The sequence below is a fragment of the Nitrosospira sp. CT genome (genome assembly GCF_059489795.1).
Genome location: NZ_JCAHZJ010000036.1, coordinates 1 through 55807 on the forward strand (window position 1 = coordinate 1; position 55807 = coordinate 55807).

The window sequence follows — 55807 nt, forward strand, 5'->3', positions numbered from 1 at the left end:
CACCTGAAACGCTGGCGAGGCATTGCCACCCGGTACGCCAAAAACAGCGCATCATTCCTTGCCGCCATCCAGATCAGGTGCATCGCCCTCTGGCTCAAAGTCTCGTGACTACACTATCTAGTTCCGCGGCATGGCCGGGGCTATCGTGTTTATTTATCTTTTTTGTGGGATGGGCAATAATAGCCATTAACGCCTCCCTTGAAAGGCTCTGCGTATGCGTTTGATTATTGCTTTGTTCCTCCCTTGGCTAACCTTCTTCACAATCGGCCGGCCCATTATGGGCGTTATCTGTTTGCTTCTGCAAATAACGCTTATCGGCTGGATTCCTGCGACGATTTGGGCAGTGTACGCATTGAGCCAGTATAAGACGGATCAAAAAATTGAAAAAGCTCTCGGTCAAAAACGTGCAGATCCTCCGTAAGAGGTGATAACACGGTCAGTTCTTTACCAATCGTCATACTATGCGCCGAAGTCGAGTTAGAGGGATAGCCTGCTTCTATTTCCCACTTTGATGCAATCAAGCTTGATCTGGCGAGACGCTGTCTTCTTTAAGCGTTCGTTCTCTTCCTGCAATTGTTTGAGCTGTCTTGCCTGATCGCTGTCCAGCCCCGCTTACTGCAGCACCCTTACCCCTGATAGGAGCAGCTTATTATCCATTATGCCCCGATTATGTGAGTGTCCTCCCTGAACACTTTCTAAGTTACCTGTGTTAAAGAGATAACTGTTCGCTTTCCCACATCATGTAATAAAGCTTATGGCGATGATATGAGTTCAACATCTTTTTATTACAGACAGAATGATAAAGATCAGTCGCTGGCTAACCGGAAGCTTTAGCCGAGTCCAAGGAGGGCGCGAGTCTTAGAGGCAATGGGCTATGGAGTGAGCCGGCCTGCCGCCCCGCGGGATTTTAGGCGCAACAAGCGCGCACTGGTTACGGAGGAACGGTGCGGAATTCCCCTTTGCAGGTACCAGGTACAGGATCGAACCAGCCTACTGCGCCCTGCCCGATGCCGCTCTTGTCGACTTGAGGTCCTACTGTCAGATTAAATCTGAACTACTACATTTTTAATACCGCCGCCGCATTGAGCTTTACCCCCTATTCCGTGCTTAGCGGGCCTGGAAAAATTCCTGATACCCGTAACTCGTTTCTCAAGGAAATTATCTACTCATCTATGATTCCTGACACCCTTCCTTTTGGGAAGCTTGCTTCGATAGAAAGAACCTCGTGATTGAGATTGTCCGGGTTGCCTTACGGCGCCCGTATACGTTCATCGTACTGGCGCTTCTCATCCTGATTCTGGGACCCCTTACAGTTTTTCGGACTCCAACCGATATTTTTCCAGATATTCGTATTCCAGTAATTGCGGTTGTATGGCAGTACACTGGCTTGCCCCCCGACGAGATGGCGGGACGTATTACTACACTATTCCAGCGCTCATTGACGACGACAGTCAATGACATCGAGCATATCGAAGCGAATTCTTATGCGGGTTCTGGAATTGTCAAAATCTTTTTTCAGCCTGGCGTAGACATAGCAGTCGCCAATGCTCAAGTTACAGCGATCTCGCAAACCGTGGTGCGGCAGATGCCCCAGGGAACAACGCCGCCACTGATTCTCAACTATAACGCCGCAACAGTCCCCATCCTTCAGCTCGCGCTATCCGGCAAGGGTATGTCCGAGCAGGCTCTCGCTGACCTTGCCATGAACACCATCCGCCTGCGGCTGGTGACGGTACCCGGCGCTGCGATTCCGTTTCCATATGGCGGAAAAACCCGGCAGATACAGATTGATCTCGATCAGGAAGCACTGCAAGCACGCGGGTTAAGCGCACAGGATGTGGGAAACGCCCTTGCCGCACAAAACCTGGTTACACCAATAGGTACACAGAAAATAGAGGCATTTGAGTACACACTTCAACTGAACAATGTGGCCACCGCAATCGAGGATCTCGGTGATCTCCCCATCAAGGTTGTCAACGGCGCAACAATCTATATCCGTGATGTGGCGCATATTCGTGATGGCAATGCGCCGCAGACCAATATCGTGCACGTCGATGGCACGCGCTCTGTGGTAATGACCATATTGAAAAACGGCATGACATCCACACTTGCCATCGTTGCTGGTATCCGCGCCAAGCTGGATGAAATAAAACCTGCTCTGCCGGAGAATCTCGAGATCAAGCCCATCAATGACCAATCGTTTTTCGTGCGGGCGGCAATCAATGGGGTGGTGCTGGAAGGGGCTATCGCGGCTGTATTGACAAGCATCATGATACTGTTGTTTCTCGGCAGCTGGCGTTCAACGGTAATCGTGGCGGTATCGATCCCCTTATCGATTCTCGGAGCCATCATCTGCCTTGCAGCCTTGGGGGAAACAATCAACATCATGACACTTGGCGGACTTGCTCTTGCTGTTGGCATACTTGTCGATGATGCAACCGTGACGATCGAGAGTATCAATCTACATCTGGAACAGGGGAAAGAAGTTGAGGAAGCGATCATGGATGGAGCTGCGCAGATCGCGACACCGGCTTTTGTGTCCTTATTGTGTATCTGTATCGTTTTTGTGCCGATGTTCTTTCTGGAAGGAGTTGCGCGCTTTCTATTCGTACCAATGGCAATGTCAGTCATGTTTTCAGTTGCCTGGTCTTTCATTCTCTCCCGCACTCTTGTCCCAACCATGTCCAAGTATTTATTGCATCCGCATTCATCCTGGGACGAGAGCCAATCATCACGCAATCCGCTAGTACATTTTCAGCGCCGCTTCGAAGCACGCTTTGAACATTTTCGAGCCCGTTACCGTGAATATCTTGAATTTACGCTGGCACACCGGTACCCGTTCATATGTGGATTTCTCGTCTTCGTGCTTGCTTCTTTTTTATTGTTACCCTTTTTAGGGGAAAATTTCTTTCCCGCAGTGGACAGCGGCCAGATTCTGATGCATGTGCGTACCCCGGTTGGCACTCGTGTGGAGGAGAGTGCCAATCAACTTGCTCAGATCCAGAAATCCATCCGGGAAATCATTCCACCCGATGAAATCGACGTAATGGTGGACAATATCGGTCTTCCCCCGAGTAGCATCAACTTGACCTACAACAACACAGGGGTGATGGGTACTCAGGACGGAGATATCCAGATTGCGCTGAATCCCGGACATCAACGTACCGAAGATTATGTGCGCAAGCTGCGCGAAGAGTTGCCGCGCCAGTTTCCAGGAGTGGCATTTTCATTTCCCCCGGCTGATATCGTAAGCCAAATCCTGAATTTCGGTTCGCCTGCGCCGATCGAACTGCAGATACGCGGCATCGACCTGGAGGCAAATTTTGACTATGCCGGATCGTTGCTGCCCAAGATTAGGGCGATTTCTGGCGTTGTGGATGTTCGTATCCAGCAGTCCCGCAGGAGACCTGTTTTTAACGTAGATGTTGACCGAACTCGTGCACAGGAAATGGGAATTACCATGCGTGATGTCACGAATAGTTTGGTGGCCAATCTCGCTGGCAGCAGTCAAGTGGCGCCCACTTTCTGGCTAAATCCCCAGAACGGCGTGCAATATCCGATAGTGATGCAAACACCGCAGTATCGCCTCGATACGCTCGGCGCCCTTGCAGGCATTCCGATCGGGGGTATTGACGGCAATTCACAAGTGCTTGGCGGGCTTGCCAGTTTCACGCGCACCAGCGGTAATGCATTGGTCAGCCAATATGATATTCAACCGATGGTGCAAATCCATGCGACGACGCAAGGAAGAGATCTCGGTGGGGTGGCAAGTGACCTTCGTCGCATCCTTGCCGATACTGCAGGTGAGGTGCCAAAAGGGTCAAGAATCTTACTGCTTGGCCAGGTAAAAACCATGGAAAGTGCTTTCTCTGGATTGTTGTTTGGTTTGCTTGGCGCAATCGTATTTATCTATCTGCTGATCGTTGTGAACTTCCAGTCCTGGACTGATCCATTCGTTATCATCACCGCATTGCCTGCTGCGCTTGCTGGAATCGTATGGATGCTGTTCATTACACACACTCCAATCTCGGTGCCAGCCTTGACCGGCGCAATCATGTGTATGGGTGTAGCAACCTCGAATAGCGTGCTGATGATCAGTTTCGCGCGGGAACGGTTAAATGCGATTGGAGACGCTACTGCAGCTGCGCTGGAAGCCGGCTTCGTGCGTTGTCGACCAGTCCTGATGACCGCTCTTGCGATGGTCATAGGGATGCTACCTATGGCGTTAGGTCTTGGCGAGGGCGGTGAGCAGAATGCCCCGCTTGGCCGGGCTGTGATTGGGGGCCTGATTTTTGCCACAGTTGCAACGCTGATCTTCATTCCTGTCGTTTTTAGCGTTATACATGAACGGCATTCCAGGAAACGCATATCTGCCACCTTCGACGCCCTAGAAGCCGATGCTACCTGACTCTTCAGGGTCCCGAATCTCAACGCGGAGACTCCTTGTTCTTGGTACAGCTGCGATGATCATCATCGTTGCTATAGTCACAATTGGTCTTATCAGTCGTGTCTCTGCAAGCAAGCAGCTTCGCAGCTGGACCAGTGAACAGGCAATTCCCGTTGTCGCAGTCATCACACCCGGCATGCAGGAAAACACTACATCCCTTGATCTACCTGGTCGCCTGCAGCCATATTCCCGCGCAATCCTATATGCACGCGTGAATGGCTATCTGAAAAGCTGGAAAGCGGATATCGGGACTCAGGTGAAGGCCGGCCAATTACTTGCCGAGATCGAGACGCCAGACCTCGATCAGCAGTTGTTACAGGCAAAGGCTGATCTTGCCAGTTTAGAGGCGACCGCATCGCTGGCAAAGACTACCGCGGAACGATGGGAAGCATTATTGAATTCCGGCTATGTTTCAAAGCAGGCGGCCGCGGAAAAAACAGGTGATTTCATGACCAAGCAAGCATTGGTTAATGCTGCTCGTGCAAATGTAAATGGCCTGCAAGTATTGAAATCTTTTGCGCGTATCGTTGCGCCGTTTGACGGGCTCATCACTGCCCGACTAACAGACATCGGTGCACTCATAAACAGCGGCAGTGGAACAGGGCAAGAGCTTTTCGAGGTGTCGAGTACAACAACATTGCGTGTATATGTCAATGTGCCGCAGGTTTACGTACCCGGCATCTCCCCCGGCACCAAGGTAACTATCGCTGTGCCGGAGCATCCGGGCAAGACTTATACTGCTGCTGTTGTTGCATCGGCACAAGCTGTCAATAATGTGTCCAGTGCGACCCAGATACAAATCCAGATCGATAATGCGAGGGGAGAGTTACTTCCAGGTGGATTTGCAAATGTGAATTTCAGGTTACCTAATAATAGGCCTACGATGAGCGTACCGGCAAGTGCTCTGATATTCAACAAGGCGGGTTTAAGTGTGGCAACGATTGATCTTGATGACAGAGTTGTACTGAAACCTGTCATGATCATGCGTGATTTGGGCAAACTCGTTGAACTCAGCGCAGGTTTGAAGCCCGATGATCGTATTATCGAAAATCCACCGGATGGAATTTCAAACGGAGACAGAGTTCGTATCAGTAGTATTTCTTCACGAAACTGATGATGAAAGTGTGGGGCAGTGGAGGATACGTTTCCTGGGCTTTCTTATATCCTCATTTTTTCATTGAGGGGCCAGACCAGCTCCGCTGGGAATGCCACCCCCGCGAATGCCATTCCCAGGGTGGTACGGGTGATTCATATGACCACAATCCTCGCTTTGCAGCGCGCGCTTCTTCCTGAAGCTGATTGAGTTCCCTATCCTCCACCGATTGGTCTGCTACCCATGCCATTCCTCGCCGCACCTGCTCGGCGTTAACATTCACTCCATTACACTTAACCTTTGCCAACATGCGCCCATAGTAATCCTTGCTTATTGAACTGAGCTCTGCTTCTACCCAGAAGCATAAGTCATGGAGGGATTGTTTGGAATCAATAGCAAATGGCTGATTTCCTTCCGGGGCGTCTACCCCTGCCAGGCGTACCCTTACCAACTCCTGATTTATAACAACGCTGATCGAGTCACCATCAACAATACTGACTGCTTTTGCCCGTATTATTTCATCGGCAGAGTCAGCGGCTGAAAGAGGCAAGGCAACAAGGGTTGAAAGCGCAATGACCGCCGAGGTCATCATTGCTTTGAAGGGAAGTTGCTTGAGCCGGAGATACATTCTTTCAGCAGGGAGGAGGAGTGCCGCAAGAATGGGAACAAGTTTTTTCTTCATCGCGGCGTGTCCTTTCAAGCACAACTCACTTACAAAAGGCTGCACTTCCTATAAGTCATCCTGGAGCAGGTTTATCGAATTCCCCTGATACTCCATATAGCCTCGTAGGAGGACACTACTTCTTACACACCAGCTCCAGCAGTGTCTCCCCTATAGTGCCGGCTATCACCTTCGTTACTGGCCCTTCCTCTATTGAGGAGGACATAATATCTCCCCTACCTCCATACTGCGAATAGTGCGTGCTTTGCCGGGTGTAATAGGATCTATTCTTGCAATTGTACCTATATTGAAACTTGGTCGACTTGGAGGGGGTCCTGGTATTAGGGAAGTCGGACATTTCCCAAACATCCACAGTATTGCCGTGCCTCCTGATGCTCGGCATATGGACAAAAAAGACCTCCTTGTCAGTTGTCGCCACAACTTTCCATCCTGCCCCTGGGTGAGGGTCGTTCAGCGTATTATCCTGACCGCGTGAAACCAGGGGGAAAGAAACAGAAACAACTAAAAAAACCAGTCCAAATAAATACATCGTCATCAGTTGAGTGTGGCGCACGCCACTTCGCACGTCTTGTTATTCTGGTTTAATTCAGCCCACCCTGGCTATCTTGACAGTCAGGACACTTTCTATGCAGGTACGATCAAGGGCGTTGGCAGATTCTATCAGCAGACCTTCATCGATACCTACTCCAAGTGGCCCAAGCCAAACTCAACCAAGCTCGGCCAAGCCATACCAGCAAGATATCCATTACAGCTGCCGATCTGCTCAACGACCGGTGCCACCTTTCTTTGCTGAGCAGACCAGAGTATTGAGTACTGCGGGAAGCCCGAAACCCGCGATTACCAGCTCTACCTTGCGATCAACGACATCGAGCACTCACAAACCAAGACAAATCATCCGGCGACTAACGGCATTCTTGAGGCATTCTTGAGGCATTCTTTTAACGATTGCAATTCAGGCCTTAATACCCCTTGGCGCGCATGCAGGCAGAATAGGCAGCCTGATACTGTCCATCATGGGATTTGGTCTCGTTGAGACCATAAAGAGTTCCACCAGCAACGCCCGTTATACTACCAATCGCAGCGCCCTTGCCGGCACCTTTTCCTCCGCCGGCGATCGCTCCGCCTGCAGCGCCTACAGCCGCCCCCAGCGCTGCGCCGAGCGCTGCATTCTTGAGTACTTCTTCGGCTTTGCTGTTCACCTGCTCGCTTGCATAGCGGTTGCATTCATTCATGACGGACTGAGACGGGTAGGACGAACGTACCGGCTGCGGGGGATATGCCACCGGGGGAGCATAGGACGGGGGAGGCGGAACCGCAGCTGCGGTATTCTGGTTCGATTGCGTTACTCTGGGTCGTTTTGGAGGTTCAGGTGCAGCTTGGGCGATTGGGGCCGGTTCGGGGACTGAAGCAAGAGGCTTTTTCTCTGCTTCGGAAACCGGAGTTTCGCCGGCAGGGGAAACCGCCTCAGTCTCAGCCTCAGAAGCCGCGAGCTCAGGCTTGGAATCGGAATCAGGCCCCGTGATGAATAGAGTCGATGCAACGCTTGCACCCACCAGCAATATTCCAATCGTTGCAAACTTCCAATAGTTAACCGCTTCGTTCGACATCACATCTCCTTCCAAAAAATCTTTTTCTGCTGTTGCTCCTGGTCTTTTCCGTCGCCTAGGGACAATTCCTAGTAATCCGCATCCTTGCCATGGCCCTTGTGACCTTCGTGACTATTGTGACCCTTCGGTCCCTTACTGGATTTATCCTTCTTGCCCTTGTCGCTGCTCTCATGATCATGAGGACTTTTATGCTTGCCTTTCCCGGCATGATCTCCATCGTCCGCTCCATGCCCCCTCCTCCGCTCATTCTGGTTTCTCCAGTCGGCACGATCCTGCCCGCGCGTCGCATCAGTAGACCACTGCGCGTTCGAGTTCTCCATGCCGTGCTGGCCCATATGCTCGGATGCCGTTCCTCCGGGGTTTGCATGTTCAACTCCCTGATGCCCGTCGTGCTTCCCGCCACCGTTCCGTGCCAGTACCGGAGTTGCATACGCAATTGCCGCTGCCAACAATATTGCCAAAATCCGCATCTTCATCTCCTCTTGTTGAAATTATTTGAACTGAATTCACATCTCACTCGTGGCGATTATCTTCGTGTGTTGCCGCAATAGCTATTGGACTTAAGTACAACAGTCTTACAAGACGGACTATCTGGTGAGTGACTCTGGCTGCTCCTCCTGCACCAATAACGTGATACTACCTCGTCCGTTTACCGTCAGAGAAAATATTGTGAAATTTTTGTGAAATTTTTGTAACGGCAGGACAACCGATTCGAAAGTGGCGCGTTATACCTTCTGCAGGTTGAAATAGTGAGGCTCGGCTCTTCGTTAATTACTACTTTGGAATGGAGATCTTCATGACAAAAATAAAATTCGGGTGTCTTGCACTCATGCTGTTCATCGCAGCTCCCTTGAGTCCTGCGTGGGCCGGCAGAGGGCATGGTCACGGCCATCATGGTCACGGCCATCATGGTCACGGCCATCATGGGCACCACCACCACGGACATCATCACCATCGACACGGCGGAGGTGGGGGTTGGGGCTATGGAGTCGGAATCGGTCTTGGGCTGGGTCTGCTGGGTTACGGCTTGAGTTCCTATGCTGCTCGTCCCTCGTATCCGCCTGCCTACAGCTATCCTCCGGCAGGCTATGGGTATGCGCCTGTCGTCTCAGTTCCCGCTGCTCCGCCTGTCTATATCCAGCAAGGGGTCGTGCAAGCACCGCCACAGGCTCAGGCCTCAAACTACTGGCATTATTGCCGGAACCCGGAAGGCTACTATCCTTACGTGAAAAACTGTCCCGGTGGATGGCTGCAAGTCGCACCCCAGCCTGTGCAATAGCAAATTGCCATGATTACTCCTCCTGCGCCTCCACCTCGGCAGGGTAAGGTTTTTAGTTTTTGATAGGCCTTATCATCGAACCGTCTGCCAGTCCTGATATACCCTGAGCCAAGCAATGCGCCGCAGCGAGTAAGGCGGCGCATTTCAGCAGGTTGCCGCAAATTTGCTTTAATGAATTGATGAATCGGCAGTTTGCGGCAGCCGCTTTCGGCGCATTGATTTATTTCGGTTGTGCTATTCCGCTGTCAGCTGCGGAATATGAGGCCTTGCGCCAGAAAATGGTGAGGGAAGTGATTGCCGCATCCGGTAATTCTCCTCCCGGAGCAAGTATTGTAGCGGCAATGGAAAAAGTAGAGCGTCATCGCTTCGTACCTGCCTGGCTCTCCATATTTGCGTATCGCAATCATCCACTCCCGATCGGCCACGGACAGACAATCTCACAACCCCTCATCGTCGCGCGGATGACCGATCTGTTGAAGCTCAAGAAAGACGACAAGGTTCTTGAGATCGGTACAGGCTCGGGTTATCAGGCTGCTGTCATGGCGGAGATCGCAAAATCGGTTTATACCATTGAAATCATCGAGCCTCTGGCAAACGAAGCTGCGCGAAGATTTCAATCGCTGGGCTACGACAATGTGAAGACCCGCATAGGGGATGGTTATTACGGCTGGCCGGAAGCGGCGCCGTTTGATGCCATCCTGGTAACGGCTGCCGCCAGTCATGTGCCTCCTCCTCTGCTCAAGCAACTGAAGCCCGGCGGACGCATGGTAGTGCCATTGGGCGCACCTTTCATGACCCAGTACCTGATGCTGGTGGAGAAACAGCCGGACGGTTCAGTTACCACCCGTCAAATTGTCCCGGTTCGTTTCGTTCCGCTCAGGGGCGGGCATTGATCATCATGTCCTTGCCGCGTCCGCCCTTTATTGCCATCGGACTGCTCTCCGCCTGCGTACTGGCATATGAGGTATTGCTCACGCGCTTGTTCAGCATCGTGCTGTGGCACCATTTTGCCTACATGATCATCAGCGCGGCGATGCTGGGCTACGGAGCGAGTGGCACGGCTCTCACACTGTCACGAGAAAAAATTGCCAGATACATAGGCCCTATCTATCTTGCAGCCGCCATCGGCCTCGCTTTTCTCATGCCCGCGGCGTTTCTGCTGGCACAGGAAGTCCCGTTCAACCCCCTCGAACTGCTCTGGGATCCATTCCAGTTGACGCGCCTGCTCTCCATTTATCTGCTCATGATGCTGCCCTTCTTCTGTGCGGGAACAGGTATCGGCCTCATCCTTTCGCATTTTGGGCAGCAGGCTGGGCGCGTTTACGCCTTCGATATTATGGGGGCGGGAATAGGCAGCGTGTGTGTTATCGGCGTGCTGTTTCTTATATCACCACACAACCTGCTTATCGTCCTCGCCGCGCTGGCCCTGTTTGCCGCCGCTATCGCCACAGTGGAGATGAGGATACGACCCAGCTGGCTGTGGGTTGTCCTTCTCGGGCTGGCTTTCCTGGTGTTGGTGGCAATTCCCCCCGGCTGGTTCCATGTGCATCCTTCCCCTTACAAGGATTTGAGTCAAGTCCTGAATATTAAGGGCGCGCAGGTGGTCGAGGAACGTTCCAGTCCACTGGGACAGATTGCGGTCGTGGAAAGCCCGCGCGTTCCTTTCCGTTATGCCCCTGGCATGAGTCTTAACGCGCTGGAAGAACCGCCGGATCAGCTGGGCATATTCGTGGATGGAAACGGCCCCTCCGTGCTGACGCGCTTTGATGGCCGACGTGAGCCACTATCCTATCTCGACCAGCTTACCTCGGCGCTACCTTACCATGTGCTGCAACGCCCTCATGCAGGCCCGCATGTGCTGGTGTTGGGAGCAGGAGCGGGCAGCGACGTTCTGCAGGCCCTCTACCATGGCGCGATCAGGATCGATGGGGTAGAACTCGACCGCAACGTCATCAATCTCGTCGAGGAGTGCTTCCATTACTTTGGGGGAGATATTTACACATTGCCTCAGGTGCATATACACGCGGCGGAAGCGCGCGGCTTTGTTAACGCAACCCGCAGCCGCTACGATCTGGTTCAGGTCGCCCTGCTGGATTCGTTTGGTGTTGCCGCCGCGGGTGTTTACGGCCTGAGTGAAAACTACCTTTATACCGTGGAAGCGTTTCAAACCTATCTGAGAAAGCTGACGCCGGGCGGAGTGCTGGCCATTACGCGCTGGCTGACCTTACCACCGCGAGATGCCCTGAAATTATTCGCGACAGCGATAACCGCCCTGGAGCGAAGCGGCGTAGACGATCCAGGGGCGCACCTTGTAATGATAAGGGGTTGGAAAACGGTCACGCTGCTTATGAAGAACAGCAATTTCACGGTGGCGGAGATCGAAGCGATCAGGAAATTTTGCCGCGAGCGCTCATTCGACACAGCCTATTACCCGGAAATGCGACCTGAGGAAGCAAATCGCTACAACGTGCTGACCCAGCCCTACTTCTTCGAGGGAGCAACCGCATTGCTGGGTGGGGACCGCCAAGCCTTTATCGACCGGTATAAATTCTTTATTGAGCCTGCCACCGACAATCAGCCTTTTTTTTTCCGTTTCTTCAAGTGGGATTCACTGCGCGAACTGCTCGCCCTGCGGGAACAGGGAGGCATGCCGCTTCTGGATTGGAGCTATCCACTGCTGGTGGCAACGCTGATCCAGGCGTTCGTTGCGAGCGCTGTTCTCATTCTGGCACCCCTCCTGGCATCAAAGGCACGTCGAGCACTCCCTCCTGCGCAAGTCGCTTTGTACTTCCTTGCCATCGGCCTGGCTTTCATGTTCATGGAAATTGCATTCATCCAGAAATTTATACTGTTTCTGACTCACCCGTTATATGCGATCGCCGTCGTATTGTGCGCATTTCTGGTATTTGCCGGCGTGGGAAGCTGGCTTGCCGGGCGCTTGCAAAAGCGGTTTCGAAAGAGTGGACATCTGACTGTTGCAGTAATGGCAATAGGAGCCCTTGCACTGCTCTATCTCGCTATCCTGCCCAGCCTGTTTGATACGCTGATCCATTTATCCGATCCGGCAAAAATCGCTATTTCAGTAGCGTTGATCGCGCCGCTTGCGTTTTGCATGGGTATGCCCTTTCCAACCGGAACGATGAGGTTAGCTTTCACTGCACACGAGGCGATCCCCTGGGCTTGGGCAATCAACGGCTTCGCCTCTGTCGTGGGAGCGGTACTTGCCACTTTACTGGCTATTCACCTGGGGTTCGCCTTCGTGATCCTGTTGGCGGTAGCGATCTATAGCTTGGCTGCGTTTGCGTTGAGGGGGTTTCCGGAGGGAATCGCGGAGTAGGTTGGAACTCCTTTGCCAGCACAAGTGGACCCTTCAACAAGCTAAGGGCGAACAGGGATGGCGAGCTCAGTGAGCAGGATCAATGCGAAGGATACGTGCTGTAAGCTGATCTCGGAGCATAAATCCGCCTATCCACGCAGTTCTCCCACCTGACGAAGCCAATTCACCGCATCGGCAGATTCCCGAATGGGGCGAGGATCAAGGCGCAACTCGGCAAGACCCTGGAAGAATCGAAGTGCATATGTCGTGGGGCTAGACGACGCCGGTGACTATAGCCTTGGGATGTTGGCGCTTACGTAATCGGCTTTATTATATAAAAATGCTTCTAAATGCTTCTTACTGTTCTTAGCCGCTACACGCTATCACGCTATAAGAGGTCGGGCATGGGTGAATCGGGGTGGAGGCAGATTTTCTCGGCTGGCAAAGCCTCGCGCCATTGCTCAATCAAACGCTGGTATTGCTGCCCAACCGGCCGTATTCTTCTGTTCAGGTCGTATAACCCCAAAGGATTCACCTTGCCGTTATTTTCGCAAAGGACGGTATCCCAGTCTACCTGATCGGTCAAGCTATACCATGTGAAGCCAATGATGGGAATTCCATCCTGCTTCAACCGAATGATGTTAGCCCACTCTTTCCATAACCAGGAAGGCGATCGCAAGGCATCGGGGAGGTTTGTTTCCGTATGCATCGTCGGCATATGGTAGCGCTCGAAATACTGCCGGGCAATTACATAAAATCCAAAGATTTCCCCTGCAGGGGTTAGCTCCCCATCCCGCCCGACCAGCCGCTCATTTGTAATGTAATAGTCATTCCCCATGATGCTGTGAGGTTTTAGCTTGCGTCCGGTTTGCTGAAACCAGGCATAGTCCTCGCGCATCATCCCGTTATCAGTAAGATACTGATACATTCGAGCACTCACATCCTTTCCGTAGCAAAGATCAAGCGAAAGAAATCTTTTTTCGTTGAGCAGGTCAGCCTTTTCCTGAGCTGCAGGCTCTGCTGGATGAAAATAATCGCTCGATTCGCTCTGTATGAAACGTGCATCCGGTCGAATCTCGAGAATGCATCTTTCAGCTAATAAAGTTGCCCTGCATAGATTCTTGAGCGCCATAACGAATGCTCGGTCAGAAGATAAGCGTTCATTCCACAATCCCCATAGGGCAGAAAACATTGCGCATACGCTGATTTCGTTTACAGGCGTGTAGAAACGAACCCATGGAAAGCGGACTGCGAACGCACGTGCGTATTCGGCGAAAAGATGCGGCCATTCGGGGTTCTGGAAATCACCCACCCAATCCGGCACACCGAAATGACAAAGGTCTACGATCGGGGTGATATTTCGCTTCCGCAACTCACTAAAGGTTTCGTCCGAAAATGACCAATCATAGCTTCCAGGCCCTAAATGAGTACGATAGTAAGGCGGTCCATAACGCAGGTACTCGATGCCTATCTCCTGTACGAGCTGAAAATCTTCATGCCACCTCTGGTAATGGAGGCACTTATCCATTTCGTCGACGCGAACTCTCACGCCGTCGGGAAGGCGAATAGTGGGATAGCTGTTCTCGATGCCTGTACTGAATAGGAAGCGATTCACAGTGCTGAATGTGTTGAAAGAGTTTTACACCGGGAAAGACTCCTTTTAATCTTATGCCAGACGGTGGCAGACGGCCACTATTTAAATTAATCAAACAGGATTAAAACGAGTGATAAACAGAGCGAGACGGAGATTCCAGGGAAATTATTACCGGATTCTTTCTCAAACTCTTCTGCAAGAGATTATATACATCCAGCTCAAAGCTCAGGGATGAGCGCGCCTGTAAAAGATCCTCAAGCTCTTCGCCGTTCTGCACAGTGCCGAGGTGACACCACTTGTCAAACACATGAAGTTGGCTGTGGCCGGAAACCTCATTAAATTCACGAAAGCCGATTCTGCCAGGATAGGGCCAGGGCTTCAGGCGAAGCGGGATCAGCGCCTGTTTGAGACGCAGATAGTGAAGCTCTGGTAATTCTTTGCCGGCACAGACTCCATCACAACGTTTGATCTGATGGGCAAAGCACGGATTCCCAGTACCAGCACCCTGAGCACTGGCACCTTCGAGTCCAATCGCACGCGGGCACAATCTGTTGTCGACGGCGATTTTGCGAAGCGCGTCCATGGCTGCCTTTTTCGAGCGAAAAAAGCCGAAGAGATGGTCGAAGCTTGCCGGATCAATGTCATCCTCCGTTACGATGTTTATCAAGGGAATTTGATCGGTTCCACCTGTCAGGCTCAGTGAGAACAAGGTACGCGTCGAACGCAAACGCCGGTTATGGATCGGCTTGCGTTCCTTGATCAGGCTTGATTCCAGCAGCAGGGCGCCCAACTCGCCCGCCGTTTCTATCCATTCCACACGGTTTACCTGCTGGCCGATACGCATTGCCTTGCTGGATGAATGATCGCCGCTGAAGTGCGATATGACACGCGAGCGGAGTGTAACGCTTTTGCCGATATAGAGCGGCAGATTGTTTTCGCCGTAGAAGAGATATACGCCTTGCACTATCCGGAATCTCGTCCAAAAAGGCTGCGTCCAGACCGGCCGGCAGGCTCGGCCCTTTCAGCAAGGCGGCAACTTCGTCCAGAACGCGCTTCTCCCCTAATTCGCGTTTGGCCAACGCGAGATAAGCCACCAGCAGATTCACATCCCCCATGGCGCGATGACGGGCGCAGGTTACAAGCGAATGACGCTGCATGATTGCATCAAGACCGTGACTTCTGTGCTCCGGATAGAGCCGCCGGGAAAGCTTTACCGTACACATGACTTTCTGCCGGAGTACCGCGCCCAGCCGCCTGAATTCACTCTTGAGGAAACCATGGTCGAACCGGACGTTATGCGCTGCCAGCACGGCTCCTTCAATATAGCCGTACAACTTGTGAGCGATTTCATCGAACGCGGGTGCGTCTTTCACCATTTCATTGGTAATGCCGGTCAGGCGGGAAATGAGAGGCGGAATACTGACTCCTGGATTAACCAGTGTTTCCCAGCGATCAGTTTCAATTCCGTTTTCGAAGCGCGCGAGAGCGACCTCCGTGATACGGTCGTGCAAAGGCGAATCTCCGGTCGTTTCGAGATCCAGGACTACGAAATGAGGCAGGTTGGAAAACATTGGGTTGTCGATCGCTGTCAGAACTGAACGCTCAGCGAAACCAGGAAGAGAAAGCTGCTGAAACCGGCATTGGATTACGTTGTGCTAGCATGAAAACCACTGGGGGCCGCTTAAACTCTGAAATCTGGGTCGCTGGCCAGATATTTTACCGCGATTCGGAAATTGAAGGCTTGGCTCGTCTGGCAGGTTGCGCTGCTGTAAATTGAAGGTGAGATAGTACCGCTTTGGCTCGATACGACATTCCTATCACTTATGAAATTATCCGGTGCATTACGCACAGTCGCAGTTTTTGAAGCCGCCAAAGGTGCTCTGGTATTGCTGGTTGGATTTGATTTGCTCTCCCTGGTACATCACGACATTCAGCAAGCCGCCGAGCACTTGCTGGCGCGTACTCATCTGAATCCAGCCTCCCGTTATCCCCACATCTTTATTGATTTGGCCAACCAGCTCACAAACACCCGCTTATTGCTGATCGCGGTTGGAGCTGGCGTCTACTCGCTGGCACGATTTATCGAGGCGTATGGGCTCTGGCGTGCAAGGCGCTGGGCCCAATGGTTTGCGGCTGCAAGTGGCGCGATTTACGTGCCTTTTGAGCTTTTCGAATTGTATGAGCGTGTTACCTGGCTTAGCCTTGGCGCCTTGATGCTGAACCTGGCAATTGTTGCCTTCATGCTCTACCACCTGTTGCATGCAGGGGGCAGAAAATAGCCAATGCGCACTCATCGAGCCGCTAGCTGCTAGCTGCTTCGATCCGGTGCCGCAGGGCGGGACGGGGTCAGGTGCATCTATCTGGGCGTATCCGTGTTACCGCTTTAAGGGTCGGAACAGTCAGTGTACCGCTCTGCTATGTCTATGACTTTTCCATTGAAATCTTTCCATTGCACGTTGCAACCTATGCCGACTATGAGAGACACGTGCAATTGCTCCGCGGGTAATTTCAAAAAATCGGCACGAACGTTAGAAAGGTTCACTGAGTGGGATTCGCACAGATTATCGGGCTTCCCGAATTTAACCTGTTTTTGAAAATTACACGCTACCTTCCAAGTGCTGATGAGGAGACTCCTCATGGCAACAATACCTGGAACGAACACGTGGAAATGAGTAAAGTGAAACTGCCCTCCTCCTCGATCTCTGCACCGCCGGGAATCGGCAGGGAAAATACGTCCAGCGGCTACCCGGAACTGGCCACAGGAAGCTGCGCCTGTCACGCCCTCTCTATGCCCCTCTATTTTTCTCGATGGAGAATCTTATGCATCTGCCGCTTTTGACGTCCTCTGTAAACCGCCTGGTCATTTCTGCCATATTTTTTCTGGCATTCACCTCCCCCGCCGTGCTTGCGCAAGCGCCGCAACCGGCGCAGGCGCCACAGCCCATTGAAGCAACCATGAAAAACATGGTTTCAGCTATTCTGACTAACTCATTGGCCGATTTTGTATCGCCAGGAGATGAAGCATTTCAAGCCGGGATGACAAAGGAGATGCTCAGCAGCATCGACCAATCCCTCGCTTCGCGCCTCAAGCAAGGCTACACCACGACATTCCTGACCACACTGCATCAGCAGGGATTCGACGTATATCTCTGGAAATTGGTATTCAAGGACGGAAATGACGATGTTCTTATTTTCATGGCCCTGAAGGACCAGAAAGTCGGCGGATTCTGGTTGCGTTAGTTTGCCCTATAAAAAAATGGATCAAGTCAAGCCTGCGATAGAGACCGAGACCTGTATGAAGAAGATTAAATTGATGTGGGGTGTCCTTCTCATGCTTGGGCTGGCTCCCGTTTCCGTATGGGCGCGCGGAGGTGGCGGCGGGGGAGGATATGGAGGTGGAGGATTTGGTGGCGGCGGACATATGGGAGGAGGCGGACATATGGGAGGCGGAGGAATGCATTTTGGAGGCGGCGGGCACATCGGAGGCGGGGGATGGGCGCACGGCGGAGGAATGCATTATGGGGGTGGGGAGCATTTTGGCGGAGGAGTCGGTTATTATCGAGGCGGTGGAGTCGGCCGCTATCGCGGGGGCGGATTCGGTTACTACCGGGGGCCGCGCGGTTTCTATCGTGGCTACGGTTACGGCCTGGGATTTGGCTTTGGAGGATATGGGCTAGGGCTAGGGCTAGGATATGGCCTGGGTTATGGTGCCCTAGCTTATGGGCCTTATTATCCATATCCGCCCATGTATCCATATCCATTCCCGGTACCTGTGCCCGCAGTCCCGCCGGTATACATTCAACAAAACCTTCCGGAACAAAACGACACGCAAAACATGGCTCAGCCCCAATCCGGCTATTGGTATTATTGCCGGGAATCGGAAGGTTATTACCCCTATGTCAAGGATTGTCCCAGTGACTGGGTACAAGTTGCTCCACAACCGCCGCCCCAATAATGTCGTTTGCCCCAAATGACCGGGAGCACATCAGGTGGAGTCAGGGCAATAAAAGGCTCGGTGTGAGCCGAGCCAGAGGGTTTACTGCAATCGCTTCCCCGTTTAGGGAGGAGAGAAGCGAATGACTCTATAAGGTTCTCAGCGTCGAGCGTTCGACCCTTTATTTCAGCCTTTAATGGCCGAGAATCATTCTCGGCCATTTCTATTATCAATTTCGATATCAACGGATAGCTCAGTTTTAACTTCGCCTTTTACAGCCTGAGACCGGGGAACTTTACGTTCTATCGAACAATGGACGATATCCGATATTGGGGGTTGTGAACAACAGGGGCGACAACCGAAGATTTTTGCGGCCGTAAAAATGAAACCTTACGCAGCTTGAATGTTTGATGCCTGCTTGCCCTTAGGACCTTGTGTAACCTCAAACGTTACTTTTTGACCTTCTTTCAGCGTCTTGAATCCGCCCATGGTGATTGCCGAGAAGTGCGCGAACAAATCCTCGCTGCCGTCAGCAGGGGTAATGAAGCCAAAGCCTTTTGCATCGTTGAACCACTTTACTGTGCCAATTGCCATTTTTATTTCCTATACATATCAATCAAAAAAATACCCTTGTTGTCAGGGCTGACCACATTTTGTCAATCTGTACGAGAGGAATATGTTCGCTACCGTACCTAAGAAATCGATGCGTTCAAGATCATCCCTTACTTAAAATCATTTTTGCATAAACTGCACTCTACCCATGTTGCAGCTTCCTGGAAAGCTAAAAGAAGCCGTGATAGAGGATCACGGAAATACCGAATATGATAGCTGCAGTACCCAATATGACAATTACATTACCAAATATAGCAGCAACAGTAAGGATAATTTTTTGCTTCATTACGTTACTTTTCCTGGGAAAGGGGGGCCGTGGAGGGGGCCGCGGTGCCCTTTAAACAGAAGGCCCTTGGGCTACCCCCATTACAGAATGGTTATTACGGTTGTACTAGGATGGTATGGCGCCGAAAAGGCTGAAAACGGACGATAGGCGGAATGGCTCGAAATTTCCTTGATCTCTTGCATGGTTTGCGCGATGTGTCCTTCGCATTAGGGCGCGCATTATTCCCTAATCCTTGGAATTTGTCGATATAACTTTTATCGGTAAGCTTCAAGCTCCCGAAAAATTAGTTCAGGTTTTGGAAGAAGAACTACCCTTACAGAAGGGAACGGGAAATTTCCCGAAATCTTGGTGTAGTGGTCAAGTAATTTCGGACACTGGGATAGGTGGTACTGCTGCCATTTTCCGCTCAAAGATGGCGGGTGACAGATAGCCCAATTTCGAGTGTAATCTGATCCTGTTGTAGAAGCTGGCGATGTAATTGGTGATATCACCCCGAGCTTCGCCATGGTTGGCATAATCACGTTGCCACACACGTTCCATTTTCAGGTTCAGAAAGAAGCGCTCCATCACAAGCGCTCCATCACGGCATTATCCCAGCAGTTACCCTTGCGGCTCATGCTGCAGCGGATGCCGTGCTGATCGAGCAAGCTCGGGTATTCAAAACTTGCATACTGGCTGCCACGATCGGAATGCAACAGCAATCCCGGTGCAGGCTTGCGCTGCCAGATTGTTGCCATGCGCAATGCCGACGCTCGATGACGGTCCGAAAATCTTCCGGTCGATCAACGAGAAGAAAACACAAAAGGGAATTTTTCGTACGCTACGAGAATAGATGCCTGAAAAATCAATAAGATGCGAGTCAAGCCAAGAGCGCTGAGGCTGCATGGCGGTTACATCAGAAGTGACTATATATCTTTTTTTTGTTTATGTATTTATGGCTTAAAGTACATAATATTCCTTTTCGTGTCTTCTCCTCAACCAACCAACGCGATGCCGCCCTGAAGACCAACCATGCGGGGGCTCAGTCGCCATCTTCATTCTCCCGCGCAAGTTGCGACTTGAGATGAAAGGCATCGATGTCAAAGTCTCTGCTGTCCGAGACCGCGGCCAGTACCAGAGGCAAAACGCGCTCCCGCTCCTCCTCGGTCTCGAAGTTTGTGAAGTTGACCGCAGCTGCCTCGGCGAACAGTTTCTCCGACAGCCGCTTTGCCTTTACTTCATGACTCTCTATGTCGGAATTGGCGCCGGGAGGGATGTTTTCCTCAATCCATGTTTTGGCCCACATCAGGAAGCGATTGCTCATGATTGCCCACCCATCTTCTGCGTTGAGTTCGGCGCCAGTCGCCCGGCGCACTGTGACTCGCCCGATACTTCGGTCCAAGTCAGTAAAAGCTTACTGTATAGCATTGAGAGACGCCGTGACGCCTAGCCCTTCGCTCAAGCGGACCGCCACCGGGAAGCCGCTTAGCTCAACGTTAGCGCTATGAATCCTCTCCCAACATTTCCTCCTGAAGTTTATCATTATGTTACATGTGATGGGCCGATAGAACGAAAACTCATTGTAAATGTTAAAGTCTCAAATAAGTGTAAGGGTAATTAAACTGATGAGTCACCTAAGTTAATGCTTTTTAAGCATAGCAAATAATTTCTATAGGTCCAGCTAAACTCATCAATTGTTTGGTCTTTAACGGATCAACGAATTTTTTTCGATGTAACTCCAGACTCGGTACAAGGGGTTGCACAAGCAGTGTGAACCCATCTAAGACGTGGGCTTTTTTATTGCCCACCAGACCCGCTTCGGCGGGTTTTTTATTGCTGTGTTTGCTACCGAACATTACTCAGCAATATCATCTGATATTGTAATCTCCATGTTTCTCGTCCACCGTGGATAAAGAAACATCTTTAAGGAGATTACAGATGAACAAAGATCAAGTTAAAGGTGTGGCTAAAGATATTGCCGGCAAAGTACAGCAGAAGGCAGGAGTATTGACCGGTGACAAGGAGCAGCAAGCCAAAGGACTTGCCAAGCAGGCTGAAGGCAAAATACAAAAAGGAGTTGGCGATGCGAAAGAGGCAATCAAGGACGCCGCTGACAAGCTCTAACGAAATGCCGGGAAGCTAAAAGATCACTCGATAATAACAAAACATTCTCCTCTCCTCACTTCTTAAACCCGCCTAGAGCGGGTTTTTTGTTATCTGCTATATTGAAATCGCAGGGTAGCCCCCTGCATCCTTACACTCCTTTTTCAAACCCGCTTCGGCGGGTTTATTTTTGCAGAGATGAAAGCTCCACCAGAAGCCCTACAATCGATTTAAATTGAGAGGTGGTTACCCTTCTTTCCTGCACGCGAAAACGCTCCCTAAGCCTTTAGTAAAGCAGGCAGCCCCTAAACCTAAAGCCTGCCTGGTGGCTACGGTACGGGCCATTCGCTCATACTAAACTGGCAGTTTTCTGTGAAGATTTTTCATTTTTCCACATATTCCCTTCTTGAGTTTTTATTTCATTGTTAAAAGATGGGTTACAGAATGGTTACATTCACAGAAAAATAAAAAATGAGTTGGATGATTGGATAATTAAGTTATTGTTTTATTGGTGGGTCGTGAGCGATTCGAACGCTCGACCTACGGATTAAGAGTCCGCTGCTCTACCAGCTGAGCTAACGACCCGGATTGAATGAACCGGATTTATTCAGTTGCAGGTTCGACGCATGACAGAGGCAAAACTGTCATGCCTTTATTGCTTCTTTGCCGCTTGAATCTGAGGGTGCTAATCCTACCACATCCGGAAAGAAATTCGAATGGGACAATTACCTGATCGGATCATTCCTGATGCAGAAGCTTGATCTGCACATACAGGAGAACCGGTTCCCCGACTGCGAATCATCCAACTGCACCCACGTGAACAGCTATTCGGCAAATTGATTTAGCTGAATGCACTCCTTCAGCATCGCCCGCATGCGCTCCCAGTGCGAACCCTCCCAGAAAACGCGTTGACAGATATCGCACGTGCTGAAATGGTCGAAGCGCTCGCGTACGGACGGCGGCAGGCGCTCAAGCACTGCGGCCTTCTCGATAGACCGTAGAGGTGCGTTGCAGTTCAGGCATAAGGTAAAAGGCTTGATGCTGTGTGCGAGGTCCAGCCGATCGAAAATCTCGCAGAGCTGGTCAGGCGGCTTCAAGGCCCGCACATAACATCCATGCGTAATCGAACGCCGCTTGAGCAGTTCCCGGTCGCGGGTGAGGACGATGCGCTTTTCCTGGGCAGCGAGCAATTCGATCTGGCGGTCGTGATAATTATTGTCGTACAGCGTGTCGAAACCCGTCATGCGCAATAGATGCGCCAAACCACCCAGATGGGCGTCCGCAATGAAGCGCGTTACTCGCAGGGGATGCTCGCGCACACGCAGCAGGGGTGTAACATCGACCATCTCGAATTTGGGAAAGACTGCGACCCGATCGCCATGCTCCAGTACCCGGTCGAACCCCACCGATTCTCCGTTTACCAGCACCAGTTCCACTTCGGTGTGCGGCACACCTAGTGCTTCGATCATATGCTTGGTGGTCGCTGCATGGGCGCAGGAACAGGAGAATTCCCGCTTTCGCCGCTCGCGAGCGAGAAAGTCATTCAGTTCCTCATAAAAACGGAATGTAGCGGTAACCATGAATCAGTATTGCACTTTTCAGGCTTAGGCGCATGATTACCCGATTTTCCTGGAGTATCAACGGCAGTTGCGCAAGAGTGTTCTCTTTTTCTGGAGTAACATCATAATACTGCGCGCACGTCTGCTGTTCATCGCCCATCAGGCGATTCCATTAGCGGGGAAAACATGCAATTCAAAATACGGGAAGGTCGCCTGGCGGATGCTGAGGCAGCCGGGATGATCTGCTACGAAGCATTCAAGACGGTTTCTCAGCAACACGGTTTTGAACCCGATTTTCCCTCGTTCGAAGTAGCGCGTGATCTCCTGCTGACTTTGCTTTCGAGACCCGATGTATATTCAGCCGTGGCTGAGAGTGAAGGAAGAGTCGTGGGCAGCAATTTCCTGTGGCAGGATTCCACCATTGCCGGCATTGGGCCACTTACGATAACGCCGGAAGCCCAGAGCGGCAGGGTGGGCCGAGGCCTGATGGAGGATGTGCTGGAGCATGCTCGGAATAAACATTTCGCGGGAGTGCGGCTGGTGCAAGCTGCATACAATAACCGCTCCCTCTCCCTCTATACCAAGCTTGGTTTTGAGGTACGGGAACCATTGGCAACTCTGCAGGGAGCACCCCTGCGAATTGATATCCCCGGCTACAATGTCCGTACGGCAGTAGTGGAGGATGCAAACGCATGCGACTCCTTGTGCCGGAAGATACATGGCCACGATAGAGGGCAGGAATTGCGCCATGCGATTGCTCAGCAGACCGCAATGGTGGTGGAACACGAAGGCCGCATCACCGGTTACGCAACTTTAATTGGCTTTATGGGGCATGCAGTGGGAGAAAGCAATGAAGACCTCAAAGCCCTGATCGGTGCCGCAGACTCGTTTGCAGGTCCAGGCTTTCTTCTACCTGCGCGTAATAGCGAGTTGTTCCGCTGGTGCCTGAAGCAGGGGCTTCGGGTAGTTCAACCGATGAATCTGATGAGCCTTGGCCTCTACAACCAGCCCTCGGGGGTCTTTCTGCCCTCCATTCTTTTTTAGGGGAAGGGATTCCGGAAGCTTGCCGAAATCATGCCTGTACAGCTTGGCGATAGTCGATAGGCGATAAGGACGGATAAGTCAGACAGGAGGCCAGATGTCTCAACATGAAACATTCCTGTGGGAAGCGGTGCGTCTCGCCAAGAACAACCGTGAACGCGGTGGCCGACCCTTTGCCGCAGTCCTCGCTATTGATGGGCAGGTCGTCTCCACCGGCGTCAACGATGTCGTGCAGAGCAATGATCCCACCATGCATGCAGAAATGGAGGCAGTGCGCGCTGCCAGCCGGAACCTCGGTCGTGCTGACCTGAGAGGCAGTATCGTTTATGCCAGCGGCCACCCCTGCCCCATGTGCCTGGCGGCGATGGTGATTGCAGGAGTGGACGTCGTATATTACGCTTTCGACAACGATGATGCGGAACCCTATGGGTTTTCGAGCAAGGCGACCTATCAGAAGCTGCGCCTGTCACTGGAGCCTCCACCCCTGCCGCTCACTCGACTCGATCTCGGCCTGTCTCCTGCAGAACTGTATAGTGCATAGCTTTGCAACCTGAGAAGGACGGCAGGAAGAGAATATTGAGTCAGCGAGCAAATAGCATGACGTCATATAGGCTGAAGCCGGTATCAAGTGACGTTGAAGGCGCGCCATTGTTGGGCGTGGGCTGGATTCCGGTTTGCTGGATTCCGGGTCAGGCCCGGAATGACGGGATTCATAATATTTTCTGGCCGGTTCAATAAGAAGTAAGGAGGCAAGACGCAGCCTTGGATTCCGCAGCTTTTTTGGCGGATTGACAACGTTGTCTAAAAGTATTAAAGATTCCAGCTCAACAAACGCTCTTTAAGTACCCGTCCCGCGCACTCAGAGGATTATAATGACAGCACATATATTGCCTGCCACAGAAGAAGACACAAACTCTATGAATAAGCAATCATTGCAAGACATGCTGCTCCTTCCCCGCATACCGGACGTACCAGACGCACCAGACATAACAGACCACTGGGATCATGCGGAAACCACAAGCAATAGCGAAAGCCCCATCGACGCGCCGGTCGTGAGTGAAGCGGTCGTGAGCGAAGCAATAGACGACAGAATAATACACCCTATGCACCTTACTCGATTTCTGGTCACCAATTTTCGCTCGGTAGAGAACAGTGGCTGGGTTGAGGTTGATAGCGTTACTGCGCTCGTCGGCGTGAACGAATCCGGCAAGACAAACCTGCTGATTCCGCTCTGGAAGCTGAACCCGGCAGTCGGAGGAGAAATCGTGCCGGCTTCCGATTACCCGAAAAAGCAATTCGGCACCCTGCGGCAGGCACCGGAAAACTTCTGCTTCATAACGGCGGAATTTGAGGCAGCAGAGCTTGGAGAAGAGCTTTGCGGCAAGCTGGAGATCTCCAGCGAAGAGGCCTCCCTCATCGCTGTAAAACGGTACTTCAATGGGGATTATTCGATCTCCTTCCCCCGGCGGGAAGAGCTTGGCGAGATTAGGAGATCATCAGGGGAAGGTGCAGAGGATGTTGTGAATACGGTAATCCACTCCCTTCCGAAATTTGTCTATTACTCTGAATTCGGAAATCTGGATTCTGAAATCTATCTTCCCCACGTAGTACAGAATCTTCAACGCACTGACCTTGGGCCCAGAGAAGCAGCCAAGTCGCGTACATTGCGCGTTCTTTTTAAATTCGTAGGCCTCGAACCGGGAGAAATTCTTGAACTCGGGCGGGACTTCCCAAGGCGCAAGGGTCGTCGTCGTGAACCCACAGCGGAAGAAATCCGGGAAATCGCGATGAAGAAAAGGGAGCGTTCCATCTTGCTGCAATCGGCAGGCGGGCTTCTGACGGATAAGTTCAGAAACTGGTGGAAGCAGGGAGATTACAAATTCCGCTTCGAAGCGGATGGAAGTCATTTCCGTATATGGGTTTCCGATGACCGCCGCCCGGAGGAAGTTGAGCTCGAAAGCAGAAGCACGGGGCTTCAGTGGTTTCTGAGTTTTTATCTGGTCTTCCTCGTGGAAAGTGGAGGTGAGCACCAGAACGCTGTCTTGTTGCTGGACGAGCCCGGATTGTCGCTGCACCCCCTGGCGCAGCGCAACCTTTTTGCCTTCTTTGACAGTCTTGCAAAAGTCAACAAAATCCTCTACACGACCCATTCACCATTCCTGCTGGATGCAGAGCACCTGGGACGCGCGCGCAAGGTGTACGTTTCCCCTAACGGAACGACGCAAGTGACGTCTGACCTTCGTAGCGTGGAAAAGGATATCCGGCAGGCGGGAGCCGCCTATGTGGTTCACTCGGCGTTGAACCTGAATATTGCCGAGAGCATGGTAACGGGCTGTCAGCCGGTCGTCGTGCAGCGCGTCTCGGATCAATACTATCTCTCGGCCATCAAGACGCTGCTCATTGGGGCAAACAAAATAGCTCCCAAGCGCGAACTGCTCTTTCCTCCGGCCGGCGGCAGCAAAACGGTAGGCGTGATCGCAAGCATCATCAGTGGACGCGACGAGCCGCTGCCCAAGGTAGTCCTGCGGGATGATGAAGCAGGAAAACAGGTCAACGCGGAGTTGAAGTCGGATTTGTACAGCGGCGCGCAAGAGCGCATCTTTTCGACGGATAATTACGTTCTCTTCAGCAATTCCACGACAGAAGATATGATACCTGCGCCGTTTTTTGCACAAGTGATAGACCGCTGGGAGAGGAATACGGACATCGCCTTTGCGGACGTCCTGGTCAACGGCAGGCCGGTGGTGGAGCAGGTGGAGGCCTGGGCCGACGCACAGGGCGTCGTACTACGCGACGAGTGGAGAGTTGAAGTTGCAAAGCGCGTCAAGGAACAGGCATTGAAAAAGGGCATCAGCGCGTTTGATGCTGGCACCATTGCCCGCTGGGCAAAGCTCTTCCAGGAGTTGATCCGGAACTGATCGCCTCAAGCGAATTGCCATCATCGCTATTGATCCCGCAAGACGATCTGCAGCACCAGGCAGAAGTCCCCTGATTACTCGCGAAGCAAGCGGTCGATGACATTGCGTGTGATGATATGGACATGTTCATTTTCGAGCACTTGGGCCCAGTCGGTGGTTCCCGCGGTAAACACTGTGCCGTTGCGCGAAAAGATTCCCATTGTTGCTGCGTGAATGCCTTCGTGAGCGGGATACGCTTCCCGAGGAGGAAGTTCCTGCCAATTACCATCCAGCACGCTTGCTGCCAGAACACGGAACCCGCTCGGGGTACCGGTACTTCCGGCATTTGAGGAAAGCACTGCAAGGCCGGTAGCTTTGTCGAATTCATCCAACGGGGCGCCGTCGCACTCGTACCCGACCAGCGGTGGCAAGGTTTTATCGCCGAACGCCTCGCCGCGGCTCAATCCTGTTCCCGCGAATACCCAGTGCTCCGGGTCCTGCACGATATATCCTCTCGTGTTCCGCGGGCCATCCCACCAGCCGCCCCCGTTTCGGTAACTCACGCCCGTCAGGGAATCCTCGGGACGAGCAACGCCTGTGGACGGCCACCAATGGTCGAAGGCGCCGTGAGGCCCCCCTTGATGGCATAGCATCGCCGCTCCCCCATCGATGATATGAATGCGCCACCAGCAGAGGTTGGCGCCGAAGAAGGCAACGTTGCCTCCCTTGGACACGAAATCTTCCGTCAGGTCGCGTATCGTCTCGCTCCAGTATTCGTCGTGTCCCACGCTCAGCATAAGCCGGCAGCGATTGCACAGATCCGGAGCGGCATGGATATCGAGATCGGTGCAGAATTCAGGCTCATAGCCGTTGCGCAGAAGCCAGCGAATGAAATGCGCATCCCAATGTGCGAAAGTCTGGCGCGGCGAACTCAAATCGTAGTAGTCGAGCGCGCCCCAGGTCTCGCCGCCGATGCCGCCACCTGGACGAAGCAGCGAGAGCCTGGCCCCTGGCGGGTCCTGTGAACGTGGAGGATTGACGTAGAAGCAGCCACCGCCGGTGCAGTTATAGGCATGGTAAGTGGCAAGCGGAATCTTGTAGAGCAGCTTGCTGTGTCCATTGCCGCGGACGACGAACAGGACGGCGGCACTTTCCATTGCCAGCGCTACCGGATTGCCATCTGGTTCTTCCAGATGAGCAATATAGACCGCGGACAGCCAGTCGTGCGGGACAGGAAATTCGTATGACGGCCATTGCCAGTCTTCCGCGGCGCCTCGTGGGGCCGCATATTTCCCCGGGAGCCAATCCGTTTCGGATAGCCGCAGCAGGCCATCTCCCCAGCGATAGAACACCACGCGAAAGCGCGGCGCATCGGTGGCAATGTGCAACACCAGCGTATCTCCGGGTGCGACGCCCGCCGAAGCGGGATAACCACGAATCACGTTATTTCTCCTGCTGTTTTCTTCTGCTACCCGACAGGACCGACCGGCTCGGGTTCGATACGCTTGCGCACGAGATAGGGCGGCATGGCGAGCGCGTGCATCGGTGTGCGGCGAAACGACTCAAGCGCCTGATCAGGCGTTTCAACGATCGGCTCTTCCTTTCGATTGAAGGACGTATTGAGCACTACGGGAACACCGGTGCGGGCTTCGAATGCTTTCAGCAGTGCGCGCAGGAAGGGATCATCCTGCGCGCCGACGGTTTGCAACCGCGCCGTGCAGTCAACATGCGTGACAGCGGGAATGATATCGGCGGCCTTGGGCCAGACCGGAGCAGCGAACTGCATGAAGGGGGATGGACGGCGGATATCGAAGAATTCCTCCGCCCGCTCGAGCAGCACTACCGGCGCCAACGGACGAAACCATTCCCGCTCCTTGACTCTGGCGTTGATCCAGTCACGCACGTAGCCATGGCGCGGATCCCCCAGAATACTGCGATGACCGAGTGCGCGCGGACCGAATTCGCTGCGCCCGTGGTAGAGAGCGACCACCTTGGTGGCAGACAGCAGGTCGGCTATACGCCCGTACAGATCGGCGGGTTGTTCAAGATGCTCCACGACAAGGTCATCCGCGCGGCTTAACGCGGACTCGATGTCCGACAGGCGCGGCTCGGGCCCGAGATAATCGTTCTCCCACCGATAGTCGCAACGCATACCGCCCAGCTCGGTAAGACCGTACACGGCGCAGCCAAGCGAAGTGCCTGCATCGCTGGGTGCCGGAGGAATGAAGACGCGCTGGAAGGGAGTTTCACGCAGGAGGCGATCATTGGTGGAACAGTTAAGACCGGTGCCTCCGGCAAAGCACAGGTTCTCCGCACCGGTTTGGGCGTGCAGCCAGCGGGCAACTTCGAGCACCGCCTCCTCAAAGGCACGCTGGCCGGCAGCGGACAGATCGGCGCTATCGGCAAAACGGGAAGCATCGCCAGCAGCATAGCGAAAACGATTGCGATCCCGCAGAATTTCCATCCACCGGTCGGGAATCGTCACCTGCGGACCGTCCACTTCCAGGGGCGGCAGGCCAAGCGCGTTCGGGTTGCCATGCGGGGCGAGACCCATCACCTTGCCTTCGTTGCCCTCACCTGAAAAAACCGCTTGTGTCAGCAGGAAGTAGAACATTCCAAGCCCGACCAGACGCCGCTCGTTACGGTCCCACAATTGCTTGCCGATGCATTCGATCCGCTCTCTATCTGCCTGATAGAACGAGGAGACTTCACGCCAACCCGGAGGCACGCTGTCCGCTCCGCTCCATTTCTCGGTGAATTCTGAAACCGGGCTGCCCTGACCATCGATGATCATCACTGCGGCCTTGTCAAATGGGGATGGATGAAACACGCTGTAGACATGCGCGAGATGGTGTGAGATGCGCTTGCGCTGGCAGTCAGGCGAGAATTTCAATATTTCGGCCATCTCCTGCTCATACGCAGAAAGATTTTTTATCTCGCTGTCGGATGAATAGCATTCGACGAGAACATCGATCGGCTTGCCAAGCTCGGGAAGATGCGGTGCGTATGCGTTGCGGAAATCGTCGAGTCTTCCCCAGTGGTGCTTCCGCCTTGTGAGCCGTTCTTTTTGTATTGCGTATACCACCTGTGATCCATGCATCAGGCAGATGCTTGCATCCTGCGTGCGGTTCACCCCAAGCACTACCGGTCCATCACTCATCGAATTCTCCTTTGTTGTTTAGCGGGCCAGCTCAACCCTGGAATGAATACGTCAGGCTGGTTTTTTCCAGGTGCTCCAGTGCGTGGAACGAGTATGTTTGCGATCCCCGGGGATCACCTAGCGGGTCAACCGGTGAAGTCTGTCCAGGAATCGCTGCTGGCGTATAGTTACCTTTTCCTGCGAACTGAGGGAATTTCGTTGGGCAGCCTATTATGACTATAGTAGAGATTGGGTATTTGTAAAGGTTAGATGCAGAGGGGGAAAGAGTTGGCAGGGCATTTCATAGAGGAAGGAGAAGCGCAAAAAGAGAAGCCAAAGGAGATGAAAATTGGCCTGCTGCCTGTTCGCAGCTGCGCGCATTTCTTTCCGGTTCTACGGCAGGTAGAGCCAGTCTCTTGGCAGATGCAGGCATTTTCACAGCAGCGTAAGCATAAGCCACCTGTGCGGACAGCAATACCTATGCCGCTGACAGATGGGATTTCGTTCAATACAACACTGTTTCCTGTTCGTTATGGTCAGTATCACTGGCGAGCGAGGCGATATTACCTCTTATGCTGCAACTGATGACTTCCACGCAGCTTTTCCAGAAACCCCCTGAGAGCAGTTGCAGGGCGCGGAAATACCTGTTGGAGATTTCGGTGGGCGCGGTGTAGCGGCAGGTGATCCCCAGGCCTTCTTCATCGAGATTGATTGTCTTGTGCCACATCCAGGCGGGGAAAAACAGAACGTCACCGGGACGGAGATCGAACTCATAACGCGGCGCATATTCCACCAGGGGGTACGCACCCGGATCGCCCGGTTCTCCTTCCTCGTTCGCGCTGAACTCCGCAAACCGGCGCATGCCATTGCCAAGAGCGGCCGGATATAGCAACCAGGAATATTCGGATTCGATCAAGGTCCAGCGCTTGGAGCCGGAAACGGCAAGATACCAGTTGGGTCCTTCCTCACAGTGGTAGTTCGCGTTCAATCCCGCTCCCAAACCCAAGATCAGAAAGCTCAGTACCGGCTTCGAGGGCCGCCCCATGACAGGAAAATAGGCATGCGAGCGCGGAATGCGGAAGTATTCGTAGAAAGCTGGATTTTGATCGAGCAACAATTGCTGCGGAATGTAATTGCAGCGGCGATCCTCCGCGATCTCGCGCAGAGAGACATTCACCATCTTCTTGCTCCGCTTGTCCAGAGCCTGGACGATGGTATCCGGAAAACGTTCCGCAAGTTTGTCGAGCGTCCAGTCGATTGGCGCGTTACCCACGAACCCTCGCATAATGCACGGAACACCGCGCTTCACGTGCTCCCGGTAAAACCAATTCGGCTCTATCTGGCCGGGTTGATATTCAGTGATGGGGAGAACCTGCCTGCGCGCCACCCCCCTGTCCTGCAAGCGTTGCAGGATACGCGATTCGGTACGCTTGCGCGCATCCCGGAACAGGCTCGGATTGTGGGACAGATGCTGGCACAACATGATGCTCTTGAGCGCCAGCACATTCCAATATCCCAGCGGCAGTTTCTTCACAGCACGCTTGCCCATACGCTCCACAAGAAAGGTGCGCAGAAAAAGCTGCTGCTCCACCACCAATTGCCATAGAACATAAAAAAATGTGGCAATTCCAGCGAGAGGTATTGCTAACGTGTCTCGCGCACGTGTCAATGCAGTGATTTTTTTTGGCTGGCCTGCTATCTCCATGGAAGCCTCTCTCTAAGGTTGATTCACCATGAGAATCAGTTCATTTAATTCCTCATCTTATGGGCTCATTTTATGGATTAAGTCTAGCCCGTATTACGACATAATGGAAATAATGGACAAACGCAAATTGACGTGCAGCTTCCTGGATTACCTATGACGATTCTAAAATCAGAAACCCTTTCTGCAAACTACCCGTTCAGCAGTCGGCGTTCCAGAACCGACTGCATGTCCCGTCGACCATCGATAATCAGATAAATCATGACCTGATTCCCGATGACTCGATAGATCATACGGTAAGGTTTGAAAAACGTCTGCCGATACTCCTTGATACCCAGAGCGGGCAACTCTTTCGGGTAGCTGCCCCGCTCAGGGAACTGCAATAAGCTCTCCACGACCTCCATTAGCTGGTCCAGTACATAGTTTGCACTGACTACGCTATCAGGCTCGGCGATATAGTCGTAAATCGACTCCAAATCCTGCTCTGCACCCTGGGTAAGCAGCACCTCGAACTTCGTGTTGGAACCTGGCATCAGGGGGTTGAGTGCTTGCGGCGCAGACGGGCAGCGACATCAGCCACAGGCTTGATCTTTCCTCCCGTCACTTCCTGGTTGCCCAGCGCAAGAATCTTCAATAACGCCAGGGTTTCCTGGGTTTCCTCGAATGAAGTCACGTCCTGCAGAACGGCCTTCGCCTCCCCGTTCTGGGTGATGACCAAGGGCTCCCGCTGCTCCGCGAGTTGTGCCAAGACCTCGGCCGCGTTGGCCTTCAGATAGCTGATCGGTTTGACTTGAGATGAGTAACGCATTCATGTTCTCGTGATATCCTAGGAAAACTTAATATAGTCTTTTAAAGGACCGATCACAAGAGGGCTTTCTTGACTCTGCTCAGCGAAAACTAGACCGTTATGTTGATGGTATTCGCGGTATCAGGGGACGAGGACTCTCGAATTGAAACCTAATTCTTTGTAGTAAAAGGATTTATTTAACATTGCAAGAAATATGCCCCCAATTGTGCCCCCAAGGATGTGCCGCTTAAAGGAAGAAGTTGTACTCTACCTCGTCTAACGTATGGAAACAAAAGCCCTCCGAAGCGGGGCTTGAAAAGGGAGCGTAAAGACAGAGAGGTGGTCTTCCCTGCCATTTCAATATAGCAGGCAACAAAAACCCGCTCGAGGCGGAACATTTCACACCTTGACAAACATCTAACGGGGCATGAAGCCAGCTAAATTTCTTCACCCCAACGTCGGGGGAAAACGAGCATTACTATAACATGACCATTCGTGCATCCTTGTGTATCATTATTGCGAGGGAGAGTTCGCACGCATGGACGAGAACAAGCAAAAGGAAGAGTTCAATTATGCGTACATCTCTGCGCTAGCAGCTCACGCCGGGTTTAACCGAGCAGACTTTAGGGTGGATAACGATAGCATTGACATCGTTTTTCAAGGTCGAGGCTACGTGGGCACGGTTCGTAACCCCCAGATTCAAATCCAGCTAAAGTGTACCTCGCAGAATCTGGTCGCAGATGACGTCATCAAGTTCTCACTTTCGCGGAAAAATTATGATGATCTCCGCGGTGAGGATGTGATCGCACCGCGGTATTTGGTTGTGCTCTTGGTTCCCGAGGACAAAGGTCACTGGATTCAGCACAACGGTGATCATATAGCCCTATTCAACCTGTGCTATTGGCTTTCGCTGCGTTATGCTGAGCCCACCAATAATACGACATCGATTACTGTTGACGTGCCACTGACACAGAGACTCACAACGGATGCGCTGCGCCAGATGATGTACCACGCAAGTCTTGGAGAGTCGTTATGAGCGAGGCTTCCACGCTCATCGGTAGTGTAAACGCTCAACAGCTGGAGGCATACCTTCAAAACAAGCTGTGGACGCAGGATGGAAAAATCAGGAGCATTGCAACTGTTTGGCATCGCCTAGACAGCGAAGATGCTGAGGTTGTGCTTCCTCTGGCGCCAACAGTTAAGGATTATAGACAACGTCTAAAAGACGCCCTTTCAGCTGTCGCTTCATACGAGCAGCGCCCTGTGGTGGAGGTTATTAGTGATGTAGTTCGATTCTTTGCGAATGTCATCACTGTGCGAGTAATCCACGCTGATACCAAGGATGGTACTATCCCAATCAATGATGGCGTGCTACTGATCTCGAAGGCGAAAGAACTCCTGTCCTCTGCAGCGATGTCCATTCATGCAAAGAGGAAGCAATTCACGGGCGCCCCCTCGAAGGATGCACGCGCATACGTGGATAGCCTCTTGTTAGGTCAAACTGAGGTCGGAAGCTACGTTGTCAATGTTATTGCCCCAGTTCAAGGCAATGCTGCAGTTCAGGCACAAACCGTTGACAAGACGCTACCCGCCGAAACGGTCACGCTAAACCTCATCACCAGCTTGGAAGCACTCAAACAGGCGAGCGAAGTCTATGAAGAACACCATGACTTGAAGGTGTTTGAAGCAGCAGTTCAGAAAGGTGCAAGCGCTAATATGTGTGATGCACTTCTTGGCTTCAGTGGCGCTGAACGGAATCGCTCCTTTGAGATCAAGATTGCTGCTTCTTCTAGTACGATGTTTACGAGCAAGCCTAGGGTCTTTGAGTTCGACGAGATTCACGTCGAGGCCTTGGCTAAGGCCTCGGACTACTATAAAGGTGACTACGTTCTTGAGAATCGTACACTCATAGGTTTCGTCAAGAAACTCAACAGACCAAAGGGTGATGACTTAGGAACCGTTACGATTCAAGCAAGAGTTGATGATGTGGAACGCAATGTGCAAATCGAGCTTTCTGGGGACGATTACCACAACGCTGTTCTCGCTCATGACAGACAATCCTTTGTTCGGTGCAGCGGCAACGTGCACGTGAAAAGAAAAAGCTCTCAGTTGATCAATCCCCACGATTTCGGCGTCATAGAGATCCCCGACTTGCTCTAGATAATGAGTTCGTCTTAGGCGCTATCCTACGATGTGGGGAAGTTAGATAAATCTGCGCTTCTCCACTTAAATTTTATCCATGCATTAAAAGGGACATTATTACCCAAACTCCCCATAAGGATTCTCTGCTCCATCGGTCTTTAATATCGAAACCTTGGACCGATCCGCCGGACTCATCCCCAGCTTCCCCAGCACAGCTTCTAAACGGGTCAGCAACGCCCTGTTGCCGGTCCAGTCCCCCTCCCTCAGTAGAGCAAGGATATGCGCTGCATGCTCCACTATCAGCCTGTCAGCGCGGCATAATACTCCGGGGTGAGTCAGTCCTACTATTTCATGCCAGCAGCCCGCCATTTGCTGAAACTTGATTTCGTAATTGAAAAATCAAGATGCGCTTTTATTTAAATAAATCAATGGCTTTATTACCTTCTATACCCTGCCATTTGAATTCAATTTGAAATATGGAATTTTTTGTCTGCGTGGGAAGGCGCGCGGTGTCCAAGGGAGAAAGCTTCAAAGTTTTGCCCACCCCCTACCCATTAAAAACCCCCGGTTTTCAGGCCGAGGGTTTCTTTTGCCAGCCGCGCAGCTATTGGAGTAGCGGCCGCTGGCTTTCGGGGTTGTCGCACTATCCGACTGATCGGGCTCATTCAAGGCTGAGCCTGCCTGCTCTTCGTTAAGGTCTGACGCCGGTTACCAGAGCCAGTGTTTTCGGATAGGTTGCCGCCACATCAAGGCGGGTATGGCAGGCAAATCCGATCTCACCGGTCCCCGCATGCAGTTCGCGTAATACCTGGATCGATACACCTTCCCGCATGAAATAAATCAGGTTAGAGAAGTTCCCGATATAAATCTCTGAACAATCGTTCGAGGTACCCACGGTCAGATTGTTGGGGATCTGACTGGTTGCAATGAACCTGGTATTGTCGAGAATAGGGGGCTGCCGGCGGGGTTGATTGGTGGTATCGAGCAGACCGGCCAGGACAGTCAGCGAACGGGGGCTCATGATCGCGGCTGTCGGCATGGGGCCATCCACCGCCAGAATCGACTGAATCGCAGAGATGAAGTTGGCATATGCTGTAGTGGCAAGGGAGGCGCCATTGGCCCCATTGGTTACAGTCTGGATGCCAGTAGTATTCAAGATGCCCTTGATCTCTGGCGCCGTGCCACTACCCCTTAAGCCAGCCCGATCTATCTCCTTGGCGAATGCCTGGGCAATCGCTATGGTAAGCGCCTGGTCGAGGTTATCTGAATCCGCTAGCAGTTCCCGGCTTACCTTGAACTGGAAGCTCAAGGATTGAGGCGTGATGTCCACTGCGCGGAAGGTAGGCTCGCTGGTGGCGAGAGTACCGGCTTCCAGGCGCCACGCTGCCGAAGGTACGGTATCGATCGCAGCTATCCGGTAGTTCTTCGCTCCTTCTTCCAGCTTGGCTACACCTGCACCGGCGGTAAGCAGCGCGCTTGCAGGGACCATAGCATGGAGAAGCTGGAGCTGCAGATAAGAGGGAAGAGTAAAACCGCCTGCACTGTCCGTGCCGATCTGGAGCGAATTGCGCACCGTATCGGTAATTTTCATACCACCTACGCCGCGGAGAAACTCTCCCATCCCGGCCTTGGGGAGGTTGGAGTTGAATTCCCTATTGGGGAATGCGTTATTTAACTCAGGGCTGAATTTTCCATTCTTGGCATAAGCTACCGGGATTTTTCGTCCGGTATCGATGTTATGCCATTCCGGGGTACCGCCGACGTCTGTGACGCCGTTGGCGATCTGCTCCATCTTTAACTGATGGGCTTTAATCTTCCCATCTACGACCTCCACTTCAGCCATAGCCCTGTCATACTTTGACTGATGCTCAGAAGTCCATTCCGGGGTCTTTTCCTTGTTCACAAGGTTTTGTAGAACTGCTGTCAGTTCATCACGACGAAGGCGTAACGCCTGTATACTTTCCACTTCCTACTCCTTTGTTTATTTGGAGTTTTTATTGTCCAATAAAGCAATTGTGCGCCGCAATTGCAATATTGGTATCAAGTGGGAGCAACAGGCGCGGATCAAATATTTCTTAGGGATTCCACCTCTTTTTTACGCAGCCAGGCTTTGATATTTCGCACACGCACCATTCGTATGCCGGGTGTGAGCTCTATGAAACGAGGAAATGTTGGATCCTTCTTCATCAGGCGGCGCAATGTGTGACGGCTGATCCCCAGCATATCCGCCGCACCTTTCATCCTCAGGAGCTTGTCTTCAGTCTCATTCATTGCGTTGGTCCCTCTGAATCCAGACCGGCAACTAACACGGCGCGCTTTGTCTGCAATGCCGCGACATTCGCCTTCAGCATCGCCAGGCAGACCTTGCGGCCTAGTTCTTCGAATGGCTTGACCTCGATTAACTTATCCAGGGCTTGGCTCACTTCCTGACTGGTTTTTTCCTGGCCGAGAATGAAGTGATCCGTCAAAACTTCTATTGCACTATTCAATTCGTTATTCATCTGAATTTTTCCCTTTTTAGAAAAAATGATTACGTTTATGAAAGCGGACCTCCGAGCGCGCTCTAGAGCCATGTGGCTTAAAGAATACCCCACCCCCATATGCTCGCGGCTCATACTGTTTCTTCCCTCACGTCAGGAAGGCGCAGGTTGAGTTCTTTTGCCTCGGGTGAAGGGCAAATATTGCCTGCCGATTTAAATCGCATGGAAGAGCCCATAGACAGCGCATCCTGTTTCAGCGCCCTGAAACAAACCAGTGCGTTATCAAAATCAGCTAGGGCAATGGCTAGCGCTTCGTCATGATCTTCCTCGGTAAAGCCGTGGAAGTCAGCGATGAAACGAACCAAATTGATGAGCTCTAACCGCGCAACATCCACCCCCTGTTTTTGGGGAGCTTGTTGCGTGTCTTTTTGGGAGCTTGTTGCGTGGTTGTTGCATAGCTTGTTGCGTGCTAGATCGAGCAATGACGCGGGTTTAACGGGTGGTTGTTGCGTGCTTGTTGCATAGCTTGTTGCGTAATATAGGGGTGGTTGTTGCGTGTTGCATTCCCTAGGAGACGCAACATGCAACAAGCTCCTGTTTAACGGTGCATTCATTCCCCTTTACCCCCTTTCTGATACTGATTGCGCCCCTTGGCCGTGACCTTTTGTTCCAGTAACCCGGCCTCGTCTGCTTTGCGCCAGATCCGCATCACGGTAGATCGGTGGATGTTTAGCTCTACCGCTATTTCAGCCTGCGACAAACCCTCATTTGCCAGTGCCACAACCCTGTCATACGTTGACTCGGAGACAGGACGCCACGCCCAGGTACTCATGCCGTGAGAGTCCACAGTCAATTGAGCCTCTATCGGATCAACATCATTACCCGATAAATGCCTGGCTTTCTCGTAGTGGATTTCAAAGCAAGCGCCCGAGGCGGGGTCATAGTCGGCTGGCCTTCGAAGGGAGATAACAACATCCAATAAGTCCTCGCGCTTTGAAGTTCCGCGTTGTTGTCCGTTCTTTCCGCTATGGTGGATAAAGAGAATGCTTCGGCCTGCTTGTCTCTGGAGCAGGGCCCATTCAGAGACACTTACCCAGCTTTCAGCATCGTTCTCACGGCCTCCACCGCGCACCAAGCAGGAAAGGTTATCCAGCACTATGAGTTCTGCCTTTACACGTTCAGCAACATTGCTAATCGCTTGTTGCCCTTCCTCTGTAGAGAGGTCGGGCATTGCTCCGCTCTGCAGGTCAGGGGTGACAATAGAAAGAAAGCCCGGGTCGGGCTCTATGCCACTTGATGCAATGATTGCCGCAAGCCGTTCCTGCAAGGCTGGTGCAGGCATCTCGCCATCTACAAGTAAAACCCGTCTTGGCTTGTCTGCCTTCCAGTTAAGGAAAGTGCCGCCACAAGCCAGCGCGTAACTGATCCCCAGGTTGACGTGTGTTTTGCCGACCCCACGCCATCCATAGATCATGTTCAGACTTTGAGTCATCAGCCAGGGAGCCAGCATTGTGTCTCTCGGAGGCAACTCCATCGCTATGAAGTCGTGAAGCCCCACCACCTGCAATTGCTGCGGAGCTTTGATTACCTTGGCCAGAGCGGTAAAAGCGGCCTTTGCTTCAGGTGTTGCCTCTACGGTTTCCATCGCATTTAGCATCATGCGGCCTCCTGTATTGCAAGGTACGGCTTAAGGATTGCCCAGGCAGCGCCGGTACCGGCAAGGTCAAGCGCGAACGTTGCAAGGAAGCAGGGATTAACCTTGGCTATCTCCTGTACAACGGCATCCACTCGGTGCGCGTCTTTGTTGCGGTAGGCTATTTGAACAGGCAGGCCAGCCAGGAATATGAATCCAATCTCTACTGGGGCGAGATCATTTGGGATGATGATTCGGGGATAGGCCTTACCCAGATCCCAATCGAAAGCAACTATCACCATCCTGGAAGGTGCTTTTCCAGCTTCCCGGATAGTCATCAACTGCTTGCCGTAGGGCGGGAGTCGTTTATAATCTGATTGCGGTTTGTTTTGGAAATTCGCCCTGGTGCCCCCCAGGGCGTTTTCTTTTGTGAGGCTCATTATTCGCCCTCCCGATTGTCCCTAAGGGAGCCAAGCGCCCTCCCCATCAATTCGTCAGCCTTTTGGATTCGATCCATCATGTCTCTCATCACATAGCAAAATCCTGATGTCTGATCTTCATTGAGCTCAATCCCATGTCCAGCAGGACCGAGCCCAATAGAGTGAATGAATGAAGCAATGAGACGGGCTTCTAAAAGAAGGTCTGACGCATTAACCAGCTCTCTAGTTGGATTGGTTGGTAAGGGTTGCGCGAACGCATGGTTAGTCTTACTCATGGCTCGCTGCCTCCTTTTTGAGGTCAAACCTGAGGTCTTCCAGGCTTGTAGCTGCATCAACGAGACGCTCAGTTACGCTTTGCATTAGTTTGATGAGCGCAGAGCTTTCCCCGAATGAAAGGGAAAAATTTCCTTCTTGAGTATCCTGCACCCGCATCACGGACGTACATAGGAACTCGGCAAGGTCTGAAACCTCGTGCAGTTCCTTAATTACCGGGTCTAACTGATCGGGAGGGGTGAGTGAAACTAGCGCGAGTGCGCATTTGGATGCCTTGGGCATGGTATGACTCCTTACTAAGCGGTTTAAGTAATCCGCTCCCCGACGCCAATCGGGTGGGCGGACTCGTGCAGGTTGGCGTACCGGAGTAAGGACCGGCGAGCCCGAAGGCTCCCCACACGAGCCACCCATAAAGGGTGATGGCCATGCTACGGACGTAAAAAAACCGCTCAGCGGCGGTTTGTCCGCCTTACTTCCCGAGACGCCAATCTCGGCCTCTGAATTTGCAGAGGTATGGAAAGCATAATCCTGGTGTGATGCGAATGTCAAGGGAAACGCCATGCTCTTTCCCTCAACCCTCTTGCCGACTGGCAGTGATGCGGGATTGCGCCCACGCATCCACATCGGCGGCAGTCCATGCGGTAGTGTTAGCGGCCAGCTTAACTGGCTTTGGGAATTTACCTTGTTTCACCCAGGCCCAGATGCTCGAGCCTGATACGCTAAGGCGGGCTTTGAGCTGCGGCAGGCGGTAAAACTGTGGTTGGGGAGTTGTTTGTTGCGTTGTGTTTCCCATATTGCTTTCCTTTGCTACGGATCGCCCAGCGCCGCCCCGTGCGGCCCTGTATGGGAAAGCATTTAACTACATGGCAATAAAAGAAATAAGCCTACTTGCGAGCACGGCGAACTTTATACAAGGAGGGGGTACATCATGCTAGCAGGGTGTACCTTCGCGTTTGGCTGCCGCCACATACTGTTTCAGCTTTCGATGCGACAGGGGGAATGTCTTTAACAATTCATCAGCTGCTTTCTCGTTCGACAAGGATCGGGAAATATTGGCTTTCCAATATTCAACAACTTCATTCCGAAGCATGTAAGTTTCATGATGCCTCTTCAGAGCGTTTGCTCTAGCCACAAGTTTTTTATGCTGGATCCCTCGAATTCTCAATCGGTACCCCGCAAGTGCCTCCCGCGCTGCGAACACTGAATCGACGAACTCATCATAATCTTCTTTTTTCGTAAATCTCAGCGCAGCCATGTCTAGGGTCGCTGCCGCCATTCCCAAGACGGAAAACGCCTTAATAGTGTCGAATATCTGATCAGGTAGCCCGTCAAAACTAGCGAATGCGAGCCCCTCTAGACTTTTCATTTTGCCAATGCTGGCGTTCAGTGTTTCTGGCAGGGGCGGCACAAATTTTAATTTCTCCGACCCACCTTCCTCATTTCTGAAAGAGAAAGCAAAGGAGAACGATTGAAACCATGCCTTTTCTTCCTCACTTTTAAAACCGAGTTTTTCAAACTCCTTGTATATCTCCTCTTCGGAAGATTTGTACTGCTTCATTAGTGCTTCGCCGAGCAGTTTTAGATTGAAAGAAAGGTGTATAACCCGAGTCGTCATTTGCTCTATTTCACTCCGTTACAGGCACGGCTTCAGGGCCGGCTTTAACCCGGTCTAGGTAATTCGCCCACAGCTGCATCATCTCCCGACGCTCTTTTAAAAACTTCGTACGATTGTAGGCAGCTCCTAGGACATCGGGTACTTTATGCGCGAGTTGGTGCTCAATAACTTCAGGTTTTTGGTGCAGCTCTTCCGCCAGGATAGTGCGAGCCATAGCCCGGAAACCGTGTCCCGTTATCTCCGTTTTGGTGTCGTAGCCCATCCGGCGCAAGGCTGCATTGATCGCAGCATCGCTCATAGGCTTTTTGGGGTCGCGCCCCGGAAAGACATACTGCCCGGCTCCTGTCAGCGCCTCGAGCTCGCGGAGAATTGCTACCGCTTGATGAGCCAGAGGAACAGAATGTTCCGTCTTTGTCTTGGTGACGAAATAGCGCCATTCGGGTTTATCAAAGTCAATATCCTTCCATTCAGCGCGCCGTAGCTCCCCAGGACGCACGAAAAGCATTGGGGCTAGGCGTAAGGCGCACTGAACTACGAACGTGCCTCTAAAGCCCTGTATTGCGCGCAACAGCTCCCCGACCTGGGTAGGGTCTGTGATCGAAGCAAAATGATTCTTCCTGGTAGACGGAATAGCGTCCTTCAGATCCTGAGAGGGATCGCGCTCTGCCCGACCGGTGGCCACGGCATATCGGAATACCTGCCCGCAATTTTGCTTTACCCGGTGCGCTGTATCCAATGCTCCGCGGCTTTCGGTCCGGCGGATTACCGCAAGTAGCTGAGGAGGCGTAATGTCTGCAATAGGTTTATTCCCAATCCAGGGGAAAACGTCATTTTCCAGGCGGCTGATGATTTTGTCAGCATGGGAGGGCGCCCACTGCGGGGAAAACTTGGCGAACCACTCGCGGGCGATTGCCTCGAAACTGTTTGCTGCATTCTCCTTGCCTGCGCGCTTAGATTGCTGCTTAACCACGCCCGGGTCTACATCGTTTGCCAGCAGCTTGCGCGCATCGCCGCGCCGTTGCCGCGCAAGACTCAGGGAAACATCAGGATAAACTCCAAAGGCGAGTCGTTTTTCTTTTCCTCCAAAACGGTACTTGAATCGCCAATATTTCGAGCCATTCGGCATCACTTCGAGGTACATGCCCCCACCGTCCGCTATCTTATAGGGCTTGGCTTCTGGCTTTGCCTTGCGCACAGCCACATCGTTTAGCTTCATGACGAACAGGTGATTGGGGGCATCAATTCTGCATTGGGGGCATTTATGACGAAATTATGCCCCCTTTGATAGCTCGATTGCAATAGACGGGAATGAACGGCAGACAACAAAAAACCCGCGAATCTCTTGGATTTAAGCGGGTTCTATGTATGAAGCTGGACTACTTTAGACAGGGTATTGGTGGAGACGAGGAGGATCGAACTCCCGACCTTCGCATTGCGAACGCGACGCTCTCCCAGCTGAGCTACGTCCCCATTAATTGCATATTTTATAACAAACCGTTGCGCCGTAGTATGCCGCAAAGCAGCAGGAGTTTCAGCACTGAGCTATAACGACTTACACCCAATCCTTCCCGATCAGAAAGTCCGTGTATAACTTATCTTCCACGCTGCCCGACTCCGGCTTCCAGCCGTAACGCCATTTCACGACCGGGGGCAGGGACATGAGGATGGATTCAGTACGACCGCCCGATTGCAGGCCGAACAGGGTTCCCCGATCCCACACGAGATTGAATTCGACGTAGCGGCCACGGCGGTAAGCCTGAAAGTCGCGTTCGCGCTCGCCGTAGGGCGTGCTCTTCCGCCGCTCCAGGATCGGGACGTAGGCATCCAGGAAGTGATTGCCCACACTCTTCGTCAGATTGAAGCAGCTATCAAAGTCGGGTTTACTCAGGTCATCATAGAATATGCCGCCAATACCGCGCGGCTCCCTGCGATGCTTGAGGTAGAAATATTCGTCGCACCATTTCTTGAAGCGCGGATGGAAATCGTCGCCGAATGGTTGCAGCGCGTCCTTGCAGCTCTGGTGAAAATGTACTGCGTCTTCTTCAAAGCCGTAATAGGGGGTCAGGTCCATGCCCCCGCCGAACCACCATACCGGCTCGGCGCCTTCCTTGCGCGCTTCCAGATAGCGCACATTGAGATGCACGGTAGGGACATAGGGGTTGCGAGGGTGCAGCACAAGCGACACTCCCATTGCCTCGAAACTCCTTCCCGCCAGTTCCGGCCTCGCAGCGGTAGCTGAGGCAGGCAGCCCTCCCCCGAACACGTGCGAGTAGTTCACTCCACCGCGCTCCAGCACATTACCCTCTTCCAGCACGCAGCTCAGGCCCCCGCCCCCTTCCGGCCGCTCCCATTCATCACGGCGGAAGTGCTTGCCATCGAGTTTTTCCAGTCCCTCCACGATGCGTTGCTGAAGCCCCGTGAAGAACTCCCGGGCTTGTTGCGCGGTGCTCATGCGATCTCCCATAGACTTGTCTGCTGCTGATTCCTTTTTCTTTCACCCCGTCCACTGCTATTTACGGTGGTTAATGGCCCGATATCCGATATCAGAACGCATCTGGCAACCCTCGAAATGGATCTGCCCGGCAATCTCGTAAGCTCGGCGCTGCGCCATCCTGACGCTGTCGCCCAAGGCAGCTACACAGAGGACGCGTCCACCAGCCGTCACGATCTCTTCCCCGTTTTCACCGCCCCCTGTGGTACCGGTACCCGCATGAAAAACATGATAATCCTTTTCCGCTGGCAACATTGCAGGCAAGGTGGTCAGCCCCTGGATGGCATCGCCCTTGCGGGGAGAATCGGGATATCCGCTCGCCGCCATGACCACCGCCAACGCGGTGCGCCGGTCCCACTCGGCCTCTATCTTGTCCAGGTTCCCCGCCAGGGCATGCTCGATGAGAGTGATAAGATTGCTCTTGAGGCGCAGCAGGATGACCTCGGCTTCCGGATCGCCCATGCGGCAGTTGAATTCCAGCACCTTGATGCCGCCCCCAGGCGTAATCATGAGCCCGGCATAAAGAAAACCGGTGTAGCGCTCGCCTTCCTTTTCCATCCCGTTTATCGCGGGCTGGATAACTTCCCGCATTATTTTCCCATGGAGCGTCGGCGTAATCGACGGCGCTGGCGAATAGGCGCCCATGCCGCCGGTATTGGGGCCCTGGTCGCCTTCCTCCAGGCGCTTGTGATCCTGGCTCGTGGCCAGTGGCAAGGTATGGCGGCCATCGCTCATGACGATGAAACTGATTTCCTCGCCTTCCACAAATTCCTCGATCACAATCTTCGGTCCTGCCTTGCGTGGCCGCTTTTCGCCCAGCATCCTGTCCACGGCGGCATGCGCTTCTTCCAGCGTCATCGCCACGACCACGCCTTTACCTGCCGCCAGCCCATCTGCTTTTATCACGATGGGAACGCCCTTTTTGTCGACATACCGGTGCGCCCTGGCAGCAGAACTGAAGGTGGCATAGTCTGCGGTAGGAATGCCATGGCGACCCATGAAAGCCTTGGCGAAATCCTTGGAAGTTTCCAGTTGCGCCGCCTTTTGGGTAGGACCGAAGATCTTCAGGCCAGCGGAACGGAACGCATCGACGATACCTTCCGCCAGGGGCGCTTCCGGCCCGACAACGGTAAACGCCACCGATTCCTTTCTGGCGAACTCGATCAAGTCCGGGATCGCGGTGATGGGCAGGTTCTTCAGGTCTTTTTCGAGTTCGGTGCCCGCATTGCCGGGAGCGACAAATACGGTCGCGGGAAACCTTTTGTGCGAGGACTCGAGCAGCTTCCACGCCAAGGCGTGTTCTCGGGCTCCACTGCCGATTACAAGTAGTTTCATATCTCTTAATTCAGAACTGAAGGTAGCCTTGCAAGTTGACCTGTGCTAACCGCGCCTATCGGTATTGGTTGCGTTGATCGAGGTATTCATGAGAAAAGCAAAAATTGATAACCTGGAGGAAACAAAGAAATTCATATCACCAGGCATTCAACGCGCTATAGACGCACTTAGCGGCGCTTGCATCGGGCAACCCCTTTTCCATGCTTCAATGCCTGAAATGACGCACGCCGGTAAATACCATCGCCACCCCTTGTTCATCTGCCGCAGCGATCACTTCTTCGTCGCGTACACTACCACCCGGCTGGATGACCGCCACTGCGCCTGCCTGGACGACGACATCCAGCCCGTCGCGGAAAGGGAAGAAGGCATCGGAAGCCACCACTGAGCCTGCCAGGGTGAGCCCAGCGTTCCCGGCCTTGATCGAAGCAATGCGGGCACTGTCCACCCGGCTCATCTGCCCGGCGCCCACGCCGAGGGTCTGTCCATTGGCACAAAAGACGATTGCATTCGATTTGACGAATTTCGCCACCCGCCAGGCAAACAGCAAGTCCTGCAATTGCTGTGTCGTTGGCTGGACTTTGGTCACCACCTTCAATTGGTCCACGGTAACGTTGAGGCTGTCCGGAGTCTGCACCAGCAATCCTCCCCCCACACGCTTGAAGTCGCAGGCGTTGCTCCCCGTTTCAGGTGGTACGTCAAGCGACACGGTCAGCACGCGCACATTGGTTTTAAGCGCGAGCATCTGTCTTGCCTCGTCGGTCACTTGCGGCGCGATGATCACTTCGACAAACTGGCTCATCACCGCTTCGGCAACGGGGGCGTCCAAGGTGCGATTGAAAGCGATAATGCCGCCGAATGCGGAAGTGGGATCGGTTGCAAATGCAAGCTTGTAAGCCGCGAGTGGCGAATCGGCGACTGCCACGCCGCAAGGATTGGCATGCTTGATGATGACACAGGCTGGAGAATCAAACGTCTTTACGCATTCCCAAGCGGCATCCGCATCTGCGATGTTATTGTAAGAGAGCTCCTTGCCCTGCAACTGCCTGTAGCTTGCAAGGCTGCCGGGAACAAGTTGCGGGTCGCGGTAAAAGGCGGACTCCTGATGTGGGTTTTCCCCGTAGCGCAGAGGCTGCGCCAGGCTGAAATTGAGATTCAGGCGTTCCGGAAAGGTACGGTACCGTGCATTTTCCCCTTCGATGGAGGTGAGATAATTGCTGATCGCCCCATCATAGGTGGCTGTATGCGAAAACGCCTTGCACGCCAGCCGGAACCGGAACTCAGGCGTGACGGCGCCTCCGGCGGCCTTCATCTCGTCAAGTAACGCGGGATAATCCGCCGGGTCGGTGACTACGGCCACGCTCTGGTAGTTCTTGGCAGCAGCGCGCACCATGGTCGGGCCGCCGATATCGATATTTTCAATGGCCTCTTCCAGGCTGCAATCCGGCCGCGCCACTGTCTGGCTGAAAGGATATAGATTCACCACTACCAGATCGATGGCGGGAATTTCCGCCTTTTCCAGTGCGGACACATGCTCGGGCAAATCCCGTCTTGCCAGAATTCCCCCATGTATTTTGGGATGCAGGGTTTTGACCCGCCCATCCAGCATCTCCGGAAATCCGGTGTAATCCCCGACCTCGGTCACCTCAATGCCGGCATCCCTCAGCAGCTTGGCAGTGCCGCCGGTAGACAGGATGGCTATTCCGAGTTTGCGCAGTTCTTGTGCGAGTCCGACAATACCGCTTTTATCTGAAACACTAATCAGGGCTTGTTTAATCGACATTCGTATTTTTACTGAATCAGGATCGGGTCTGTGGCGTGATGCATTACAATCATTAACTGGCCCGCTTGGGACTGACCATTCAGGCGTGTAACGGCAGCTTTGCCTGATCGTCTATTTGATCTGATACTGCTTCATTTTATTGCGCAGCGTATTGCGGTTGATGCCGAGCAATTCGGCCGCACGGGTTTGATTACCCTCGGCTCGTTCCATGACCAGTTCGATCAAAGGCTTTTCCACGCTACGTATCACCATTTCGTGGATGGCATGCGGCTTTTCGCCGTCGAGATCGTTAAAGTAATCTTCGACTGTTTTGCGTACGCACCGCGCGATATCGTTTTCGTTGATTATGCTCATGCCACCAACTCCTCAGCCTCGACGTAGGTCAGCCGCCGCCCGTAGCCGGCAAGCTCACTGAAAAAGTCGTTAACCGCAGACAACTGCTGATCAGTAGACTGCAGCTGGTTCATGGCATGACGGAAACCCGCAGACCCGACCAGTCCCTTGGTGTACCAGGAAATATGCTTGCGGGCGATGCGCACCCCCGAATACTCGCCATAGAAGCTATACAGATCGTGCAAATGTGCGACGAGTACACGGTGAATCTCAGCCACTTCAGGCAGTGGAAGGTGTGAGCCGGTAGCGAGATAGTGACTGATCTCGCGAAAGATCCAGGGGCGGCCTTGTGCTGCGCGGCCGATCATGACGGCATCCGCTCCCGTATAGTCAAGAACATGTTTTGCTTTTTCCGGTGTCGTAATGTCCCCATTGGCGACAACGGGAATCCCCACCTCAGCCTTTACTGCCGCAATGGTATCGTATTCGGCATGGCCGGTATAAGCACAGGCGCGAGTCCGTCCATGGATGGCAAGCGCCTGGATGCCGGCATTCTCGGCAATGCGGGCAATGGAGAGGGCATTCTTGTGCTGGGTATCCCACCCGGTGCGAATTTTGAGGGTGACAGGCACACTCACCGCACCTACGACGGCATCGAGGATACGCCCCACCAGCGGCGGGTCCTGCAGCAATGCAGAGCCTGCCATGACATTACAAATCTTCTTGGCGGGACAACCCATGTTGATGTCGATGATCTGGGCTCCTTGTGTGACATTGTAGCGCGCAGCTTCTGCCATCATCGCCGGATCGGCGCCGGCAATCTGCACCGAGATCGGGTCCACCTCGCCTTCATGATTGGCGCGGCGCCGCGTCTTCTCCGAGCCCCAGAGGAGCGAATTGCTCGATACCATTTCGGACACAGCCATTCCGGCGCCCATGCTTTTGCACAATTGCCTGAAGGGGCGATCAGTCACCCCCGCCATAGGCGCCACGATAAGGTTATTTTTGAGAATATGAGAACCGATTTTCATGATTCTGAACTAGCCCGCCAAAATGCGGTGACGAGCAAGGGATGAGAATGGACGTAATTCTAACAGCTATTGCAGATTAGAGTAGCGGCCCTGCCCTTTCGATAAGGCCTCCGGAGAAGGGCCGCCGCGGCAACGAGAGAGTACCAGACGATTTATGGCGAGGCAAATCCATTGCTGGAAAGCAGATTTCGCCATGCATGCAAAGCCTTTTCCGGCGCGTTATCTTGTTTCAAACCGCTCTGGCCCTTATCCGTTTTTGCGATTCACGAATGGGCGGGGGAGACGGTGGAGCGGGCTTGCGCGATCTCAACCTCATCCTCAGGATCCACCTCTCGCGCCGAACATCATGCGCCGCGCAACGAACTTTTTGAGTTGCGGCAGGCAGTCGAGCGCGCTTAGCCCCATGCCGCGCACGGTGCCTAAGAAGGGATTGTCGTTGGAAAAGAGTTTCACCAGTGAATCCGTGAAGGTACGCCCCATGCTGCTGTCCAAGCGGCGCTTGCTGCTGTAGCGGCCAAGCATGGCAGGCGTACCGGTTTCAGCGGGAAACGCGATGATTTCCTCAGCCAGCTCCCAGGCATCGCGCAGGCCCAGGTTGAAGCCCTGCCCCGCAACCGGATGCAGGGTTTGGGCAGCATTGCCAATCAACACGGTACGGGAGGCGGTGACAGGAGTCGCATACTTGAGTGCAAGGGGGAAACCGGAGCGCTTGCCGGCTTCAATGAATTTGCCGAGGCGATCGCCGAAATGGCCGTGCAACCGCTCAAGAAAGGCGGTGTCATCCAGGCCAAGAATTTCCTGCACCTTGTCGGGAGAAACGGTCCATACCAGCGCAAAGCCATCACCCGCGGGCAATAATGCAACGGGACCCTCCGGAGTGAAGCGTTCATAAGCCACACCCGGTTGACGACCTCGAGGAGCGCCCTCCGCAGCCCTTACCTGCGAAGACTGCATTCCCGGTCTCGTTCGAATTCGGGCAAATGTTTGTTTCGTACCTGATAATTCCGTTCCGGAAGCCTGCTCCGCCAAATGCTCCTCAAAATGCTCGGTCTTTACACGCGCAACAATCGCCCATTGCTCGTAGTCATGCACCTGCTGCGTGATGCCTTCGATCTGCGCAGTGAGACGGCCCCCGTCTGCCACCACCAGCAGCCTAGCTGTGGCCTTTTTTGTTATCTCCCCATGCTTAAATTCCACCCGTCCAAACCCATCACCCGTTTCCATATGGGTTACCTGCGCTCCTGTCAGGCAATCCCTCTCGCACTTTTGAAGAGCCTTGTGCATCGCACGGAATACATCATCGTAATTCACTACATATCCCAGGGCGGGTACGCCTATTTCGCGGGCCATCATGACGGTCCGGCCGAGCCCGCCCTGGTTGGAGACATGGATGGTGAAGATAGGAGTAACGTCGGATAGGGTCTTCCAGACACCCAGGCGCTGCAGGACAAGCCGGCTGCCCTGGGATAATGCCAGAGGCCGCGGATCTTCCGCTTTTTCCGGCAGTCCGCGCGCCTCCAGCAACAGCATCGACAACCCGCTGTTCCGCAGCGCGAGAGCCAATGCCATGCCCACCGGACCGCCGCCGATGATAATCAGATCGTAGTCATATTGATATTGAGCGTCGACCATGGAAAAACTGACTTGTGAAGCGGATTTCTGTTATTGCCCCTAGTTACTACTGCTACTGCTGCTGCCAAGCACTACGGCCCCTGGCGGCCTTTTGTCTTGTCGACTCGTTCTTCGACAATTTCCGCATCTTCGATGACAACATAATCTCCTTCCGCAGCCTGCCCGGATTTCTGCAACTTGCGTCGCAACCACCATATCCGCAACGCGAGACCACCAGCGGCGACTGCAAATAATGCAAGAAAAGCGGTAAAAAAGAAAATGCCAAGAACCGCCATGACGATAAACGCGGGGACCAGAAACAGATAGGTGAGCAAACGGCCGCCGCCTCCACCCGCTTTGAAGACGGACTCTTCCGGCGCCCCAGTGCGCCCATCGCGGGTTATGCGTCTGATAACTATTCGGGGGTTTTCATCCATTATTTAGATTTCCTCCGTCGCATCAGCTCTTCAATCTCATCCACCATCTTTGGAGCAGCTGATGTCAATACTTCACATCCCTCCTCCGTTACGGTGACATCGTCTTCGATACGGATGCCGATATTATGAAAATGGGCAGGTACATCATCCGCAGCGCGGATGTAACACCCTGGCTCCACTGTCAGGGTCATTCCCGGAAGTAAAGCGCGCCATCTTCCATTCTGCTTGTATTCACCGGCGTCATGCACGTCCAATCCCAGCCAATGACCGGTGCGGTGCATATAGAAACGCTTGTAGCCTTCCTTTTCCACTACCTCCTCCAGGCTGCCGCGGCACAGGCCATATTCAATGAAGCCCTGCGAGAGTACGGCAATGGCTGCATTGTGCGGGGCATCCCAGGAATTACCCGGCCTTACCTCGGCTATCGCCGCCGCCTGCGCATATAACACCAGTTCGTACAAATCCTTTTGTGCCGCGCTGAATTTTCCGTTGACTGGAAAGGTACGCGTGATGTCGGACGCATAGCCGTCCAGTTCGCAGCCTGCATCGATCAGCAATAATTCGCCCTCATTCAGCCTGTCCTTGTTTTCGACATAATGAAGCACGCATGCGTTCGCTCCCCCGGCAACAATCGGCGTGTAAGCCGGCGCCTGAGCTCCATGGCGACGGAATTCACGCAACAGCTCCGCCTCCACCTCATATTCCCTCATGCCCGCCCGAGTTTTCCGCATGGCTTGCCGATGCGCATCTGCCGAAATCCGTGCCGCCTGCGCCATGACTTGCAGCTCTTCAGGGCTTTTGAACAAACGCATCTCATCCAGCAGCCGGCGAATATCGCGAATGTCCTCAGGAGGGGTAAGGCCGTTGCGCACCTGTTGCCGCACTTCATTGATCCATCCCACTACACGCTTGTCCCAGGCTGCGTCGTGACCCAGCGAGTAATAGATTGCCGGTTGTCCCGCAATCAGCTTGGGCAGCTGTTCATCCAGCATAGAGAGGGGATAAGCCTCGTCGAACCCGAACGCTTCCCGGGCCGCTTCGGGGCCATAACGGTACCCATCCCATATCTCTCGCTCGGCGTTTTTCTCGCGGCAAAATAGGATGTGTTTCGATACGCCGTCCACCGGTCCCGCTACGATCACCAGCACTGCCTCCGGTTCGCCAAAACCTGTCAGATAATAGAAATAACTGTCGAAGCGGTAAGGATAATGCGCATCCCGGTTCCGCACGCGCTCAGCGGCAGTGGGGATGATGGCAACACCTTCCTGCATTTGCCATGCGAGGGAGTGGCGACGATCGGCGAAGGATTTAACAGGGGTCATTTAGCAATGATTTTTACAGTATCTGAATGTATAAAGCAAATCGGCTCATTCTTTCCCCTCCGACCCCGATTCCCCCTGTTTCCCCTTGATTCCGGAGTGCCGGAAGGTAGCAGGAGGTGGCTGGAGACAGTTCAGGACACTGGCCGCATCAGGTCGATGTCGAGCAGGCGAAGACGTTCCGGGGTACCCACATCCACCCATGATCCGAAGTAGCGCTGGCCGCTCACTCTTTCTCTCGCCATGGCCTCCTTCAGCAACGGAGCGAGCCTGGCAACGGTACCGGGGACAACATCCTGAAAAAGCTCGGGCTGATATATGCCAATGCCGCTGAACGTAAACATCTCTTTTCCGGTTGCTGTAACCCTGCCGGATTCGAGAGCAAAATCGCCATCCATGTGATGTGCAGGATTGTCAACCAGCACCAGGTGCGCAAGCGCACTATCCGGATGATCCCGCATGCGGTGCAAGACCGGCAGCAGAGTTGAGAAGTCCATGCTGCAATAGATATCGGCATTCACGGCAAGAAAGGGTTGACGCTGCCCTTTGCCAGCACCCGCTCTTAGAATAGGCAGGACTTGCGCAATTCCCCCCGCAGTTTCCAGCGCGGCGGGTTCAGGCGAGTAATGAATGCGGACCCCGAAGCGCTCGCCATTGCCCAGCGCCGCTTCGATCATCTGTCCAAGATGAGCGTGGTTGATGACAATATCGCGAAAGCCGGCTTGTGCGAGATTTTGAAGGTGATATTCGATCAGCGCCCTGCCTCCCACGCGCAGCAAGGGTTTGGGCAAAGTATCGGTTAGGGGACGCATGCGTTCTCCGCGTCCAGCCGCAAGGATCATGGCCGCGAACCCGGTTCCGGCCTTCTCAGAAAGTGTAGCCAACTTTCAGTTCCGGCTTGTTGATCTCCCACTGGTCAAGCAGCGTCAGCAAGGGATTGAGCTCGCGGTAGCGTTCGCACGCCTTGCGCAGGTAATCCGCCACCAGCGGTATGTCCTTGAGATAACCGCTCTTGCCATCACGATAATTCAGGCGGGAAAATATTCCCAGCACCTTGAGGTGGCGCTGCACGCCCATCCACTCGAAATCGCGGTAAAAATCCGCAAAGCTTGCTGCAACCGGTAACTGGAGCTTGCGCGCCTGCTCCCAATAGCGGATCAGCCAGTCCAGTATGCGTTCTTCGTCCCAGCGGATGTATGCATCCTTGAACAGAGATACAAGATCGTAAGTAATGGGGCCATACACTGCATCCTGAAAATCGAGAATTCCCGGACTGGGCGACGTTACCATCAGGTTGCGCGAGTGGTAGTCACGGTGAACAAAAACTCTGGGTTGCGCAAGGTTATTTTCCAGGATGAGCCGGAAAATGGCATCGAGCTGCGCCTTCTGGCTGGTGACAAGCGTCACCTGCAAATGATACGCGAGATACCAGTCTGGAAAAAGATTCAGTTCCCTCAGCAGCAACGCTTCGTCGTAATCCGGCAACAAGCCCGCCCGGCTCACAAGCTGGATCTTGAGAAGCGCATTCGTGGCGTCGCTGTATAAACGGCTTGCGTCAGCATCCCTGGCCACGCTGTCGATGCTGTTTGAATTACCATTCAACGCCTGCAGAAAGGTCGTGTTCCCGAGATCGGACAGCAACAAAAAACCCAGTGGTAAATTCTGCGCCAGAATCTCCGGCACATGGACACCTGCTGCCGAAAACAGGCTGGCCACCTGCAAAAAGGAACTGCAATCTTCCTGCTGCGGTGGGGCGTCCATCACAATCAAGGTTCTGCCGTCGTCGAACTTGATGCGGAAATAGCGTCGAAAACTTGCATCCGCCGAAGCAGGCGACAAGGTAAACTGCCTGTCAGGAAACTGTGCAACGAGCCAGTTTTCCAGAAGACGGTAGCGTTCCATATAATCTGCTGATTGCCTATTTGATCGAAGTGTGAGATTTTAACATCAAGTATCGCTTCTCACCGGCCCGGTGGCGAAGCAGAAACAGGAGGAATTATGGTTAACCAGAAGTTACTAGACGAAATTGTAACCAAAGTCAATGAATTGGTGGCACAAAGCCCGGTGAAGGATGTCGAGAAGAACCTTCGCGTCATGCTCGGGGCAGTGTTCACTCGCCTGGACTTGGTAACGCGCGAAGAATTCGAAGTACAGCAGGAGGTGCTCAAGCGCACGCGTGAAAAGCTGATCGCGCTGGAAACACGGGTGGCAGCATTGGAAAGCGCTGCGAAGAGCGGCCCCCTGCCCAACACTCTGGATGTCCCCCCGGAGACGCTGGACGATCTGTCGGAGACGGAATAAGACGACATCCAGATTTTGGCTTATCAGTTTTTTAACACGCAAGAAATGCTCAACTCTGCCGTTTATTATCTATATCAGACGATTCATTCGGGTTGAGAATTTTTTTGCATGCCGCTCGCTGTTCTCTATAGCCGCGCTATCGCTGGCATGGAGGCGCCACTGGTAACAGTGGAAGTTCACATTGCCAACGGACTGCCGGGCTTTACCATCGTTGGCCTGCCGGAAGCGGAAGTAAAGGAAAGCAAGGACCGCGTGCGGGCCGCGCTGCAGAATACACGCTTCGAGTTTCCGCCCCGGCGCATCACAGTCAATCTTGCCCCGGCTGACCTGCCCAAGGAAAGTGGCCGCTTCGATCTGCCGATTGCATTGGGCATATTGGCCGCAACCGGCCAGATTCCATCGGACAAGCTCGGCCTTTATGAATGGGCGGGAGAAGTGGCGCTGACCGGAGAACTGCGCGCCATCCGCGGCGCGCTCGCCATGACTTATGGGGCCGCCCGCTCGGGCCGCAGCTTCGTGCTGCCTGAACAAAATGCGGCGGAGGCGGCGCTGGTCAAGGAAGCCGCGGTTTACCCCGCAACTTCCCTGCTCCAGATTTGCGCCCATCTTGCCGGGCGTGAACCTCTGCAGCTTTATTCGCTTCATTCGCTTTATTCCGAAAAGGGGGCACGCGCGGACGAGAGTGCGGAAAGCGCGCTTCGCTATCCCGGCATGGAAGAGGTCAAAGGACAGGCACAGGCCAAGCGTGCGCTTGAAATTGCGGCGGCAGGCAGTCATAGTCTCCTGATGATCGGTCCTCCCGGCACAGGCAAGTCGATGCTGGCAGCACGCCTTCCCGGTATCCTGCCCGCCATGACCGAAGAGGAAGCCCTCGAATCGGCCGCAATGCAATCCATCGGAAGCGGCGGTTTCAGCGTTGCCAACTGGAAGCGGCGTCCCTATCGTTCCCCGCATCACACCGCTTCGGCCGTTGCTCTTGTCGGAGGCGGCAGCAATCCCCGCCCCGGGGAAATTTCGCTGGCAGTGAACGGGGTATTGTTTCTGGATGAATTGCCCGAGTTTGATCGCAAGGTATTGGAAGTATTGCGCGAACCGCTGGAATCGGGACGCATCACGATTTCACGCGCGGCACGACAGGCCGAATTTCCTGCACGCTTCCAGCTGGTCGCAGCCATGAACCCCTGTCTTTGCGGCTACCTCGGTCATTTCAGCGGAAAATGCCGCTGCACGCCTGAGCAGGTAGCGCGCTACCGTGGAAAGATCTCCGGCCCCCTGCTGGACCGGATCGATATACAGATCGAAGTGCCCGCTCCCCCTGAAGAGGACCTGATGCGGCAGGCCCAGGGGGAATCCAGCGAAACCATCCGTCAGCGCGTCGAAACCGCTTATCAAAGGCAACTGGAGCGTCAGGGGAAGGCGAATGCCCATCTGGCAGTAAAGGATATCGATAAGTACTGTATTCCGGACAAAGCCGGGGAAAATCTGCTCAGGCAGGCTATCAGCCGCCTGAATCTTTCCGCCCGGGCTTATCACCGCATCCTGAAAGCCGCGCGCACGATTGCAGACCTGGCCGCAAGCTCGGGGATCAGCGGCGCCCACATTGCTGAAGCGGTGCAGTACCGGAAGATGGATCGAAGCTAGAACTTCCCATGACTGCCCTATGCCTGCTCGTTGCACCTTGCTCTGCACGCCCATGACAGGCCAGGATGGCAATATGGCCGGGGAAGTTTGCTGAGGAAGTTTGCTGAGGAAGTTTGCTGAGGAAGCTTGTTTGGAAGCTGAAGGTTAAGCGAACGCGTGGGCGAGGGTGTAGATCGTCAGGCCTATCAGGCCGCCTATCAGCGTGCCATTGATGCGAATGTACTGAAGGTCTTCGCCCACCTGTCGCTCGATGCGACGAGTGACTGTCTCCGTATCCCACTCACCCACAGTGTCAGCAATCAGTCGCCCCACATCACGCTGATGAGACTGTACCGCCTCCACCAGCACATCCCGCATCCAGTTATTGAGCCGCTCTCGCAGGCCAGGGTCCTGAATTACCGTATTGGTGCCGGACTCCATGACACTCCGCACCCACGCCCTGATTGCCGATTCCTCGCTGTCGATGTCCTCGCGCATCCCGTTGCGGATGTCGCGCCAGACTCCGTCTGCGTAGTCCCGCAAGGCCGGATGCTCCAGCAGTTTGTGAGCGTGGGCGGCAATCTGCTCGCGATACTGGGGCGAAGTAGCCAGGTCGGAGGCGAGCTTGCCGATGGCAGCATCCAGTCGCAAACGCAGGGGATGTTCAGGGTCGCGCGCAATCTCCGCCACAACCTCCCGCAGCGCCGCCACCACGCTTTCCCCCACCTTTTCATCCATCGAAAGCCGCTGCCAGAACCAGGCTGTGTTTTCCCGCACGCGCTGGCGAATACGTGATTCGTTCGCAGTTACATATTCATCAGCCTCACGCAACAGCTTGTCCAGCAGTCGCTGGTGCCGCTTTTCCGCAGTGAGCATCACTACCGCCTCGCCGAGCAAAGGGCCAAGATC

At 53.5% G+C, this 55807-nt stretch carries 55 protein-coding genes, 2 tRNA genes and 4 pseudogenes (1 of these 61 cut by a window edge); 19 read left to right on the top strand and 42 right to left on the bottom strand.

All coding sequences use genetic code 11. The features are described 5' to 3' along the window. The 4 genes and pseudogenes from AC52W5_RS05605 to AC52W5_RS05620 form a co-directional block, all read left to right on the top strand. Nucleotides 1-108: pseudogene (locus AC52W5_RS05605) on the top strand (IS5/IS1182 family transposase); the annotation flags it as partial. A gap of 106 nt (nt 109-214) precedes the next feature. Continuing rightward, complete coding sequence (locus AC52W5_RS05610; RefSeq protein ID WP_495670284.1) at nt 215-421, top strand: YqaE/Pmp3 family membrane protein; 207 nt, start codon at nt 215-217, stop codon at nt 419-421. 804 nt (nt 422-1225) lie between these two features. Beyond that, complete coding sequence (locus AC52W5_RS05615; RefSeq protein ID WP_495670285.1) at nt 1226-4408, top strand: efflux RND transporter permease subunit; 3183 nt, start codon at nt 1226-1228, stop codon at nt 4406-4408. A 55-nt stretch (nt 4409-4463) separates the two neighbouring features. Then, nucleotides 4464-5561, top strand: a complete 1098-nt coding sequence (locus tag AC52W5_RS05620; RefSeq protein WP_495670286.1) for an efflux RND transporter periplasmic adaptor subunit — start codon at nt 4464-4466, stop codon at nt 5559-5561. A gap of 52 nt (nt 5562-5613) precedes the next feature. Here AC52W5_RS05620 and AC52W5_RS05625 read toward each other — a convergent pair whose 3' ends face one another. Then, nucleotides 5614-6222: a thermonuclease family protein gene (locus AC52W5_RS05625; RefSeq protein WP_495670287.1), complete on the bottom strand. Its 609-nt coding sequence runs from the start codon at nt 6220-6222 to the stop codon at nt 5614-5616. A 115-nt stretch (nt 6223-6337) separates the two neighbouring features. Next, nucleotides 6338-6757, bottom strand: a complete 420-nt coding sequence (locus AC52W5_RS05630; protein WP_495670288.1) for a surface-adhesin E family protein — start codon at nt 6755-6757, stop codon at nt 6338-6340. 51 nt (nt 6758-6808) lie between these two features. Between AC52W5_RS05630 and AC52W5_RS05635 the strand changes: the two are divergent. Next, nucleotides 6809-7168, top strand: a pseudogene (locus tag AC52W5_RS05635) (transposase family protein); the annotation flags it as partial. 13 nt (nt 7169-7181) lie between these two features. Here the strand turns inward: AC52W5_RS05635 and AC52W5_RS05640 are convergent. Both AC52W5_RS05640 and AC52W5_RS05645 read right to left on the bottom strand, forming a co-directional pair. Beyond that, entirely contained in the window at nt 7182-7829 is a 648-nt protein-coding gene (locus AC52W5_RS05640; RefSeq protein ID WP_495670289.1) for a YMGG-like glycine zipper-containing protein, read from the bottom strand. A 68-nt stretch (nt 7830-7897) separates the two neighbouring features. Next, on the bottom strand, nt 7898-8299 hold the full coding sequence (locus tag AC52W5_RS05645) for a hypothetical protein (RefSeq protein WP_495670290.1): 402 nt from the start codon (nt 8297-8299) through the stop codon (nt 7898-7900). 326 nt (nt 8300-8625) lie between these two features. Between AC52W5_RS05645 and AC52W5_RS05650 the strand changes: the two genes are divergently transcribed. From AC52W5_RS05650 to AC52W5_RS05660, 3 genes are all read left to right on the top strand, one after another. After that, the gene (locus AC52W5_RS05650) at nt 8626-9108 is read left to right on the top strand and encodes a hypothetical protein (protein WP_495670291.1); all 483 of its coding nucleotides are present in this window, start codon (nt 8626-8628) and stop codon (nt 9106-9108) included. Between the two features lie 179 nt (nt 9109-9287). Then, complete coding sequence (locus AC52W5_RS05655; protein WP_495670292.1) at nt 9288-10001, top strand: protein-L-isoaspartate(D-aspartate) O-methyltransferase; 714 nt, start codon at nt 9288-9290, stop codon at nt 9999-10001. A gap of 5 nt (nt 10002-10006) precedes the next feature. After that, nucleotides 10007-12445: a spermine/spermidine synthase domain-containing protein gene (locus tag AC52W5_RS05660; protein WP_495670293.1), complete on the top strand. Its 2439-nt coding sequence runs from the start codon at nt 10007-10009 to the stop codon at nt 12443-12445. A gap of 367 nt (nt 12446-12812) precedes the next feature. On the opposite strand, the gene AC52W5_RS05665 is transcribed toward AC52W5_RS05660, so the two are convergent. From AC52W5_RS05665 to AC52W5_RS05675, 3 genes and pseudogenes are all read right to left on the bottom strand, one after another. Next, nucleotides 12813-14039, bottom strand: a complete 1227-nt coding sequence (locus AC52W5_RS05665) for a family 1 glycosylhydrolase (protein ID WP_495670294.1) — start codon at nt 14037-14039, stop codon at nt 12813-12815. Between the two features lie 100 nt (nt 14040-14139). Beyond that, a complete protein-coding gene (locus tag AC52W5_RS05670) occupies nt 14140-14982 on the bottom strand; it encodes a GIY-YIG nuclease family protein (protein WP_495670295.1) in 843 nt (280 codons plus the stop codon). 184 nt (nt 14983-15166) lie between these two features. Then, nucleotides 15167-15589, bottom strand: a pseudogene (locus AC52W5_RS05675) (3'-5' exonuclease); the annotation flags it as partial. Between the two features lie 252 nt (nt 15590-15841). Between AC52W5_RS05675 and AC52W5_RS05680 the strand changes: the two are divergent. The 3 genes from AC52W5_RS05680 (at nt 15842) to AC52W5_RS05690 (ending at nt 17973) form a co-directional block, all read left to right on the top strand. Beyond that, entirely contained in the window at nt 15842-16297 is a 456-nt protein-coding gene (locus AC52W5_RS05680) for a DUF2127 domain-containing protein (protein WP_074975973.1), read from the top strand. Between the two features lie 541 nt (nt 16298-16838). Further along, the gene (locus AC52W5_RS05685) at nt 16839-17258 is read left to right on the top strand and encodes a hypothetical protein (RefSeq protein ID WP_495670296.1); all 420 of its coding nucleotides are present in this window, start codon (nt 16839-16841) and stop codon (nt 17256-17258) included. A gap of 55 nt (nt 17259-17313) precedes the next feature. Further along, nucleotides 17314-17973, top strand: a complete 660-nt coding sequence (locus tag AC52W5_RS05690; RefSeq protein WP_495670297.1) for a hypothetical protein — start codon at nt 17314-17316, stop codon at nt 17971-17973. Nucleotides 17974-18342: 369 nt separating this feature from the next. On the opposite strand, the gene AC52W5_RS05695 is transcribed toward AC52W5_RS05690, so the two are convergent. The 3 genes and pseudogenes from AC52W5_RS05695 to AC52W5_RS05705 all read right to left on the bottom strand — a co-directional run bounded on the left by AC52W5_RS05695 (nt 18343) and on the right by AC52W5_RS05705 (nt 20231). Next, the gene (locus AC52W5_RS05695) at nt 18343-18546 is read right to left on the bottom strand and encodes a cold-shock protein (protein WP_074749247.1); all 204 of its coding nucleotides are present in this window, start codon (nt 18544-18546) and stop codon (nt 18343-18345) included. A 661-nt stretch (nt 18547-19207) separates the two neighbouring features. Continuing rightward, nucleotides 19208-19596: pseudogene (locus tag AC52W5_RS05700) on the bottom strand (integrase core domain-containing protein); the annotation flags it as partial. A 275-nt stretch (nt 19597-19871) separates the two neighbouring features. Continuing rightward, a complete protein-coding gene (locus tag AC52W5_RS05705) occupies nt 19872-20231 on the bottom strand; it encodes a DUF768 domain-containing protein (RefSeq protein ID WP_256210567.1) in 360 nt (119 codons plus the stop codon). A gap of 536 nt (nt 20232-20767) precedes the next feature. On the opposite strand from AC52W5_RS05705, the gene AC52W5_RS05710 reads away from it, so the two are divergent. After that, nucleotides 20768-20953 carry a CsbD family protein gene (locus AC52W5_RS05710; protein ID WP_074975970.1) on the top strand — a complete coding sequence of 62 codons (186 nt, stop codon included), beginning with the start codon at nt 20768-20770 and terminating at the stop codon, nt 20951-20953. A gap of 488 nt (nt 20954-21441) precedes the next feature. Here AC52W5_RS05710 and AC52W5_RS05715 read toward each other — a convergent pair. The 3 genes from AC52W5_RS05715 to AC52W5_RS05725 all read right to left on the bottom strand — a co-directional run bounded on the left by AC52W5_RS05715 (nt 21442) and on the right by AC52W5_RS05725 (nt 22651). Next, nucleotides 21442-21517 (bottom strand) — tRNA-Lys (locus tag AC52W5_RS05715). Nucleotides 21518-21756: 239 nt separating this feature from the next. Then, nucleotides 21757-22512, bottom strand: coding sequence for a Mut7-C RNAse domain-containing protein (locus AC52W5_RS05720; RefSeq protein WP_495670298.1), 756 nt, complete (start codon nt 22510-22512; stop codon nt 21757-21759). Then, nucleotides 22484-22651 (bottom strand): hypothetical protein, encoded by a 168-nt coding sequence (locus tag AC52W5_RS05725; protein WP_495670299.1) that lies wholly within the window; start codon nt 22649-22651, stop codon nt 22484-22486. The genes AC52W5_RS05720 and AC52W5_RS05725 overlap by 29 nt, the downstream gene beginning before the upstream one ends. A 26-nt stretch (nt 22652-22677) precedes the next feature. Between AC52W5_RS05725 and AC52W5_RS05730 the strand changes: the two genes are divergently transcribed. The 3 genes from AC52W5_RS05730 to AC52W5_RS05740 all read left to right on the top strand — a co-directional run bounded on the left by AC52W5_RS05730 (nt 22678) and on the right by AC52W5_RS05740 (nt 26450). Beyond that, entirely contained in the window at nt 22678-23535 is an 858-nt protein-coding gene (locus tag AC52W5_RS05730) for a GNAT family N-acetyltransferase (RefSeq protein WP_495670300.1), read from the top strand. A gap of 94 nt (nt 23536-23629) precedes the next feature. Continuing rightward, nucleotides 23630-24073 (top strand): nucleoside deaminase, encoded by a 444-nt coding sequence (locus tag AC52W5_RS05735; protein WP_495670301.1) that lies wholly within the window; start codon nt 23630-23632, stop codon nt 24071-24073. Nucleotides 24074-24449: 376 nt separating this feature from the next. Beyond that, the gene (locus AC52W5_RS05740) at nt 24450-26450 is read left to right on the top strand and encodes an AAA family ATPase (RefSeq protein ID WP_495670302.1); all 2001 of its coding nucleotides are present in this window, start codon (nt 24450-24452) and stop codon (nt 26448-26450) included. A gap of 74 nt (nt 26451-26524) precedes the next feature. On the opposite strand, the gene AC52W5_RS05745 is transcribed toward AC52W5_RS05740, so the two are convergent. The 5 genes from AC52W5_RS05745 to AC52W5_RS05765 all read right to left on the bottom strand — a co-directional run bounded on the left by AC52W5_RS05745 (nt 26525) and on the right by AC52W5_RS05765 (nt 32078). Then, entirely contained in the window at nt 26525-27871 is a 1347-nt protein-coding gene (locus tag AC52W5_RS05745; protein ID WP_495670303.1) for a N,N-dimethylformamidase beta subunit family domain-containing protein, read from the bottom strand. Nucleotides 27872-27897: 26 nt separating this feature from the next. Next, entirely contained in the window at nt 27898-29589 is a 1692-nt protein-coding gene (locus AC52W5_RS05750) for a carbamoyltransferase family protein (RefSeq protein WP_495670304.1), read from the bottom strand. A 484-nt stretch (nt 29590-30073) separates the two neighbouring features. Further along, nucleotides 30074-31273, bottom strand: coding sequence for a cupin-like domain-containing protein (locus AC52W5_RS05755; RefSeq protein WP_495670305.1), 1200 nt, complete (start codon nt 31271-31273; stop codon nt 30074-30076). A 188-nt stretch (nt 31274-31461) separates the two neighbouring features. After that, nucleotides 31462-31803, bottom strand: a complete 342-nt coding sequence (locus AC52W5_RS05760; RefSeq protein ID WP_495670306.1) for a type II toxin-antitoxin system RelE/ParE family toxin — start codon at nt 31801-31803, stop codon at nt 31462-31464. Beyond that, a complete protein-coding gene (locus tag AC52W5_RS05765) occupies nt 31803-32078 on the bottom strand; it encodes a type II toxin-antitoxin system Phd/YefM family antitoxin (RefSeq protein WP_074975283.1) in 276 nt (91 codons plus the stop codon). Before AC52W5_RS05765 ends, AC52W5_RS05760 begins: the two co-directional genes overlap by 1 nt. A 517-nt stretch (nt 32079-32595) precedes the next feature. Here AC52W5_RS05765 and AC52W5_RS05770 point away from each other — a divergent pair. Both AC52W5_RS05770 and AC52W5_RS05775 read left to right on the top strand, forming a co-directional pair. Further along, a complete protein-coding gene (locus tag AC52W5_RS05770; RefSeq protein ID WP_495670307.1) occupies nt 32596-33093 on the top strand; it encodes a DUF4365 domain-containing protein in 498 nt (165 codons plus the stop codon). Continuing rightward, the gene (locus tag AC52W5_RS05775) at nt 33090-34217 is read left to right on the top strand and encodes a hypothetical protein (RefSeq protein ID WP_495670308.1); all 1128 of its coding nucleotides are present in this window, start codon (nt 33090-33092) and stop codon (nt 34215-34217) included. The genes AC52W5_RS05770 and AC52W5_RS05775 overlap by 4 nt, the downstream gene beginning before the upstream one ends. Before the next feature lie 99 nt (nt 34218-34316). Here the strand turns inward: AC52W5_RS05775 and AC52W5_RS05780 are convergent, their stop codons facing one another. The 23 genes from AC52W5_RS05780 to AC52W5_RS05890 all read right to left on the bottom strand — a co-directional run bounded on the left by AC52W5_RS05780 (nt 34317) and on the right by AC52W5_RS05890 (nt 52879). Next, on the bottom strand, nt 34317-34568 hold the full coding sequence (locus AC52W5_RS05780) for a hypothetical protein (RefSeq protein ID WP_495670309.1): 252 nt from the start codon (nt 34566-34568) through the stop codon (nt 34317-34319). A gap of 322 nt (nt 34569-34890) precedes the next feature. After that, the gene (locus AC52W5_RS05785) at nt 34891-36165 is read right to left on the bottom strand and encodes a phage major capsid protein (RefSeq protein WP_495670310.1); all 1275 of its coding nucleotides are present in this window, start codon (nt 36163-36165) and stop codon (nt 34891-34893) included. A 98-nt stretch (nt 36166-36263) separates the two neighbouring features. Beyond that, nucleotides 36264-36470, bottom strand: a complete 207-nt coding sequence (locus AC52W5_RS05790; RefSeq protein WP_495670311.1) for a helix-turn-helix transcriptional regulator — start codon at nt 36468-36470, stop codon at nt 36264-36266. Beyond that, on the bottom strand, nt 36467-36700 hold the full coding sequence (locus AC52W5_RS05795; RefSeq protein WP_495670312.1) for a hypothetical protein: 234 nt from the start codon (nt 36698-36700) through the stop codon (nt 36467-36469). The genes AC52W5_RS05790 and AC52W5_RS05795 overlap by 4 nt, the downstream gene beginning before the upstream one ends. Nucleotides 36701-36810: 110 nt before the next feature. After that, nucleotides 36811-37161 carry a hypothetical protein gene (locus AC52W5_RS05800; protein WP_495670313.1) on the bottom strand — a complete coding sequence of 117 codons (351 nt, stop codon included), beginning with the start codon at nt 37159-37161 and terminating at the stop codon, nt 36811-36813. Nucleotides 37162-37289: 128 nt separating this feature from the next. Beyond that, nucleotides 37290-38339, bottom strand: coding sequence for an AAA family ATPase (locus AC52W5_RS05805; RefSeq protein WP_495670314.1), 1050 nt, complete (start codon nt 38337-38339; stop codon nt 37290-37292). Beyond that, a complete protein-coding gene (locus tag AC52W5_RS05810; RefSeq protein ID WP_495670315.1) occupies nt 38336-38752 on the bottom strand; it encodes a hypothetical protein in 417 nt (138 codons plus the stop codon). Before AC52W5_RS05810 ends, AC52W5_RS05805 begins: the two co-directional genes overlap by 4 nt. Then, nucleotides 38752-39027: a hypothetical protein gene (locus tag AC52W5_RS05815; protein WP_495670316.1), complete on the bottom strand. Its 276-nt coding sequence runs from the start codon at nt 39025-39027 to the stop codon at nt 38752-38754. The genes AC52W5_RS05810 and AC52W5_RS05815 overlap by 1 nt, the downstream gene beginning before the upstream one ends. Continuing rightward, nucleotides 39020-39307 (bottom strand): hypothetical protein, encoded by a 288-nt coding sequence (locus AC52W5_RS05820; RefSeq protein WP_495670317.1) that lies wholly within the window; start codon nt 39305-39307, stop codon nt 39020-39022. Before AC52W5_RS05820 ends, AC52W5_RS05815 begins: the two co-directional genes overlap by 8 nt. Nucleotides 39308-39596: 289 nt before the next feature. Further along, on the bottom strand, nt 39597-39818 hold the full coding sequence (locus AC52W5_RS05825) for an AlpA family phage regulatory protein (protein ID WP_133668688.1): 222 nt from the start codon (nt 39816-39818) through the stop codon (nt 39597-39599). A gap of 138 nt (nt 39819-39956) precedes the next feature. Beyond that, on the bottom strand, nt 39957-40640 hold the full coding sequence (locus AC52W5_RS05830; RefSeq protein ID WP_495670318.1) for a hypothetical protein: 684 nt from the start codon (nt 40638-40640) through the stop codon (nt 39957-39959). Nucleotides 40641-40650: 10 nt separating this feature from the next. Continuing rightward, nucleotides 40651-41856 carry a tyrosine-type recombinase/integrase gene (locus tag AC52W5_RS05835; RefSeq protein WP_495670319.1) on the bottom strand — a complete coding sequence of 402 codons (1206 nt, stop codon included), beginning with the start codon at nt 41854-41856 and terminating at the stop codon, nt 40651-40653. Nucleotides 41857-42034: 178 nt separating this feature from the next. Next, nucleotides 42035-42110 (bottom strand) — tRNA-Ala (locus tag AC52W5_RS05840). An 82-nt stretch (nt 42111-42192) separates the two neighbouring features. Next, the gene (gene hemF, locus AC52W5_RS05845; RefSeq protein WP_495670320.1) at nt 42193-43092 is read right to left on the bottom strand and encodes an oxygen-dependent coproporphyrinogen oxidase; all 900 of its coding nucleotides are present in this window, start codon (nt 43090-43092) and stop codon (nt 42193-42195) included. Between the two features lie 57 nt (nt 43093-43149). Next, nucleotides 43150-44466, bottom strand: coding sequence for a phosphoribosylamine--glycine ligase (gene purD / locus AC52W5_RS05850; RefSeq protein ID WP_495670321.1), 1317 nt, complete (start codon nt 44464-44466; stop codon nt 43150-43152). A 205-nt stretch (nt 44467-44671) separates the two neighbouring features. Next, nucleotides 44672-46246, bottom strand: a complete 1575-nt coding sequence (gene purH / locus AC52W5_RS05855; RefSeq protein ID WP_495670322.1) for a bifunctional phosphoribosylaminoimidazolecarboxamide formyltransferase/IMP cyclohydrolase — start codon at nt 46244-46246, stop codon at nt 44672-44674. A gap of 111 nt (nt 46247-46357) precedes the next feature. Further along, on the bottom strand, nt 46358-46600 hold the full coding sequence (locus tag AC52W5_RS05860) for a helix-turn-helix domain-containing protein (protein ID WP_074975286.1): 243 nt from the start codon (nt 46598-46600) through the stop codon (nt 46358-46360). Continuing rightward, nucleotides 46597-47610 carry a tRNA dihydrouridine synthase DusB gene (gene dusB / locus AC52W5_RS05865; RefSeq protein ID WP_074975287.1) on the bottom strand — a complete coding sequence of 338 codons (1014 nt, stop codon included), beginning with the start codon at nt 47608-47610 and terminating at the stop codon, nt 46597-46599. Before dusB ends, AC52W5_RS05860 begins: the two co-directional genes overlap by 4 nt. A gap of 318 nt (nt 47611-47928) precedes the next feature. Beyond that, nucleotides 47929-49242: an FAD-dependent monooxygenase gene (locus AC52W5_RS05870; protein WP_495670323.1), complete on the bottom strand. Its 1314-nt coding sequence runs from the start codon at nt 49240-49242 to the stop codon at nt 47929-47931. A gap of 71 nt (nt 49243-49313) precedes the next feature. Further along, nucleotides 49314-49658, bottom strand: a complete 345-nt coding sequence (locus AC52W5_RS05875; protein ID WP_107761695.1) for a hypothetical protein — start codon at nt 49656-49658, stop codon at nt 49314-49316. Continuing rightward, nucleotides 49658-50980 carry a Xaa-Pro aminopeptidase gene (pepP, locus tag AC52W5_RS05880; protein ID WP_495670324.1) on the bottom strand — a complete coding sequence of 441 codons (1323 nt, stop codon included), beginning with the start codon at nt 50978-50980 and terminating at the stop codon, nt 49658-49660. Before pepP ends, AC52W5_RS05875 begins: the two co-directional genes overlap by 1 nt. A 131-nt stretch (nt 50981-51111) precedes the next feature. Then, nucleotides 51112-51819, bottom strand: a complete 708-nt coding sequence (murU, locus tag AC52W5_RS05885; protein ID WP_495670357.1) for an N-acetylmuramate alpha-1-phosphate uridylyltransferase MurU — start codon at nt 51817-51819, stop codon at nt 51112-51114. Nucleotides 51820-51844: 25 nt separating this feature from the next. Beyond that, nucleotides 51845-52879, bottom strand: a complete 1035-nt coding sequence (locus AC52W5_RS05890) for an aminoglycoside phosphotransferase family protein (protein WP_495670325.1) — start codon at nt 52877-52879, stop codon at nt 51845-51847. A gap of 96 nt (nt 52880-52975) precedes the next feature. On the opposite strand from AC52W5_RS05890, the gene AC52W5_RS05895 reads away from it, so the two are divergent. After that, entirely contained in the window at nt 52976-53278 is a 303-nt protein-coding gene (locus AC52W5_RS05895; protein WP_495670326.1) for an accessory factor UbiK family protein, read from the top strand. Nucleotides 53279-53386: 108 nt separating this feature from the next. Next, a complete protein-coding gene (locus AC52W5_RS05900; protein ID WP_495670327.1) occupies nt 53387-54919 on the top strand; it encodes a YifB family Mg chelatase-like AAA ATPase in 1533 nt (510 codons plus the stop codon). Between the two features lie 144 nt (nt 54920-55063). Here the strand turns inward: AC52W5_RS05900 and AC52W5_RS05905 are convergent, their stop codons facing one another. Further along, nucleotides 55064-55807 carry the 3' portion of a DUF445 domain-containing protein gene (locus AC52W5_RS05905; RefSeq protein WP_495670328.1) on the bottom strand. 498 nt of this gene lie beyond the right edge of the window, so only the last 744 of its 1242 coding nucleotides appear in the window; the start codon falls outside the window, past its right edge — the gene reads right to left on this strand; the stop codon is at nt 55064-55066.

What these genes read in the sequence shown, in the direction of transcription:
- hemF (WP_495670320.1), bottom strand. Translation starts at nt 43,092, where the DNA reads ATGAGCACCGCGCAACAAGCCCGGGAGTTCTTCACGGGGCTTCAGCAA.
- AC52W5_RS05680 (WP_074975973.1), top strand. Translation starts at nt 15,842, where the DNA reads ATGAAATTATCCGGTGCATTACGCACAGTCGCAGTTTTTGAAGCCGCC.
- AC52W5_RS05830 (WP_495670318.1), bottom strand. Translation starts at nt 40,640, where the DNA reads ATGACGACTCGGGTTATACACCTTTCTTTCAATCTAAAACTGCTCGGC.
- AC52W5_RS05720 (WP_495670298.1), bottom strand. Translation starts at nt 22,512, where the DNA reads ATGGTTACCGCTACATTCCGTTTTTATGAGGAACTGAATGACTTTCTC.
- AC52W5_RS05735 (WP_495670301.1), top strand. Translation starts at nt 23,630, where the DNA reads ATGTCTCAACATGAAACATTCCTGTGGGAAGCGGTGCGTCTCGCCAAG.
- AC52W5_RS05630 (WP_495670288.1), bottom strand. Translation starts at nt 6,757, where the DNA reads ATGACGATGTATTTATTTGGACTGGTTTTTTTAGTTGTTTCTGTTTCT.
- AC52W5_RS05725 (WP_495670299.1), bottom strand. Translation starts at nt 22,651, where the DNA reads ATGGGCGATGAACAGCAGACGTGCGCGCAGTATTATGATGTTACTCCA.
- AC52W5_RS05695 (WP_074749247.1), bottom strand. Translation starts at nt 18,546, where the DNA reads ATGGCAATTGGCACAGTAAAGTGGTTCAACGATGCAAAAGGCTTTGGC.
- purD (WP_495670321.1), bottom strand. Translation starts at nt 44,466, where the DNA reads ATGAAACTACTTGTAATCGGCAGTGGAGCCCGAGAACACGCCTTGGCG.
- pepP (WP_495670324.1), bottom strand. Translation starts at nt 50,980, where the DNA reads ATGACCCCTGTTAAATCCTTCGCCGATCGTCGCCACTCCCTCGCATGG.
- AC52W5_RS05875 (WP_107761695.1), bottom strand. Translation starts at nt 49,658, where the DNA reads ATGGATGAAAACCCCCGAATAGTTATCAGACGCATAACCCGCGATGGG.
- AC52W5_RS05760 (WP_495670306.1), bottom strand. Translation starts at nt 31,803, where the DNA reads ATGCCAGGTTCCAACACGAAGTTCGAGGTGCTGCTTACCCAGGGTGCA.
- AC52W5_RS05805 (WP_495670314.1), bottom strand. Translation starts at nt 38,339, where the DNA reads ATGATGCTAAATGCGATGGAAACCGTAGAGGCAACACCTGAAGCAAAG.
- AC52W5_RS05690 (WP_495670297.1), top strand. Translation starts at nt 17,314, where the DNA reads ATGAAGAAGATTAAATTGATGTGGGGTGTCCTTCTCATGCTTGGGCTG.
- AC52W5_RS05710 (WP_074975970.1), top strand. Translation starts at nt 20,768, where the DNA reads ATGAACAAAGATCAAGTTAAAGGTGTGGCTAAAGATATTGCCGGCAAA.
- dusB (WP_074975287.1), bottom strand. Translation starts at nt 47,610, where the DNA reads ATGAAAATCGGTTCTCATATTCTCAAAAATAACCTTATCGTGGCGCCT.
- AC52W5_RS05750 (WP_495670304.1), bottom strand. Translation starts at nt 29,589, where the DNA reads ATGAGTGATGGACCGGTAGTGCTTGGGGTGAACCGCACGCAGGATGCA.
- AC52W5_RS05820 (WP_495670317.1), bottom strand. Translation starts at nt 39,307, where the DNA reads ATGCCCAAGGCATCCAAATGCGCACTCGCGCTAGTTTCACTCACCCCT.
- AC52W5_RS05740 (WP_495670302.1), top strand. Translation starts at nt 24,450, where the DNA reads ATGAATAAGCAATCATTGCAAGACATGCTGCTCCTTCCCCGCATACCG.
- AC52W5_RS05815 (WP_495670316.1), bottom strand. Translation starts at nt 39,027, where the DNA reads ATGAGTAAGACTAACCATGCGTTCGCGCAACCCTTACCAACCAATCCA.
- AC52W5_RS05860 (WP_074975286.1), bottom strand. Translation starts at nt 46,600, where the DNA reads ATGAGCATAATCAACGAAAACGATATCGCGCGGTGCGTACGCAAAACA.
- AC52W5_RS05835 (WP_495670319.1), bottom strand. Translation starts at nt 41,856, where the DNA reads ATGAAGCTAAACGATGTGGCTGTGCGCAAGGCAAAGCCAGAAGCCAAG.
- AC52W5_RS05775 (WP_495670308.1), top strand. Translation starts at nt 33,090, where the DNA reads ATGAGCGAGGCTTCCACGCTCATCGGTAGTGTAAACGCTCAACAGCTG.
- AC52W5_RS05620 (WP_495670286.1), top strand. Translation starts at nt 4,464, where the DNA reads ATGATCATCATCGTTGCTATAGTCACAATTGGTCTTATCAGTCGTGTC.
- AC52W5_RS05795 (WP_495670312.1), bottom strand. Translation starts at nt 36,700, where the DNA reads ATGAATAACGAATTGAATAGTGCAATAGAAGTTTTGACGGATCACTTC.
- AC52W5_RS05780 (WP_495670309.1), bottom strand. Translation starts at nt 34,568, where the DNA reads ATGGCGGGCTGCTGGCATGAAATAGTAGGACTGACTCACCCCGGAGTA.
- AC52W5_RS05655 (WP_495670292.1), top strand. Translation starts at nt 9,288, where the DNA reads ATGAATCGGCAGTTTGCGGCAGCCGCTTTCGGCGCATTGATTTATTTC.
- AC52W5_RS05640 (WP_495670289.1), bottom strand. Translation starts at nt 7,829, where the DNA reads ATGTCGAACGAAGCGGTTAACTATTGGAAGTTTGCAACGATTGGAATA.
- purH (WP_495670322.1), bottom strand. Translation starts at nt 46,246, where the DNA reads ATGTCGATTAAACAAGCCCTGATTAGTGTTTCAGATAAAAGCGGTATT.
- AC52W5_RS05625 (WP_495670287.1), bottom strand. Translation starts at nt 6,222, where the DNA reads ATGAAGAAAAAACTTGTTCCCATTCTTGCGGCACTCCTCCTCCCTGCT.
- AC52W5_RS05890 (WP_495670325.1), bottom strand. Translation starts at nt 52,879, where the DNA reads ATGGAACGCTACCGTCTTCTGGAAAACTGGCTCGTTGCACAGTTTCCT.
- AC52W5_RS05755 (WP_495670305.1), bottom strand. Translation starts at nt 31,273, where the DNA reads ATGGAGATAGCAGGCCAGCCAAAAAAAATCACTGCATTGACACGTGCG.
- AC52W5_RS05730 (WP_495670300.1), top strand. Translation starts at nt 22,678, where the DNA reads ATGCAATTCAAAATACGGGAAGGTCGCCTGGCGGATGCTGAGGCAGCC.
- AC52W5_RS05645 (WP_495670290.1), bottom strand. Translation starts at nt 8,299, where the DNA reads ATGCGGATTTTGGCAATATTGTTGGCAGCGGCAATTGCGTATGCAACT.
- AC52W5_RS05895 (WP_495670326.1), top strand. Translation starts at nt 52,976, where the DNA reads ATGGTTAACCAGAAGTTACTAGACGAAATTGTAACCAAAGTCAATGAA.
- AC52W5_RS05610 (WP_495670284.1), top strand. Translation starts at nt 215, where the DNA reads ATGCGTTTGATTATTGCTTTGTTCCTCCCTTGGCTAACCTTCTTCACA.
- AC52W5_RS05900 (WP_495670327.1), top strand. Translation starts at nt 53,387, where the DNA reads ATGCCGCTCGCTGTTCTCTATAGCCGCGCTATCGCTGGCATGGAGGCG.
- AC52W5_RS05825 (WP_133668688.1), bottom strand. Translation starts at nt 39,818, where the DNA reads ATGGGAAACACAACGCAACAAACAACTCCCCAACCACAGTTTTACCGC.
- AC52W5_RS05790 (WP_495670311.1), bottom strand. Translation starts at nt 36,470, where the DNA reads ATGAATGAGACTGAAGACAAGCTCCTGAGGATGAAAGGTGCGGCGGAT.
- murU (WP_495670357.1), bottom strand. Translation starts at nt 51,819, where the DNA reads ATGATCCTTGCGGCTGGACGCGGAGAACGCATGCGTCCCCTAACCGAT.
- AC52W5_RS05685 (WP_495670296.1), top strand. Translation starts at nt 16,839, where the DNA reads ATGCATCTGCCGCTTTTGACGTCCTCTGTAAACCGCCTGGTCATTTCT.
- AC52W5_RS05810 (WP_495670315.1), bottom strand. Translation starts at nt 38,752, where the DNA reads ATGAGCCTCACAAAAGAAAACGCCCTGGGGGGCACCAGGGCGAATTTC.
- AC52W5_RS05770 (WP_495670307.1), top strand. Translation starts at nt 32,596, where the DNA reads ATGGACGAGAACAAGCAAAAGGAAGAGTTCAATTATGCGTACATCTCT.
- AC52W5_RS05650 (WP_495670291.1), top strand. Translation starts at nt 8,626, where the DNA reads ATGACAAAAATAAAATTCGGGTGTCTTGCACTCATGCTGTTCATCGCA.
- AC52W5_RS05765 (WP_074975283.1), bottom strand. Translation starts at nt 32,078, where the DNA reads ATGCGTTACTCATCTCAAGTCAAACCGATCAGCTATCTGAAGGCCAAC.
- AC52W5_RS05660 (WP_495670293.1), top strand. Translation starts at nt 10,007, where the DNA reads ATGTCCTTGCCGCGTCCGCCCTTTATTGCCATCGGACTGCTCTCCGCC.
- AC52W5_RS05870 (WP_495670323.1), bottom strand. Translation starts at nt 49,242, where the DNA reads ATGGTCGACGCTCAATATCAATATGACTACGATCTGATTATCATCGGC.